Source organism: Enterobacter sp. MGH 4 (assembly GCF_000534735.1).
GTDB classification, from domain to species: domain Bacteria; phylum Pseudomonadota; class Gammaproteobacteria; order Enterobacterales; family Enterobacteriaceae; genus Enterobacter; species Enterobacter intestinihominis.
In genome coordinates this window covers 1,726,579-1,784,249 of record NZ_KI973289.1, presented here as the reverse complement: position 1 = coordinate 1,784,249, position 57,671 = coordinate 1,726,579, and the positions used below count along the sequence as shown (strand labels likewise).

Here is a 57,671-nt window from a genome sequence, read left to right as displayed (position 1 = left end):
TCGCCAGTGGCGCTATTCGCGCTTCCCGGAACTGCCGCTGTTTGGCCGCGCCGCGCGTGAAAACCGTATTGAAAGCCTGCACGCCGAGCGTGAAACGCTTTCAGAGCGTTTTGCGACCCTGTCGTTTGACGTGCAGAAAACCCAGCGTCTGCATCAGGCGTTCAGCCGCTTTATCGGCAGCCATCTGGGCGTTGCCTTTCAGCCCGATCCGGAAGCCGAAATTCGTAAGCTCAACACCCGCCGCGGTGAGCTGGAGCGTGCGCTTGCCAGCCATGAAAATGACAACCAGCAAAGCCGCGTGCAGTTTGAGCAGGCAAAAGAGGGCGTTGCGGCCCTTAACCGCATCCTGCCGCGCCTGAACCTGCTGGCGGACGATACGCTCGCCGACCGCGTGGATGAGATTCAGGAACGTCTGGATGAAGCGCAGGAAGCGGCGCGCTTTGTGCAGCAACACGGCAATCAGCTGGCAAAACTGGAGCCGATGGTTTCCGTTCTCCAGAGCGACCCGGAACAGTTTGAGCAGTTAAAAGAAGATTACGCCTGGTCACAGCAGGTGCAGCGTGAAGCGCGTCAGCAGGCGTTTGCCCTCACGGAAGTGGTGCAACGTCGCGCACACTTCGGCTACTCCGATTCAGCAGAAATGCTGAGCGGGAACAGCGATCTGAATGAAAAGCTGCGCCAGCGTCTTGAACAGGCCGAAGCGGAACGAACGCGCGCCCGTGAAGCGATGCGTACTCACGCTGCACAGCTGAGCCAGTACAGCCAGGTCATGGCGTCGCTGAAAAGCTCCTTCGACACCAAGAAAGAGCTGTTAAATGACCTGCATAAAGAGTTGCAGGACATTGGCGTGCGCGCCGACAGCGGCGCAGAAGAGCGGGCGCGTATTCGCCGCGATGAGCTGCATGCTCAGCTCAGCAACAACCGTGCGCGTCGTAATCAGCTCGAAAAAGCGCTGACCTTCTGTGAAGCGGAGATGGACAACCTGACGCGTCGTCTGCGCAAGCTGGAGCGCGACTATTTTGAGATGCGTGAACAGGTTGTAACTGCGAAGGCGGGCTGGTGCGCGGTGATGCGCATGGTGAAGGACAACAACGTGGAGCGTCGTCTGCACCGTCGCGAGCTGGCGTACCTGTCAGCCGATGAACTGCGCTCTATGTCGGATAAGGCGCTGGGTGCGCTGCGTCTGGCCGTGGCGGACAATGAACACCTGCGCGACGTGCTGCGCATGTCCGAAGATCCGAAGCGTCCTGAGCGCAAAATTCAGTTCTTCGTGGCGGTTTATCAGCACTTACGCGAGCGTATTCGTCAGGACATCATCCGTACCGACGATCCGGTTGAAGCGATCGAACAGATGGAGATCGAGCTGGGCCGTCTGACGGAGGAGCTGACCTCCCGCGAGCAGAAGCTGGCAATCAGCTCCCGCAGCGTGGCGAATATTATTCGTAAAACCATTCAGCGCGAGCAGAACCGTATCCGTCAGCTGAACCAGGGCCTGCAAAGCGTGTCGTTTGGCCAGGTCAACAGCGTGCGGCTGAACGTGAACGTGCGTGAGGCGCACTCCACGCTGCTTGACGTGTTGTCTGAACAGCATGAGCAGCATCAGGATCTGTTCAACAGTAACCGCCTGACCTTCTCCGAAGCGCTGGCGAAGCTGTATCAGCGTCTGAATCCGCAGATTGACATGGGCCAGCGTACGCCGCAAACCATCGGCGAGGAGTTGCTGGACTACCGCAACTATCTGGAAATGGAAGTTGAGGTTAACCGTGGCTCAGACGGCTGGCTGCGCGCGGAATCCGGTGCGCTCTCTACCGGTGAAGCCATCGGTACCGGTATGTCGATTCTGGTGATGGTGGTGCAGAGCTGGGAAGATGAAGCGCGTCGTCTGCGCGGCAAGGACATCTCTCCATGCCGTCTGCTGTTCCTCGATGAAGCCGCGCGTCTCGACGCCCGCTCCATCGCCACGCTGTTTGAGCTTTGCGAGCGACTCGATATGCAGCTCATCATCGCGGCGCCGGAAAACATCAGTCCGGAAAAAGGGACAACCTATAAGCTGGTGCGTAAAGTGTTCCAGAACAGTGAACATGTACACGTCGTAGGTCTGCGTGGCTTTGCGCCGCAGCCTCCGGAGTCTTTACCGGGCACGGCTGACGCCTCTTAACCCCGGGTATGATAAAAGGCGGCGCTCAGGCGTCGCTTTTTTTATTCACTTAACTTGTGTTCAGGGCTGCGTTATCTTTAAACTTCTTTACATAAGGTAAGGCAGCAGCGTGTATGCCTTTCTATACTGAAGGAAAGCTCCAGAATACTGGGCATGTCGTGAAAAACAGGGGGCAAGGGATGTTGCTTAAGAAAGATCGTGGTCGTCAGCTGTCTGCGCTGAGTTTGTGCCTGACAGTGATGTTTGCTCCACTGTTTACCGCTCAGGCCGATGAGCCTGAAATTGTACCGACTGACAGCTCCGCGACGATGGGCGCGCAGCCGACGTCGCTGTCACAACCGCTGGATCAGTCTCCGGCGACGGCCATCATGGCCGGCATTAAACCGCTGCCGGAAGGCATCGATACTGAATCATTACGCCAGCAGCTTATGACCGGGCTGCCCTCGGGCTATACCCCCGCTTATATTAACCAGCTCACGCTGCTTTACGCTGCGCGCGATATGAAACCGATGTGGGAAAATCGCGAGGCGGTACGTGCCTTCCAGCAGCAACTGGCTGAAGTGGCGATTGCAGGTTTTCAGCCACAGTTCACGACCTGGGTTGAACTCCTGACCGACCCTGCCGTTACCGGACAGGCGCGTGACGTGGTGCTGTCTGATGCCATGATGGGCTACTTGCAGTTTGTGGCGGGGATTTCGGTGAACGGCAACCGCTGGTTATACAGCAGTAAACCGTACAAGCTGGCGACGCCCGCGCTGTCCGTCATTAATCAGTGGCAGCTGTCGCTGGACAACGGTGAACTGCCGCGCTTTATCGCAAGCCTTGCGCCCGCCCACCCGCAGTATGCCACGATGCATCAGTCGCTTCTTGAGCTGGTCGCGGATTCCCGCCCGTGGCCTCAATTGCGTGGAACAGCAACGCTGCGTCCGGGACAATGGAGCAGCGATGTGCCTGCGATTCGCGAAATTATGAAACGGTCTGGCATGCTTGACAGCGGCCCTAAAATTGCGCTGCCCGGCGACGATACGCAAAACGCAGTCGTCAGCCCGTCGGCGCCGGTAAAAGAGAAAACCGCCGTTGCGCTGAGCAATAAGCCCGCCGCTTACGATCGCGAGCTGGTCGCGGCAGTGAAGCAGTTCCAGGCCGCGCAGGGGCTGGGCGCCGACGGCGTGATTGGTCCATCGACTCGCGACTGGCTGAACGTCTCTCCGGCCCAGCGGGCAGGGGTGCTGGCGTTGAATATCCAGCGCTTGCGCTTGCTGCCGGGCACGTTATCCACCGGCATTATGGTCAACATTCCGGCGTACTCTCTGGTCTACTATCAGGACGGTAGCGAAGTGCTGGCGTCCCGCGTGATTGTGGGTCGACCTGACCGCAAAACGCCGATGATGAGCAGCGCGCTGAATAACGTGGTGGTTAACCCGCCGTGGAACGTGCCGCCGACGCTGGCGCGCAAAGATATCCTGCCTAAGGTCTGGAATGACCCGGGATATCTGGAGCGACATAACTATACGGTGATGCGTGGCTGGAACAGCAAAGAAGCGATTGACCCCTGGATGGTCGACTGGTCAACGATTACGCCTTCGAACCTGCCGTTCCGTTTCCAGCAGGCACCGGGTGCGCATAACTCGCTCGGACGTTACAAATTCAATATGCCAAGTTCGGACGCAATCTATCTGCATGATACCCCGAACCATAATCTGTTCCAGAAAGACGCACGCGCGCTCAGTTCTGGCTGCGTTCGCGTGAATAAGGCCTCGGAGCTGGCGAATATGCTGTTGCAGGATGCAGGCTGGAACGATACGCGGATATCAGATGCCCTGAAGCAGGGGGATACGCGTTACGTCAATATCCGCCACAATATTCCGGTCAATCTTTACTATCTGACGGCGTTTGTGGGCGCGGACGGACGTACCCAGTATCGTACAGATATTTACAATTATGATCTGACAGCGCGATCCGGCGCACAAATCTTGCCAAAAGCGGAACAATTAATCAGGTAAATGAAGTAGTTCGGTAAAAATGATTGTCGTAAGTTATGGTGAATATGAGGCGATCTGGCTGAAAGCCGCATATTCACTGGGATTGGGCGCCTTGACGTAGCAGGCTTTGCCAGTTATGGTGCCCTTCGTGCGCTAAGCATATTGACAATTTCTTTTACCTGTAGACCTGATTATCATGGACAAATTTGACGCTAATCGCCGCAAATTGCTGGCGTTAGGTGGCGTTGCGCTGGGCGCAGCAGCCATCCTTCCGACGCCAGCATTTGCCACCCTCTCGACACCTCGTCCGCGTATTTTAACGCTCAACAATCTGCATACTGGTGAGACGCTTAAAGCGGAATTTTTCGATGGCAGAGGCTATATTCAGGATGAATTAGCACGACTCAACCATTTTTTCCGTGATTTCCGCGCGAACAAAATCAAAGCCATCGACCCTGGATTATTCGATCAGCTTTACCGCTTGCAGGGACTGCTGGGGACCAAAAGGCCGGTGCAACTCATTTCTGGCTATCGCTCTCTGGATACCAACAATGAACTGCGCGCCCACAGCCGTGGGGTAGCGAAAAAAAGCTATCACACCAAAGGGCAGGCGATGGATTTCCATATTGAAGGCGTTTCGTTAGCCAATATTCGCAAAGCGGCGTTATCTATGCGCGCAGGTGGTGTAGGATACTACCCACGTAGCAACTTTGTGCATATTGATACCGGGCCGGTTCGGCACTGGTAATAACGAAACACAGGAGCAGTATGAACTATCGTATTATTCCGGTTACCGCGTTCTCACAGAACTGTTCATTGATCTGGTGTGAACAAACTAAACTGGCCGCGCTTGTTGATCCCGGTGGCGACGCTGAGACAATCAAGCAGGAGGTCGCTGCCAGCGGTATAACGCTGATGCAGATTTTACTGACCCATGGCCATCTTGACCATGTGGGTGCAGCGGCTGAACTGGCTGAACACTACGGTGTGCCGATTATCGGCCCGGAAAAAGAAGATGAGTTCTGGCTTCAGGGGCTGCCTGCCCAAAGCCGCATGTTTGGTCTGGATGACTGTCAGCCACTGACACCGGACCGCTGGCTGAACGAAGGCGATCGCGTTAACGTAGGGAATGTAACTTTACAGGTGTTGCATTGCCCCGGGCATACGCCCGGCCATATTGTCTTCTTTGATGACGTGTCACGCCTGCTGATTTCCGGTGACGTGATTTTCAAAGGGGGCGTAGGACGCAGCGATTTCCCACGCGGCGATCACGGTCAGCTGATTCAGTCGATTAAGCAGAAGTTATTACCGTTAGGTGATGATGTGACGTTTATCCCTGGACACGGACCAATGTCAACGCTGGGCGATGAGCGGTTGCATAACCCGTTCCTTCAGGATGAAATGCCTGTCTGGTAAACCCTTTCAATAAAAAAGCCTGCGCGATGCAGGCTTTTTTTATGGGTGCAGGTTACAGCACCGCGACAATGGCTTCGCACAGTGGCGCCATGTTGTCAGGCGTCATACCTGCAACGTTCACGCGGCCAGAGGCAACGGCATAGACGCCAAACTCTTCACGCAGGCGCAGCACCTGCTCTTTGGTCAGGCCGCTGAAGGAGAACATGCCGTTCTGCTTGATGATGAAGCTGAAGTCACGGTCGGCGCCTTTCTCAGCCAGCGTGTTCACAAACAGCAGACGCATGCGTTGAATGCGCTGACGCATATCGTTCAGCTCTTGTTCCCAGATTGCGCGCAGCGCATCGTTGCTCAGGATCGTCGCAACTACAGACGCACCGTGTGCCGGTGGGTTGGAGTAGTTAGCGCGGATCACGGACTTCATCTGGCTGAATGCGCGATCGACAGTTTGATCGTCAGCGGCCACCAGCGTACAGGCGCCGACACGCTCGTTATACAGACCAAAGTTCTTGGAATAGGAGCTTGCGACAATCAGCTCCTGATGGACGGCGGCGAATGCGCGCAGACCTTCAGCATCTTCTTCCAGACCACGGGCAAAGCCCTGGTAAGCGAAGTCGAACAGCGGCAGCCAGCCTTTTTCAACGGACAGCTTAGCCAGCTGTTCCCACTGTTCAAGCGTAGGATCGATACCAGTTGGGTTATGGCAGCAGCCATGGAACAGCACCACATCGCCCGCCTGGGCTTCGCTCAGGCTGGCCAGCAAACCATCGAAGTCCAGCGCGTGGTTTGCCGCGTCATAGTAGGCGTATTCACGGACTTCCAGACCCGCAGAATTAAACACGCTCTTGTGGTTCGGCCAGCTTGGATTGCTTACCCAGACACGCTTCACAGAGGTGTTTTTCGCCAGGAAATCTGCCGCCACGCGCAGTGCGCCGGTACCGCCTGGGGTCTGCGCCGTGCGGGCTCGTTTTTCGCTCACAATGGTGCTGCCTTTGCCGAACAGCAGCTCCTGGGTGCAGCGTCCAAATTCAGGGATACCATCAATACCGAGGTAGTTTTTGGTGGTTTCGTTTTCCAGCAGATACTGCTCAGCTTTTTTGACGCTGGTCAGTACCGGAGTTTTGCCGGTTTCATCTTTATATACACCAATACCCAGGTTGATTTTGCCAGGGCGGTCGTCGGCACGAAACAGATCGGCCAGGCCCAGAATTGGGTCGGCAGGAGCGGCAGTAATGTTCTCAAACATGACGAAGTTCCATTGTGATTACAGAAGTGAAATCCGCTATCAGGTTAACGGTAGATTTACAAAATGCCAACCGTTTGCGACGAAAAGCGTGCGGCTTTTCAAAAGTCGCTATTATTTTCTCTCGGGAATAAAAAAACAGGGCCGAAGCCCTGTTCATTAAGCATATAGCAACGAGGTGTGCTGATTAGAACTGGTAAACCAGACCCAGAGCCACGATGTCGTCGTTGTTGATGCCCAGCTTGTTGTCGTCTTTCAGCTGGTTGATCTGATAGTCAACATAGGTAGACATGTTTTTGTTGAAGTAGTAGGTCGCACCGATATCAACGTAGTTGATGTAGTCTTCGTCACCGATACCTTCTACGTCTTTCGCTTTAGATTTGTAGTAAGCGATGGATGGACGCAGGCCGAAATCGAACTGGTACTGAGCGACAACAGAGAAGTCCTGAGACTTGTTAGCGAAACCACGGCTGCCCAGGCGCGCTGCGTTACGCATTTCGCCATAAATGGCTGCCAGGTAGATGTTGTTCGCGTCGTATTTCAGGCCGGTTGCCCACTGTTCAGCTTTGTCGCCTTTACCCCATTCCAGCGTCTGCTGGTTGTTGGTATGGTACGGTCAGCGGCGCCATAAGCACCAACAATGCCGAAGCCTTCGTAGTCATAGCTCAGAGAGGTCGCCCAGCCGTCGCCGTTGGAACGTACTGCGTCATCACGTTCATTTTTGCCCAGGTACTGAACACCAAAGTTCAGACCGTCAACCAGGCCGAAGAAGTTGCTGTTACGGTAAGTCGCCAGACCACCCGTACGGCCTGCGAAGAAGTTATCGCTCGCGCCGGTGTCGCCGCCGAACTCAGGCAGCATATCGGTGATGCCGATTGCGTCATAGACCAGACCGTAGTTACGACCGTAGTCGAAGGAGCCTGCGTCACCAAATTTCAGACCTGCGAATGCCAGACGGGTTTTGTTGCCGTTCTGCGCATCGCCGCCTTCAGAGTTGTTACCCTGGAAGTTGTATTCCCACTGACCGTAGCCAGTCAGCTGATCGTTGATCTGAGTTTCACCTTTGAAGCCCAGACGCGCGTAAGTGTTGTCGCCATCGTTGCCCGCGTAATCAGAGAAGTAATGCAGGCCAACTGCTTTCCCGTAAAGATCTAATTTGTTGCCGTCTTTGTTATAGATTTCAGCAGCGTTTGCTGCACCGGCTACCAGCAGGGCAGGGACTACCACTGCCAGGATATTGCGCTTCATCATTATTTATTACCCTCATTGGTTTTTTTATGACACTCGCCACTGCCGTCAATAAATTCTGTCAATAAATATTTCCGGAACTATTGATGAGAGTTAGGTGTCTTTATGTGTCTGACAGGCATCTTTCCATTCATAGAACCGTTTCGCTACACTGAAAGTGCTACAATCTTCAAGATTCAGTTACCAAAAGAAAATATGTGTAACTAAATATGTATTTTTGGGAACTTTGTGAAGCACCTCAAATTTCAGCGCGTTCTGGTGAATTAAACCTCCGCTTTATTCTTATATATATGATTTCCTTATGTTTAATTTAGCTAAAGGTCTTTCGTATAAACAGAAGTTAAACGGCTCATTTTTTCTTATAATCGACAAAAGCCATCCAGATGGCTGTGAAAGTGGTTGTTTTTTGTGCTATTGCGTAAGGATTGTATTAAGCGCAATAAGAATAGGGTTATTTTTTTGTCTAAGGATATTTCGTGGAAACAAAACGTAACAGGTAGAGGGAATTGCGGGGTTGTGGTTTATAGACGCTTACTTTTGACTGACGAAAACTGACATTGCAGGATAAAATAATGGCCAGCATTTGCTGGCCATTAATGATTTGGTCGGTTAGAAACTTGCGTTACGCGGTGTGCGTGGGAACGGAATCACATCACGTACGTTCTGAACACCTGTTACATAAGCAATCAGACGTTCGAAGCCCAGGCCGAAGCCAGAGTGCGGAACGGTGCCGTAGCGACGGAGATCGCGATACCAGCTGTAGTCCGCCGGGTTCAGGCCCATCTCCTGCATACGCGCGTCCAGCACATCCAGGCGCTCTTCACGCTGGGAGCCACCGATGATCTCACCGATGCCCGGCGCCAGAACATCCATCGCGGCAACGGTTTTACCATCTTCGTTAAGGCGCATATAGAACGCCTTAATGTCTTTCGGATAGTTTTTCACCACAACCGGTGCTTTGAAGTGCTTCTCTGCCAGATAACGTTCATGCTCGGAGGAGAGATCCACGCCCCAGTAAACCGGGTTTTCGAATTTCTCACCGCATTTTTCCAGGATAGCGACCGCGTCGGTGTAATCCACCTGCGCGAAGTCTGCGGAGACGAAGCGTTCAAGACGGGCGATGGCGTCGTTATCGACACGCTCAGCGAAGAATTTCATGTCGTCTGCGCGCTCTTCGAGAACCGCTTTGAACACGTATTTCAGCATCGCTTCTGCCAGGCCTGCCACGTCATTCAGATCGGCAAAAGCCACTTCCGGCTCCAGCATCCAGAATTCCGCCAGGTGACGGCTGGTGTTGGAGTTTTCCGCACGGAAGGTTGGGCCGAAGGTGTAAATCTTAGACAGCGCACAGGCGTAGGTTTCGCCGTTGAGCTGGCCGGAAACCGTCAGGAAGGCTTCTTTACCAAAGAAGTCTTTGTCGTAATCCACTTTACCTTCCGGCGTACGCGGCAGGTTTTCCATATCCAGCGTTGAAACGCGGAACATTTCACCTGCGCCTTCGGTATCGGATGCCGTGATCAGCGGAGTAGACACCCAGAAGTAACCCTGCTCGTCAAAGAAGCGATGCAGCGCCTGCGCCAGCGTATGACGCACGCGCGCCACTGCACCAATCAGGTTGGTGCGCGGACGCAGGTGCGCAACTTCACGCAGATATTCGATGCTGTGACGCTTTGCAGCCATCGGATAGGTGTCCGGATCTTCAACCCAGCCGGTCACTTCCACCGAGGTCGCCTGAATTTCGTAGCTCTGACCCTGGCCCGGAGAGGCCACCACAACACCGGTGACGATCACGGAACAGCCGGTTGTCAGGTGCAGAACGTCATCATTGTAATTGGGCAGAGAATTATTAATGACGGCCTGTACAGGATCAAAGCAGGAACCGTCATAGACGGCGAGGAAGGAGATGCCAGCTTTAGAATCTCGGCGAGTACGCACCCATCCGCGCACGGTGACCTCCTGGTCAACGGCGACACGGCCCTGGAGTACGTCGGCTACAGGCACAACGCTCATAATATTCTCTCTGTTAATAGTCGGAAAAAATAAACACTTGTCCGCCCTTATAGGGGGGATATCTATGTTACCTGCCATCCGCTATCAGACAAGTAAATTTCACCGTCTTAAGAGAAGAAATAAGAAATTAATAAGAGAAGGGGAGCCATGAAGGCTCCCCCGAAGCCGTTAACTGGCTTTTTTAACCTGAGGCAGATCGAAGGCTTTACGTAATGCGCGAACAAACGCTTTGTCATGGCAGATGGTTTTGCCAGGGCTGTCGGAGAGCTTCGCGACCGGCTTACCGTTACATTCCACTAGCTTTATGACGATGTTCAGCGGTTTCACCTGGGGGATATCACAGGTTAAGCGCGTACCAATTCCGAAACTCAGGTTCACCCGCGATGAGAAGTGGCGATAAAGGTCGACGGCTTTCGCCAGGTCAAGGTTATCGGAGAAGACCAGCACCTTACTCATGGGATCGATACCCAGTTTTTCGTAATGGGCGATGGCTTTCTCACCCCATTCAACCGGGTCCCCGGAATCATGGCGCAAACCCTGGTAGCGTTCGGCAAACTCAGGGCCAAAGTCGCGCAGGAACGCGTCCATGGTAATGCAGTCGGTAAGGGCAATACCCAGCCGATCCTGGTATTCCTCAAGCCACGCGGCGAGGGCGGCGCGCTGGCTGTTGGCAAGGTCAGGGCTGATCTGCTGGTGCGCCTGGAACCATTCGTGCGCCTGGGTACCCATCGGCGTTAAATCAAGGCGACGCGCCAGATCGTAGTTACTGGTGCCAACGAACCACGGCTCCTGTTGCAGACGTCTGACAATGGCTTCCTGAACCTCGCGAGAGAAGCGGCGGCGCGTGCCAAAGTCCATCAGACGGAAGCGGGACATATCCAGCCCTTCTGTCAGTCTGGAAAACTCAACGAGTTTATTCTCCAGAGCGGCAACCGCCTGCGTTACACCGGTTTCAGGGGAGCGATAACGGTGGGCCAGCTCGCTGATCACGGCCAGAAGCGGCACTTCCCACATGATCACTTCGCGCCACGGGCCGGTCAGACGAATGTCCAGCTTGCCGTTATCATTGGTGACGGTGACCTGTTCCGGCTTATAGCGGAACTCACGCAGCCAGTTCAGATAGTCCGCTTTAAAGAAAGGCAGGCCTGAAAGCCACTGATATTCGTCATCGGTGAGCGCCAGATGCTGCATGGCATCGACCTGTTCACGAATGGAATCTGCGTAGATACCCAGCAAGTCGTCACCCCGGCAGCGAAATTCCGCCGCAACATGAACATCATGATAGTGGTGAAACACGGCTTGCTGCATATGCAGCTTGTACGCGTCGGTATCCAGCAACGTATGCAGAACCGGAGAAGCGAATTGAGTCATAGGTGCGCTGTAGCATCCTCTCACGGGAGCGTTTAGTACAATAAACAACTCCGGAGTATACCCTGTTTAGTGATTTATTGAACCCCGATCACAACATAAGCACACTTTATGGTCGAGCGCATTTCGTGCCCCGTGTTGTAAAAATGTAGCAAAAACGGCGTTGTGCCTGAAAAGATGAACATTCTGCATAGCGCGTTTTACACAACCGGAATATATTGAATCGTTACTCGACAAACGATGCATAAGGTTTTCTATGACACAACAGCCACAAGCTAAATACCGCCACGACTACCGTGCGCCGGATTATCTGATAAGCGATATCGATCTGACCTTCGACCTGGATGCCACAAAAACCGTCGTGACGGCGGTAAGCCAGGTGACGCGCCAGAGCGCGACAGCCGTGCCGCTGCGTCTGGATGGTGAAGACCTGACGCTGGTTTCCCTGCATATTAATGATGAAGCCTGGTCAGACTATAAAGAAGAAGGCAACCAGCTGGTCATCGACAACCTGCCGGAACGCTTTACCCTGCGCATCGTGAATGAAATCAGCCCTGCCGCCAATACCGCGCTGGAAGGGCTTTACCAGTCAGGCGTAGCCCTGTGCACCCAATGTGAAGCCGAAGGGTTCCGCCACATTACCTGGTATCTGGATCGCCCGGACGTCCTGGCGCGCTTTACCACCAAAATTATTGCCGACAAAACGCTGTACCCGTACCTGCTTTCCAACGGCAACCGGATTGGTGAAGGGGAACTGGAGAATGGCCGTCACTGGGTACAGTGGCAGGATCCGTTCCCTAAACCCTGCTACCTGTTTGCGCTGGTGGCGGGCGATTTCGATGTTCTGCGCGACACCTTTAAAACGCGCTCTGGCCGTGAAGTCGCGCTGGAGCTGTTCGTGGACCGTGGCAACCTTGACCGCGCCCCGTGGGCAATGACCTCCCTCATCAACTCCATGAAGTGGGATGAAACGCGCTTTGGCCTCGAATATGACCTCGACATCTATATGATCGTTGCTGTCGATTTCTTCAATATGGGCGCGATGGAGAATAAAGGTCTTAACATCTTCAACTCCAAATACGTGCTGGCGCGTACCGATACCGCAACGGATAAAGATTACCTCGATATCGAACGCGTTATCGGCCACGAATATTTCCATAACTGGACCGGGAACCGCGTCACCTGCCGCGACTGGTTCCAGCTGAGCCTGAAAGAGGGCTTAACCGTCTTCCGCGATCAGGAGTTCAGCTCCGATCTGGGATCGCGGGCGGTAAACCGCATCAACAACGTGCGCACCATGCGTGGTCTGCAATTTGCAGAAGATGCCAGCCCAATGGCCCATCCGATCCGCCCGGATAAAGTCATTGAGATGAATAACTTCTACACCCTGACGGTGTACGAAAAAGGCGCTGAAATTATCCGCATGATCCACACCCTGCTGGGCGAAGCGAATTTCCAGAAAGGGATGCAGCTTTACTTCGAGCGTCATGACGGCAGTGCGGCCACCTGCGACGATTTCGTCCAGGCGATGGAAGACGCCTCTAACGTGGATCTGTCTCATTTCCGCCGCTGGTACAGCCAGGCCGGTACGCCGATTGTGACGGTCAAAGACGACTACAACCCGGAAACTGAGCAGTACACGCTGACCATCAGCCAGCGCACACCGCCAACGGCGGAGCAGGAAGAGAAACATCCGCTGCACATTCCGTTCAGCGTTGAGCTGTACGACAACGAAGGCAACGTGATCCCGTTACAGAAGGGCGGTCACCCGGTGCATAACGTGCTGAACGTGACCCAGGCAGAGCAGACCTTTATCTTCGATAACGTCTATTTCCAGCCTGTTCCTGCCCTGCTGTGCGAGTTCTCCGCGCCGGTGAAACTCGAATACAAGTGGAGCGATCAGCAGCTGACGTTCCTGATGCGTCACGCGCGCAACGATTTCTCGCGCTGGGATGCGGCACAAAGCCTGCTGGCAACGTACATCAAGCTGAACGTCAACCGTTACCAGCAGGGCCAGCCGCTGACGCTGCCGGTTCATGTGGCAGACGCCTTCCGTGCCATCCTGCTGGATGAGAATATTGACCCGGCGCTGGCGGCTGAAATTTTGACGCTGCCGTCTGCGACTGAAATCGCCGAGCTGTTTGACATCATTGACCCCATTGCGATCGTCGCCGTGCGTGAAGCGCTGACCCGCACGCTGGCGACCGAACTGGCAGATGAATTCCTCGCAATTTACAACGCCAACAAGCTGGACGCGTATCGGGTGGAACATGCGGATATCGGTAAACGTTCCCTGCGCAATACCTGCCTGCGCTATCTGGCATTTGGTGAGGCAGAGCTGGCGAACACGCTGGTCAGCAAGCAGTACCATGAGGCCGATAACATGACGGATGCGCTGGCCGCACTGGCTGCAAGCGTTGCCGCCGAGCTGCCGTGCCGCGATGCGCTTATGCAGGAGTACGACGACAGGTGGCATCAGGATGGTCTGGTAATGGACAAGTGGTTCATCCTTCAGGCCACCAGCCCGGCAGCCGATGCGCTCAGCAACGTACGCAGCCTGCTGAAGCACCGTTCGTTCACCATGAGCAACCCGAACCGCGTCCGCTCCCTGATTGGCGCGTTTGCCAGCAGCAACCCGGCCGCGTTCCATGCTGAAGACGGCAGCGGTTATCAGTTCATGGTTGAAATGCTGACCGAGCTGAACAGCCGTAACCCGCAGGTGGCGTCTCGTCTGATTGAGCCGCTGATCCGCCTGAAACGCTACGATGCGCAGCGTCAGGCGAAAATGCTTGCCGCACTTGAGCAGCTGAAAGGGCTGGAAAATTTGTCTGGCGATCTGTACGAGAAGATTACAAAGGCGCTGGCCTGATGTAAAAAAGCCCGGTGGCGCTTCTGTATGACCGGATACATAGGTAACAGATCAGACCGGGAACATAGGTAACACTTTTCAGTCTATCCGGAGCACACTCTGGGTTTTTCGGTCGTAGTACGCAAGCGTTATTCCATTAAAGATGATGGCCTCCAGGCCATCATCTTGTTCTTCCAGCATGATGTACTCATCAGTCAGCGCTTCACTCAGGAACACCGTCCCCTTTTTCCCCATATAGAGTGTCCCCCTTGATTTCACCCTGTAGACCGTACCTCCTTCCGGATAAGCATATTCAGGAACCCTGCCATCCCAGTGCCGGCCTGAGGGGTGCCATACCGTTCCGGGCGTTGCACCCGCCAGGGCTTCATGCGGCCTTTCGTAGTTAAACTCTTCCCGGTAGCCACTGAACCACCGCTGTTGTTCTTCCATCGTCATAAATATGTTGCCCTGTTTTACTGCACTTTTCAGCGAACGATGCATTCGCTCATGACGGCCGTTTTCTTCCGGATGCCCCTTTCTGATGCGTTCCGGTCTGATGCCCAGCTTTATCAGCCAGACTGCAAGGCGACTTAACCCGGCGATACCTGTTCCTGCGAAAGGCTGACCATTATCCGTTCTCAGGACTTCCGGCAGACCGTACTCCAGGAACGCATCCGTCAGGCACTGCCTGACGAAGGGCTCGCTCTCCCGGTCTGCTCCCCGGCAGCTCAGAAGATACCGGCTGTGATTGTCGGTGAGGGTGAAGGGATGACAGTATTTCCGGCTCAGCAGCCTGAACTTGCCTTTAAAATCAGCGCTCCAGACCTGATTGTTCTCACTGATGATGGTCAGGGGCTGGCGATTGCCCGGGGTTCTGCGTTTTCGCTTTTTATCCGGAACCAGGCCTTCACGCTTGAGGATATCGCCGATAGTACTGGCAGCGGGGACGGTAAAATCGACGTGATGATTGAGCAGCCACATCCGCAGTTTTTTGGGGCCCCAGTCAGGGTGTTTTTGCCTCAGGGCCGTAAGCTGCCCGGCGATATCATCAGGAACTGTCCGGGAGTGGGAGTGCGGAGCACGCGACCGGTCAGAGAGAGATGACAGGTCAGAGGGGTCAAAACGCTGAAGCCATTTGTAACCGGTTTTTCGACTGATGCCGAAGAGACGGCAGAGGGCAGAAAAAGAATCCGTACCTGCATGGCAGGCACGGATAAAATCAAGGCGTTGCATAGGTCGGGTCTCAGTCCAGGGCATAGCGAGTCTCCTCTTCTATGCCAGTTATAACTGTTACCCATGTATCCGGTCTAAAGTGTTACCCATGTTTCCGGTTCATACCCTTCGCTTACCGGGCCTACGATTTGCCCTTGCGCCGTGCTCCCTGTTGAAGAGGGCCGGGGTGAGGGCATCAGGCATTAGCCTTTATCCGCTGAATCTCCGCTTCTCCACGTTTCATCACTCTATCCAGCACTTCCGCCTCCAGCTCCGCCAGTCTGGCCGATCCCACCCGGCGAGGACGTGGAATATCCACCGTTAGATCCAGACCAATTTTACCCTCTTCTATTAACAGCACCCTGTCTGCCATTGCCACAGCTTCGCTTACGTCATGCGTCACCAGCAGCACCGTAAAGCCGTGCGTCTGCCAGAGGGTTTCAATCAGATCCTGCATCTCGATCCGCGTCAGGGCATCAAGCGCGCCGAGCGGTTCATCAAGCAGCAGCAGGCCGGGACGATGAATCAGCGCGCGTGCCAGGGCCACGCGCTGCTTTTGTCCACCCGAGAGGGCCGCAGGCCACTCTCCCGCACGATTCTCCAGCCCGACGGCGGCGAGTGCCTGCCGGGCGTCCTCCCGCCAGCTGCCCTTCAGGCCCAGCCCGACGTTATCCATCACCGTTTTCCACGGCAGCAGACGCGCGTCCTGAAACATCATGCGCGTATCATCCTGAATCGTGGACAGCGGCGTGGTGCCTGCCAGAATGTCACCGCTGTTTGGCGCCTCCAGCCCGGCTAAAAGACGCAGCAGGGTACTCTTGCCGCCACCGCTGCGGCCAACAACGGCCACAAACTGTCCGGCAGGAATATGCAGATCCAGTGCATTCAGAATGGTGTTGTCGCCGTAGCGTTTGGTCACGCCGTTCAGCAGTAACGGTGTTCCCTGGTTCAGTCGTGCAGTATTCATGCTTTCGCCTCCTGAGCGGTGTAGGCCGGGTTCCAGCGCAGCCAGCTACGTTCCAGCCACTGGGCGCTGACGTCCGCAAGTTTGCCAAGCAGGGCATAAAGGATAATGGCAACCACCACCACGTCCGTTTGCAGGAACTCGCGGGCGTTCATCGCCAGATAACCAATGCCGGAGTTGGCCGAAATGGTTTCCGCCACGATCAGGGTTAGCCACATCAGGCCGAGCGCAAAACGCACCCCAACCATAATGGAGGGCAGGGCGCCCGGCAGGATCACATGGGTAAACAGGGCAAAACCTGACAGGCCATAGCTGCGGGCCATCTCAACCAGACCGCGATCGATATTGCGGATCCCATGCCAGGTATTGATATAAATCGGGAATAATGTTCCCAGCGCCACGAGGAAAATTTTGGCGCTCTCATCAATGCCGAACCACAGGATAACCAGCGGAATAAGCGCCAGATGCGGCACGTTACGCAGCATTTGAACGGAGGTATCCAGCAGCCGCTCACCCCAGCGGGACAGGCCGCTGACCAGCCCCAGCGTCAGGCCGATGCTCCCGCCAATCGAAAAGCCGATTACCGCGCGCCAGGAGCTGATGGCAAGATGTTGCCACAGCTCACCGCTGGCGCTTAGCGACCAGAACGCTTCCACAACGCCCTCCGGAGAGGGCAAAATACGGCTCGACAGCCAGCCAGTTGAAGACGCCAGTTGCCAGACGAGGACAATGCCGACGGGCAGAAACCACGGTGCGGCGCGCAGCAGCCATTTTTGTGCGGTTGAAGACATGGTGGCTCCTTAACTTTGCGCGACTTTTCTCGGGATAAACGCATTCGCCACGGCTTCGCCCTGCAACTGAAGCTGACGTGGCTGCGGAATCTCCGGGATAGCGACATCCAGGTGCGGGAAGAGCAGTTCACCCACCTTGTAGGCCTCCTCCAGATGCGGGTAGCCAGACAGGATAAAGCTGTCGATCCCCAGCGCCGCGTATTCATTAATGCGTGCCGCTACGGTTGGACCGTCGCCGACCAGCGCCGTACCGGCGCCGCCGCGCACCAGACCCACCCCGGCCCACAGGTTCGGGCTGATCTCAAGATTTTCACGCTTGCCGTTGTGCAGGGAGGCCATTCGGTGTTGGCCCACGGAGTCGGTTTTGGCAAACGCCGCCTGTGCTTTGGCGATAGTGTCGTCGTCCAGATGAGCGATCAGACGGTCGGCGGCTTGCCAGGCCTCGTCGTTGGTTTCGCGTACGATCACGTGCAGGCGAATGCCGAAGCGCACCGTACGGCCATGTTCTGCGGCTTTGGCGCGTACCTGAGCAATTTTCTCTTTAACCAGCTCCGGTGGCTCGCCCCAGGTCAGATAGAGATCGACCTGCTCAGCCGCCAGCTCCTGCGCCACGTCCGACGATCCGCCGAAATAAAGGGGAGGGCGCGGCTGTTGTACCGGCGGGAAGTAGAGTTGCGCATCGCGAACGTGAATATGTTTTCCTTCGAAGGTGACGGTTTCCCCTTCCAGCAGACGTCGCCAGACGCGGGTGAACTCTGCGGAGGCTTCATAGCGCTCGGTATGATCGAGAAAAACGCCATCGCCCGCCAGCTCCTGCGGATCGCTGCCCGTCACCAGGTTGAACAGCGCGCGGCCGTTGGAGAGCCTGTCCAGCGTTGCCGCCTGGCGTGCCGCGACGGTGGGCGACACCACGCTTGGGCGCAAGGCTACCAGGAATTTCAGGCGCTGGGTGACGGGGATCATCGACGCGGCAACCAGCCACGCGTCCTCACATGAACGGCCCGTCGGGATCAGCACCCCGGTAAAACCGATGCGGTCTGCCGCCTGGGCGATCTGCTGTAGATAGCCGTGATCGACCGGGCGGGCGCCTTCTTCTGTGCCAAGATAGTGTCCATCACCGTGGGTGGGTAAAAACCAGAAAAGATTCAGACTCATGATTTTTTTCCTTCAATGCCAGCGGGTTGCCAGATGCGTTCGCGAATATTCACCTGCTTTGGAACCAGGCGGTTTTGATAAAAGAGGTCTGCCGTTTGCTGCTGGAGGGCGGCAACGTGGGCGTCAACCGGCGCTATGGTGGTGGGAGGACGGTGGTCAAGATAGGTGGCGATCACCGGTTCAGGCAGGCCCATGGTTTTTGCCAGTAGCGTGATGCTCTGCTGACGCTGGCTTTGGGTCAGCGCATCGGCCTGAGAGAAGGTATCCAGCACCTGCTGAATAAATGCGCCATTTTTTTCAGCGTAAGGACGTGCCGCCAGGTAGAACGAACCGGTTTGTTTCAGGGTGGTGCCGTCTTTCAGCACCCGCACACCGCCCTGCAACAGTGCGGCGGAGTAGTACGGATCCCAGATAGCCCAGGCATCAACATTTTTTTGCTGAAACGCCGCGCGCGCATCGGCAGGCGTCAGGTAAACGGGCTGGATATCGGTGAATTTAAGGCCGGCCTCCTGCAACGCGCGCAGCAGCAGGTTGTGCGAGCTGGAACCTTTCTGGAAAGCAACCTTATGGCCTTTGAGATCGGCGACGCTTTTGATCTCGCTGTTTTCCGGCACCAAAATAACCTCTGCCTTCGGCTTGGCGGGCTCAACGCCAACGTAAACCAGATCCGCCCCGGCCGCCTGGGCAAAGATCGGCGGGATATCGCCGGTGCTGCCTAAATCAATACTCCCGACGTTCAGCGCCTCCAGCATCTGCGGTCCGGCAGGGAACTCGACCCATGAGAATTTGGTCTGCGGGAAACGTTTCTCCAGCAACGCATGGCTTTTCGCCAGCACCATGCTGACGCTGCCTTTCTGATAACCGATACGCAGGCTCTCCGGCGTTTTCTCCGCCGCCTGAGCCAGCGATGCCACTGCCAGCAGACCTGCCAGCCCGATACGGGTAACTGTTTTAAACATGCGCCACTCCTTGTGATTGATGAAATGCCGCCGCGTGGCGATCCCGACGATTAAGGGCGTGCCAGAAGGTTTCAAGCGCGCTGTCGAGGCGGGTTTGCAGATTCGGCGTGAAATGCGGTTTATGCTGGTAGTCGATTACCTGTGAGTCGTCAGCGAAGACGCCATGCAGGATCTCCTGCGCTTTCAGCGCGTTCAGAACCGGCTTGAGGGCATAATCCACCGCCAGTAAATGGGCTACCGTACCGCCTGTGGCCAGCGGCAGGACGACCTTACCGTCCAGCGCGCGCTCGGGCAGCAGATCGAGCAGCGTTTTCAGTGCACCGGAAAAAGAGGCTTTATAAATTGGTGTCGCGACGACCAACCCGTCAGCACGCTTAAGTTGTTCGATCAGGGTTTTCAGCGCCGGGCTGTCGAAACGGGCGTAGAGCAGATCTTCAGGCGCGAAATTGTGCAAATTCCAGTGACACACTTCGACATCCAGAGCATTAAGCTTTTCGCGAGCGTATTCCAGCAGTGCGCTGGATCGAGAGGGGAAGCGGGGGCTTCCGGCCAGGGTAATGACGCGCATGGTTGCTCCTTATAACTAATTGTTTGCTTTTATCTAACATTCATAACAATTTTCAGGAGTGTGACATTGCGTGGTTATTCCACTAAATGATTTATCCTCAGGATGAATGCAGAAAAAAGCATAAGAAGCGAACCGATAAGTAAACGATTGCGTTTTACATGGCTTTTTTTGCCACAGGTCAATTCCCTTTCCGGGCGGGATCGCACATAATCCCCTCCCGGTTTGCACACCGGGAATCCAGGAGAGTTCATGTACTACCCCTTCGTTCGTAAAGCCCTTTTCCAGCTCGATCCTGAGCGCGCTCATGAATTTACATTTCAGCAGTTACGTCGTATTACAGGAACGCCTCTGGCCGCGCTGGTGCGTCAAAACGTGCCGGAAAAACCTGTCCAATGCATGGGCCTGACGTTCAAAAATCCACTGGGCCTTGCGGCCGGACTGGACAAAAATGGCGAATGCATTGATGCACTCGGCGCGATGGGCTTTGGCTCGATCGAAATCGGGACAGTGACGCCGCGTCCGCAGCCGGGAAATGACAAGCCACGTCTGTTCCGCCTGGTTGAAGCCGAGGGGCTGATCAACCGCATGGGCTTTAATAACCTTGGCGTCGATCATCTGGTTGAGAACGTTAAGAAAGCCCATTTTGATGGTGTGCTGGGTATTAATATTGGCAAAAATAAAGACACGCCCGTCGAGCAGGGTAAAGATGACTATCTGATTTGTATGGAAAAAGTCTATGCCTATGCCGGTTATATCGCGGTGAATATATCCTCGCCTAACACGCCAGGGCTGCGTTCATTACAATATGGCGAAGCGCTTGACGATCTTCTTAGCGCCATTAAAAATAAACAAACGGCACTACAGGCGATCCACCATAAATATGTTCCGGTCGCGGTTAAGATCGCCCCGGATCTTTCGGCAGAGGAATTGATCCAGGTTGCCGACAGTTTAGTTCGCCATAATATTGATGGTGTGATTGCGACCAATACAACGCTCGATCGCTCCCTCGTCCAGGGAATGAAAAACTGTGACGAAGCGGGTGGATTAAGTGGCCGTCCGGTACAATTAAAAAGCACCGAAATTATTCGCGCACTCTCCGCGGAATTAAAAGGCCAGCTGCCGATTATTGGCGTGGGTGGCATTGACTCCGTCATCGCTGCACGTGAGAAGATGGCGGCAGGGGCTTCACTGGTGCAAATTTATTCCGGCTTTATTTTTAAAGGGCCGCCATTGATTAAAGAAATTGTCACGCATATCTAATCTTTTCTCTTAATCAGACAACCAGGGCTTTATTTCCAGCCCTGGTTGTTTTATATTCCGTCATTGTTGCTTATTTAGACATTATAGTCTTTTATTACTAGTGTTATAAGCGAAGCGGCAAACAGGACATTTTTAGTACAGGACGTTTTGGGGACGGGAGAGAAACATGCGAATTAAACCTGACGATAACTGGCGCTGGTATTTTTGTGACGAGCATGACCGTATGATGCTCGACTTAGCCAATGGCATGTTGTTTCGCTCTCGTTTTGCGCGCCGAATGTTAACGCCAGACGCGTTTGCTCCCTCAGGCTTTTGCGTTGACGACGCTGCACTCTATTTCTCTTTTGAAGAAAAATGCCGCGACTTCAATCTCTCCAAAGAACAGCGCGCTGAACTGGTACTAAATGCGCTGGTGGCGATCCGTTTCCTGAAACCACAAATGCCGAAAAGCTGGCATTTCCTCGCGCACGGTATGAGCTGGACCCCGGCTATCGGCGATGCGGCCAGCGTCAATCTGAGCGATACCGAAGAAGAGGTGAATCTGCTGGTGGTTGAACCCGGTGAAAACGCTGCGCTCTGTTTGCTGGCCCAACCCGGCGTGACCATTGCCGGGCGAGTCATGCAGTTAGGTGATGCCATCAAAGTGATGAATGACAGGCTGAAGCCTCAGCTGCGCGTCGATTCCTTCAGCCTCGAACAGGCGGTTTAAGCTTCCAGCTGTACGGATGTTTTCGGTACACAGCTACAGCACAGGATCGTGCCGTCACTGCCAATCGCAGATTTCTTCAGGGCACTCACTTCACCATCGACCAGTTTAATGCGACAGCATCCGCAAATCCCCGCGCGACAGGAATAAGGTACGCGGATACCCGCCTGCTCCAGCTGTTCCAGTAGCACCTGCTGATTGTTACCACGAATAACTTTGCCTTCCCAGTGAATATCCACCGCGGAAGCGACGTTGGTGACAACGTCAACCATTTCTTCTTCCTGGCCTGCGCCGTACACTCTTGCAGGCCCGCGGGTAAGAATTTCGACCTCGTCGCCCACGCGGATTACGCCGCTGGAGCGGGGGATCAGGTTCTGGCCGAAGTCGACATCACCGTTATCCTGCGCGGTACGAAATGACTGCAAGGTTTTCAGCGGTTCGCCGGAAGGGTGTTTCTGGCCTTTCTCCGGGCTGACGGTGGTAAAAATACAGCGGCTGCACGGCTTCACGACATCAAAGATAACGCTGCCGATGCGGATCACTTTCCAGGTATCTTCATCCCAGGCATCCGCTCCGGTCACCACCAGATTCGGGCGAAACTGCTCCATCTGCACGCTGGCTTTGCAACGGGTTTGTAAATCACGCAGCGAGGCCTCGCTGGTCAGCAGGAAGGGAAAACCATCCGCAAAGGAGAGGGGAACCGCGTCGTGGCGTTTCACGCGACGAGTCAGCGCAGGCCCAACCCAGCGCAGCTGAACGTCACGTGAGAAAAAGCCGCTCAGCCACTGGTTAATGTTATCCGGCGCGATACGCGCGGTAAAATGATTGCCCCACACTTCCGTTGGCGCATCAACCGGCGCAAAATCAGCAAAGCGGATCACGACGCTTGAACCGTCTGGCGCGGTCAAATGCAATCCGTCATGAAGCGGGGAAGGCGTAAAGCGAACCATCTGCGGGAACTGACGTGCGGTGATGAACGTACCGTCAGGCTCGGTGATCATAAAAATACGATCGAAGGCGAATCCGCTCATATCGGCCAGCGCGTGCGTCACGCCGATACCGCGCATGGATTTCACCGGATGAATAAAAAGCCTGGATAACGTCGCCACTGCACACTCCCGCTAAATAAAATAAGCCTTCAACTTTATGACATACACGCCATATTAGCTATAATGCGCGACAATTTTCTATGAGTAAAAGTGACGATATGAATTCTCTGTTTGCCAGTACGGCCCGTGGGCTGGAAGAGCTGTTAAAAACTGAACTGGAAACCCTGGGCGCGAAAGAGTGCCAGGTGGTTCAGGGTGGTGTCCATTTTGAGGGCGACACGCGGCTTATTTACCAGAGCCTGATGTGGAGCCGTCTGGCGTCGCGCATCATGCTGCCGATGAAAGAGTGCAAGGTCTACAGCGATCTTGATCTCTACACCGGTGTACAGATGATCGACTGGACAGAGATCTTCACCCCGGACGCCACCTTTGCGGTGCATTTCAACGGCGTCAACGATGAGATCCGCAACAGCCAGTACGGTGCCCTGCGCGTCAAAGACGCCATTGTGGACTGCTTCACGCGTCGTAATAAAGAACGTCCGAACGTTGATCGTGAAAACCCGGATCTGCGTATCAACGTCTGGCTGAACGGCGATACTGCCAGTATTTCCCTGGATCTGAGCGGCGCAGGCCTGCATCTGCGCGGCTATCGCGATCGCACCGGCATGGCCCCAATCAAAGAGACACTGGCCGCCGCTATCGTGATGCGCTCCGGCTGGCAGCCGGGTACGCCGCTGCTCGATCCAATGTGCGGTTCCGGTACGCTGCTGATTGAAGCCGCGATGCTGGCCACCGACCGCGCGCCAGGGCTGCATCGTGGACAGTGGGGCTTCAAAGGCTGGGCGCAGCACGATGAAGCCCTCTGGAAAGAGGTCAAAGACGACGCGCAGACCCGTGCCCGTAAAGGGCTGGCGGAGTACACCTCTCACTTTTACGGTTCGGACAACGACCCACGGGTGATTGAACGCGCGCGCAGCAACGCCCGTCGTGCCGGTATCGGTGAGCTGGTGACCTTCGACGTCAAAGATGTGGCGAACCTGACCAATCCGCTGCCAAAAGGCCCGTACGGTACGGTGATCAGCAACCCGCCGTATGGTGAGCGTCTTGGCAGCGAGCCAGCGCTGATTGCGCTACACAGCCTGCTGGGCCGCAACATGAAAGCGCATTTCGGCGGCTGGAACCTCTCCCTGTTTAGCGCCTCGCCGGAGCTGCTGAGCTGCCTGCAATTACGTGCCGATCGCCAGTTCAAGGCGAAAAACGGCCCGCTGGACTGCGTGCAGAAAAACTACCATCTGGCAGAGATAGCAGCGGACAGCAAACCGTCTGGCGTGGCGGAAGATTATGTCAACCGTCTGCGCAAAAACCTGAAGAAATTTGAGAAGTGGGCGAAGCAGGAAGGCATCGAATGTTATCGCCTTTACGACGCTGACCTGCCGGAATACAACGTGGCGGTTGACCGCTATGCAGACTGGGTGGTGGTTCAGGAATACGCCCCGCCGAAAACCATTGATGCGCAAAAAGCGCGTCAGCGTATGCTGGATGTGATTGCGGCCACCATCGCCGTACTCGGCATTTCGCCAAACAAGCTGGTGCTGAAAACCCGTGAGCGTCAGAAAGGCAAAAACCAGTATCAGAAGATGGGCGAGAAGGGCGACTTCATCGAAGTGGGCGAATATAATGCGCGCCTGTGGGTTAACCTGACCGATTACCTTGATACCGGTCTGTTCCTCGATCACCGCATCGCCCGCCGCATGCTGGGCCAGATGAGCAAGGGCAAAGACTTCCTGAACCTGTTCTCCTATACCGGCAGCGCCAGCGTTCATGCAGGGCTTGGTGGGGCGCGTAGTACCACCACGGTCGATATGTCCCGTACTTATCTGGAGTGGGCAGAGCGCAACCTGCGTCTTAACGGCTTAACCGGTCGTCAGCATCGCCTGTTACAGGCCGACGTGCTGGGCTGGCTGCGCGATACCGACGAGCAGTTTGACCTTATCTTTATCGATCCGCCGACCTTCTCTAACTCCAAGCGTATGGAGGATAGCTTTGACGTTCAACGCGATCACCTGCGCCTGATGACCGACCTGAAGCGTCTGCTGCGTAAAGGCGGCACCATTATGTTCTCGAATAACAAGCGCGGATTCCGCATGGATCACGACGGCCTGGCCGAACTGGGACTGAAAGCACAAGAAATCAGCCAAAAAACGCTGTCTCAGGACTTTGCCCGTAACCGTCAAATCCACAACTGCTGGCTGATCTCCGCGGTCTGAAAGGAAAAATAAATGTCTTTAATTAGTATGCACGGCGCGTGGCTCTCTTTCAGCGACTCACCGCTTCTCGATAATGCAGAGCTGCATATCGAAGATAACGAGCGCGTCTGTCTGGTCGGCCGTAACGGCGCAGGTAAATCGACGCTGATGAAAATCCTCAACCGTGAGCAGGGGCTGGACGACGGCCGTATTGTTTACGAGCAGGATCTGGTCGTCTCTCGTCTGCAACAGGATCCGCCGCGTAACGTTACCGGCAGCGTGTACGATTTTGTGGCTGAAGGAATTTCAGAGCAGGCGGAATACCTCAAGCGCTACCACGAGATTTCGCATCTGGTCATGACCGACCCGAGCGACAAAAATCTCAACGAGCTGGCAAAAGTGCAGGAGATGCTCGATCACCACGGCCTGTGGCAGCTGGAAAACCGCATTAACGAAGTGCTGGCTCAGCTTGGCCTGGAAGCGGATATGGAGCTGTCGGCGCTCTCCGGCGGCTGGCTGCGTAAAGCCGCGCTGGGCCGTGCCCTGGTGAGCGGGCCCAGGGTACTGCTGCTGGACGAACCAACGAACCACCTGGATATCGAAGCGATTGACTGGCTGGAAGGGTTCCTGAAAACTTTCAATGGCACCATTATCTTCATCTCCCACGACCGTTCGTTCATCCGCAACATGGCCACGCGCATTGTCGACCTCGACCGCGGCAAGCTGGTGACCTATCCGGGCGATTACGATACCTATCTGCTGGAGAAAGAAGAGAACCTGCGCGTGGAAGAGCTGCAAAACGCCGAGTTCGACCGCAAGCTGGCGCAGGAAGAGGTATGGATCCGTCAGGGCATCAAGGCGCGTCGTACCCGTAATGAAGGCCGCGTTCGCGCCCTGAAGGCGATGCGCCGCGAACGTAGCGAACGCCGTGAAGTCATGGGTAGCGCCAAAATGCAGGTGGAAGAGGCGTCCCGCTCGGGCAAGATTGTCTTCGAAATGGAGAACGTGAGTTATTCGGTTGACGGCAAAGTGCTGGTGAACGATTTCTCCGCACAGGTTCAGCGCGGCGACAAAATTGCGCTTATTGGTCCAAACGGCTGCGGCAAAACCACGCTGTTGAAACTGATGCTGGGCCAGTTGCAGGCCGACAGCGGTCGTATTCACTGTGGTACCAAGCTGGAAGTAGCGTACTTTGACCAGCATCGCGCAGAGCTGGATCCGGACCGTACGGTGATGGACAACCTCGCTGAGGGCAAACAGGAGGTAATGGTTAACGGCAAGCCGCGTCACGTGCTGGGCTACCTTCAGGACTTCCTGTTCCACCCAAAACGCGCCCTGACGCCTGTGCGCGCGCTGTCCGGCGGTGAGCGTAACCGTCTTTTGCTGGCGCGCCTGTTCCTGAAACCCAGTAACTTACTGATTCTCGATGAACCGACGAACGATCTGGATGTCGAAACGCTGGAACTGCTGGAAGAGTTGATTGATGGCTATCAGGGAACCGTGATGCTTGTCAGCCACGATCGTCAATTTGTCGATAACACCGTGACCGAGTGCTGGATCTTCGAAGGCGAAGGACGCATCGGTCAATATGTGGGCGGCTATCATGACGCGCGTGGACAGCAATCGCAGTCGCTGGCGCAAAAACAGGCGAAGACCAAAAATGTCGCTGAACCTGTTGTTGTGAAAGCAGAAACTGTCAAAAAGTCTCCTGCTAAAATGAGCTATAACTTGCAGCGCGAGCTGGAAGGGCTGCCGCAGCGTCTGGAAGACCTGGAAGCGGCACTGGAAGCACTGCAAATTCAGGTCGCTGATGCGTCATTCTTTACGCAGCCTCACGACTATACTCAGAAAGTATTGGCTGAACTCTCCCAGGCCGAGCAGGCGCTGGAAGAGGCATTTGAGCGCTGGGAGTACCTTGAGTCTCTGAAAAACGGCGCATAAACAGGGATAATCTATGTGTGACCAGCACCATGCCGATCGGCATATTTTATGCTCGCAATGCGATATGCTCGTGGCGTTGCCAGAGCTTGGTCACGGACATAAGGCTGCCTGCCCGCGCTGCGGAGCTACGCTGACGACCGAGTGGGACGCGCCAAGGCAGCGTCCTACGGCTTACGCGCTGGCAGCCCTGTTCATGTTACTGCTCTCCAATCTCTTCCCTTTCATCTCTATGAAAGTGGGCGGGATGGTAAGCCAGGTGGAGTTACTGGAAATTCCAGGCGTGATGTTCTCGGAAGATTACGCCAGCCTTGGCACCTTCTTTCTTCTGTTCGTGCAGATAGTCCCGGCTTTTTGCCTGGTCGTCATTCTGCTACTGGTCAATCGCGTCAGGATGCCCACCGCCCTTAAAATCAAACTCGCGCGGATCCTGTTCCAGCTGAAAAGCTGGGGGATGGCGGAAATTTTTCTGGCGGGTATCCTGGTCAGCTTCGTGAAGCTGATGGCCTACGGCGATGTGGGGATTGGCAGCAGCTTTATTCCGTGGTGTCTGTATTGCGTGCTGCAACTGCGCGCTTTCCAGTGCGTGGACCGACGCTGGACCTGGGACGATATTGCCCCGGCACCGACGCTCTCGCAGACGGTAAAGGTGGGCGTACCGGGTATCCGTCAGGGGCTGCGCTCCTGCTCCTGCTGCACCGCCATGCTGCCCGCGGATGTCGAGGTGTGTCCCCGCTGTGAAACAAAAGGTCACGTCCGACGCAAAAATAGCCTGCAATGGACCATGGCGCTGCTGGTGACCTCTGTCATGCTCTATCTGCCCGCCAATATTTTGCCGATCATGATCACCGATCTGCTCGGCGACAGAATGCCCTCGACCATCCTTGCCGGGGTGATTTTGCTGTGGAGCGAAGGGTCATACCCTGTTGCAGGCGTCATATTTCTCGCCAGCATTATGGTTCCGACCTTAAAGATGATTGCCATTGCCTGGCTTTGCTGGGATGCAAAAGGGCACGGTAAGCGTGACAGTGAGCGCATGCATCTGATTTATGAGGTCGTGGAATTTGTTGGCCGCTGGTCGATGATTGACGTGTTCGTGATTGCGGTTCTCTCAGCGCTGGTGCGTATGGGTGGGCTGATGAGTATTTATCCCGCTATGGGAGCGCTGATGTTTGCTTTGGTCGTCATTATGACCATGTTTGCGGCCATGACCTTCGACCCTCGTTTATCGTGGGATCGTGAGCCCGATTCAAGCCATGAGGAAGAGTAAGAGCATGGAAAATAAGAGTGGAGAGGCTAAAGTGCAGAAGGTCAGAAACTGGTCGCCGGTGTGGATTTTCCCCATCGTGACCGCGCTGATCGGTGCATGGATCCTGTTTTATCATTACAGCCATCAGGGACCGGAAGTCACGCTAATTACCACCAATGCAGAGGGAATTGAGGGCGGAAAAACCACCATCAAGAGCCGCAGCGTGGATGTGGGTGTCGTGGAAAGCGCGACCCTGACGGATGATTTAACCCATGTTGAAATTAAGGCCCGCCTGAATGCTGGCATGGAAAAACTGCTCCATGAAGATTCCGTTTTTTGGGTGGTGAAACCGCAGGTCGGAAGAGAAGGGATCAGCGGCTTAGGGACGCTATTGTCAGGGGCTTACATTGAACTCCAGCCCGGCAATAAAGGCGCCCAGCCAGCAAACTATCAGTTGCTGGATTCACCGCCGCTTGCGCCACCGGATGCAAAAGGGATCCGCGTCATTCTGGACAGCAAAAAAGCGGGCCAGCTCTCGCCGGGCGATCCGGTGCTGTTCCGTGGGTATCGTGTCGGTTCGGTTGAAACGAGCACCTTCGATCCGCAAAAACGGACCATCAGCTATCAGCTATTTATCAATGCGCCTAATGACCGACTGGTGACCAGTAACGTTCGTTTCTGGAAAGACAGTGGGATCGCTGTGGATCTCACCTCTGCGGGGATGCGCGTTGAGATGGGTTCACTCACCACGCTGTTTGGTGGGGGCGTCAGTTTTGACGTGCCGGAAGGTATAGATCTGGGACAACCGGTGGCGGAAAAAACCGCCTTCAGACTGTTTGACGATCAAAAAAGCATTCAGGATGCGCTCTATACCGATCACATCGATTATCTGATGTTCTTTAAGGACTCTGTACGCGGCTTGCAGCCAGGGGCGCCAGTTGAGTTCCGCGGTATCCGTCTGGGTACAGTGGGGCAAGTGCCTTACTTTGTTCCGGGACTCAAGCAAATGCTTGATGATGATTATCGTATTCCGGTGCTGATACGCATTGAGCCTGAGCGTTTAATTAACCAGATTGGTGAGGATCAGGATATTGGGGAGCATATCAGCGACCTGATGAATCGCGGTCTGCGTGGCTCGCTGAAAACCGGCAACCTGGTGACAGGGGCGTTGTATGTCGATATGGACTTCTATCCAAAAGCGCCACCTATGACGGGAGTCCGTGAATTTGGCGGCTACAAAATCATTCCTACGGTCAGCAGTGGCCTGGCGCAGATCCAACAGCGTCTGATGGAAACGCTGGATAAGATCAACAATCTGCCGCTGAATCCAATGCTTGAGGCTGCGACGGGATCACTGCATCAGAGCCAGGCGACGATGCAACGTCTGCAAACTACCCTGGATAATATCAACAAGATCACGGCCAACCAGTCCATGCAGCAACTGCCGCAGGATATGCAGAAAACGTTGCGTGAACTGAATCGCAGTATGCAGGGCTTCCAGCCGGGCTCAGCGGCCTACAACAAGATGGTGGCGGATATGCAACGTCTTGATCAGGTTTTACGCGAGCTACAGCCCGTTCTGAAAACGCTCAATGAAAAGAGCAACGCGCTGGTGTTTGAAGCGAAAGATAAAAAGGATCCTGAGCCTAAGAGGGCGAAACAATGAAAAAATGGCTAATCATCGCAGGCGCACTGGTATTAACGGCCTGTAGCTCTGGAAGCGATAACAAAAGCTACTACCAGCTGCCGTTAAGCGCGCAGTCGGGGGCGCAGAGCAGCGCCTCGCAGGGCAGCCGTCTGCTTTGGGTTGAGCAGGTTGCCGTGCCAGATTACCTGGCGGGCAACGGGGTGGTCTACCAGACCAGCGATGTGCAGTATGTAATCGCCAACAATAACCTGTGGGCCAGCCCGCTGGATCAGCAGCTACGCAATACGCTGGTGGCGAATCTGAGCAGCCAGCTCCCCGGTTGGGTCGTTGCCTCGCAGCCTCTGGGAAGCGATCAGGACACTCTGAATGTTAACGTGACGGGATTCCATGGCCGCTATGATGGTGCCGTTGTTATCAGCGGGGAGTGGCTGCTGAATCACCAGGGTCAGCTGATTAAGCGTCCTTTCCATCTTGAACTCAAGCAGCAGAAAGATGGCTATGACGAAATGGTGAAAGTACTTGCGCAGGGATGGGCACAGGAGTCGGCTACTATAGCAAGAGAGATTTCCCGCCTGCCATAAGTAAAATTCATCGACGAAAGCCGCACTCAGCTTCTTGCTGATTGCGGCTTTTTTTTCGTTTTACGTTCAGGTTGTTACTTGTCCCGCATCACACTTTTTGTACAAACGATCTTCCATGTAGCTCACAAATATGACACCCGTATGAATTTTGAACGTTGACGCTGACGCAGATTCGGGGTATTCGTTAACTGTGCTTGCACATATTGCAACCACTGTTTTCTTTCCACCAGACAAAAGAATGAGGGAAACGAGGCATGAAGAGACAGAAACGAGATCGCCTGGAAAGGGCTCATCAACGTGGTTATCAGGCTGGCATCGCCGGACGTTCTAAAGAAATGTGTCCCTATCAGGCCCTGAATCAAAGGTCCCAATGGCTAGGGGGCTGGCGAGAAGCCATCGGAGACAGGGCAGTACTTGCTTGATACCGTCTCTTTAAAAAGAAACCTCCGCAATGCGGAGGTTTCGCCTTTCTGGAAGGGGCTAAAAGCTGTTATCAGAAAGCGGAGGTATCCTGGAACAGACCCACTTTCAGGTCGTTCGCGGTATAGATCAGACGACCATCAACCAACACTTCACCGTCCGCCAGGCCCATAATCAGACGGCGGTTAACGATGCGTTTGAAATGGATACGGTAGGTGACTTTCTTCGCGGTAGGCAGAACCTGACCGGTGAATTTCACTTCGCCTACGCCCAGCGCACGGCCTTTGCCTTCACCGCCAAGCCAGCCCAGATAGAAGCCAACCAGCTGCCACATGGCATCGAGGCCCAGGCAGCCAGGCATTACCGGATCGCCAATAAAGTGGCAACCGAAGAACCACAGGTCCGGGTTGATATCGAGTTCTGCTTCTACGTAACCCTTATCAAAGTTGCCGCCGGTTTCGGTCATTTTCACGACACGGTCCATCATCAGCATATTTGGGGCTGGTAACTGCGGGCCTTTCGCGCCAAACAGTTCACCGCGACCAGAGGCAAGAAGGTCTTCTTTAGTATAGGATTCGCGTTTATCTACCATGTTCTCAGTAAGCCTTATTTTAGTGAAGGACGCAGGATAGCTAACACGTGTACGCTGAACAAGTCCGATCAGTTCGCACTAAACCAACTTAACCAGCGTAACGGCCACGGATAACGATGACGAGCATCCTGCTGTGTCGCCTGAGCTATACGTTCCTGAATGGTCTGCATCAGGGTTGTCTGGCCTTCGCCATCCCAGACCAGGTTTGTCAGTAAGGGTAGTGCATCCTCAACCCCTTCGATGGCCCAGACAGTGAATTGTTCCTGCTCTACCGCATCCAGAATCGCCTGGCTCAGGCTCAAATGGCGAGCGTTAGGTGCCGGAATAATCACGCCCTGTTTGCCGTTTAAACCGCGCTGCTGGCAGATTGCGAAGAAGCCTTCGATTTTCTCATTCAGTCCGCCCACCGGTTGGGCACGGCCAAACTGATCCACGGACCCGGTAATCGCAATATTCTGGTTAATCGGCACGTCTGCAAGCGCGCTGATCACGGCGCACAGCTCTGCCATTGAGGCGCTGTCGCCGTCGACTTCACTGTAGGACTGCTCAAAGGTCAACGAGGCAGAGAAGGGGATCTGCTGCTCGAGCTGAAGTTCAGACATCAGGAATGCCTGCATGATCATCATGCCTTTGGCATGAATGTTTCCGCCCAGTTCGGCCTTGCGTTCGATATCGGTAAATTCGCCGTCACCAATGTGTACGACACAGCTGATACGGGAAGGCTCACCAAAGGCGCGTGGGTGCCCGGGGAACTCGATGACGGACAAGGCATTGATTTGCCCGATACGTTCGCCTTCGGTCTCCACCAGAATCTGTTCAAGCAGAATTTCATCCTGCATACGGTCAGCAAGATAGCCTTCGCGCCATTCACGCTGGGCCAGCATCTGGCTCAGTTGCTCACCGTTGAACGTACCGTTGCCGCTGATAACGCCCACTTCACGCAGTTGTTTGCCGATCCAGAGCGGACAGAGCGGCAGGGTTTCCTGATCGCCGGTGTAGCGTACGGCCTCGCGGATTAAGCCCGACCACGCATCCTCGGCAGGTGAGGGCAGCGCAAAACGTTCCGCCACGGCCATAACCCACTGACACCACTGCGCCATGTCATCGGCATCTGCAATCTGAATATTGTCTTCAAATTCGCTGTAAACCGCCTGCTCCGCGAGTTCTGGCTCCATTTCCTGGAAGTCAGCCAGGGATTCACGGTCACCCGTCAGCACGACGGTCAGCGACAGCGGCATAGACTGAATGGAAACAGGCAGAGGACGTGACTCGTCGAAGCCTACCCAGTCAAAACGTTGCTGCGTCACCACCGTTTTCAGGCGCATCCACAACAGCGGCTGCGCAAGCAGTGTGCGAAGGGAGATGAGCAATACGCCGCCATTCGCGCGGTGTACCAGCCCGGGTTGCAGTGAAACATTGCCATTGAACTGACGAAGGCAGCCGAACAACTGTTCTGCTTCCACCCAGTTGGCGGTGATCACCTCGCCTTTTGCAGCGAACAATCCATCTGCCTGCGTGGCAGGTTCGAATGTCACGTCGCGACCGGCAATATGATACTGACCACCAAAAACGGCATTCGTTTTTGGCTGCAACTGGCGCATGGCATCACCGAGAAGCGTCAGATACTCGGCTTCTTCCGGGGCTTTGAGCAGCATGAAAGGAGATGTAGCCCATGGGGATGACATCTGCTCCAGCGCGTAATGCAAACGCGGTTGTGTCTCGCTAAGTATGAATTTGTGTTCTTTTGTGAGGTCTGGCTGTGCAAACAGCTCCTGATAGCTCTCGGTATCCGGAACCAGGTCACGCCATGCAAGTTTCGTAATGGTCAAAGTTGATGTTTTTTAGTCAGAAGTAAAACCGTGGAGTATACCGTAAGCGGCGCACTCTGCCCAATCAGGATTCGGGTTTTCGTCATGCGGATCGCCTGCGACGTTTCACAGGATATGATTTCTTTTCAGCAGATTGCCAAAAAACTGATATTCTGAACAGAGTTACACGGTAACACTGAGATCGCAATGAAATATCAACAACTGGAAAACCTCGAAAGCGGCTGGAAATGGAAGTACCTGGTCAAAAAGCACCGTGAAGGGGAGCTGATCACCTGCTACATCGAAGCCAGCGCGGCACAAGAAGCTGTAGATATGTTGCTGACCCTCGAAAACGAACCGGTACAGGTCAACGGCTGGATCGAGAAACACATTAATCCGGCCTTGTTAAACCGGATGAAGCAAACTATCCGAGCTCGTCGTAAACGGCATTTCAATGCCGAGCATCAGCACACCCGTAAGAAATCCATCGACCTGGAGTTCATGGTCTGGCAGCGTCTGGCCGGGCTTGCGCAACGGCGCGGGAAAACCCTGTCGGAAACGGTGGTGCAGCTGATTGAAGATGCCGAGCACAAAGAGAAGTATGCCAGCCAGATGTCGACGTTGAAAAACGATCTACAGGCACTGTTAGGTAAAAAATAAGCTTTTTACTTTTCTTCAGATAATAAAAAACCCCGCATGGCGGGGTTTTTTTATAAGACGATAACTTATGCCGCAGGCTGAGTTACAACGTCTTTGATACCTTTAACTTCGATCTCTACGCGACGATCTGGTGCCAGGCAGTCGATCAGTGCAGCGCGTGGTTTCACGTTGTCACAGGTAGAACCGGTAACTGGGTTAGATTCGCCCATACCACGTGGGGAGATCTTGTTAGCTGGGATACCTTTAGATACCAGGTAATCAACTACAGACTGAGCACGTTTCTCAGACAGACCCTGGTTGTAAGCGTCAGAACCGATACGGTCGGTGAAGCCCAGAACCACTACAGAACCGTCTTTAGGATCCAGGTTGCTCAGCTGGGTGTACAGCTGATCCAGTGCCTGCTGACCTTCTGGTTTCAGGGTAGCTTTGTTGAAGTTGAACAGAACGTCAGACTTCAGAGTGAAGTGCTTGGTCTGTACTTCTGGCGCTGGAGCCGGAGCTGGAGCTACGACTGGCGCATCTTCCTGCTGACCGAAACGGTAAGAAACACCAACGCTCAGCATGCCGTTGTCTGGACGAACACCAACGGTAGCACCGTCACCGATGTTGTTAACCCACTGGTATTCCAGACGGGTAGCGATGTCACGGGTCATTGCCCACTCAACGCCACCAGCGAATACTGGGGAAACACCAGTGTCGTGGTCGTCACCAGCGATGCTGTTGCTGGAGTCTGCACGCCATACCATGCCGCCCAGACGGGTGTACACGTCCAGATCGTCAGTTACTGGGTAACCCAGTTTAGCGGTCAGCTGTACGCCTTGAGCTTTGAAAGCGCCATTTACGTTGTCGCCTTTGTAAGGCATACGACCTAACCAGTCGTAACCCATTTCAAAGCCAACATACGGGTTAACCTGATAGCCACCGAACGCACCTGCACCCAGCTGGCTCTCGTGAGTAGGGCCATCGTTGTTCAGGCTGCTGTTGTACCAACCGGTGTCATGGAACTGAGACCAGCCCAGTTTACCACCTGCATACCAGGTATTATCTTTCGGAGCGGCCTGCGCTACGGTAGCGAAGCCAGCCAGTGCCACTGCAATCGCGATAGCTGTCTTTTTCATTTTTTGCGCCTCGTTATCATCCAAAATTTGCCATGAATATCTCCATCGGAGGAATCACGGTTAAATCCTTCACCGGGGGGCGTGGTCAAATATAAACCTACCGATATCTTCGGCTTAGGCCGAGCACCCCTGGCGATGTAAAGTCTACAACGTAGCTGAAAACTTACAAGTGTGAAGTCCGTCAGGCATATGAAAAAAAAAGTTCCGTATACCTAATATTTAACAATTTTTGAACGAATTTTGTGCAGTAAAATTAACGAGAACCGCGTCAGACAAGCCTTGCCGCAGTTTTGGCGCGTTGAACTTTTTTTGCATACTGCGGTCGAAAAAAATTCCAGGAAAACTCTTAAAATGACTCAATGGTACACATTTGAGTGAATTTTTAGCCCGGGATGTTGTCCTCTGCGATAGGAATCTCCACGAACTGGCCGCATGATGAAACCCATCGCGTTACCTTCTTCAGCCGCTTCAATCAGACGCAAATGTTCCTCTTGCGACAGATCCTCAGGCAACCACCCAATCACGACGCTATAGTTCCCGGTACGTAATGCCCGGACCATCGACTCGACCGTATCGCAAGGGGAGAGTTGATTAATCTGCATCACCTTCGCTAACGGCAGCCCAGCCGACTGAACCCATTCGCGACTTAATTTTTGCTGTGGCGTCAGCCAGAGCTGCCAGCGAGACTGTTGCCCGAGCTGCTGCAAAAGCGGCAGGAGTAAGAGTTGTGTCAACAGCGGCTGGTCTTCACGGTAAACCACTTCACTGATAAGCCCTGTCGATTCACGCCCGATAGAATTCTGCGCAGCATTGCCTGCGGCAGAAGTAGAAGGTGTTAAGTGATTTGCATAGCCTGAAGTGTACATATTCATTCCAGCCCTGTAGTTACTGTATGGATATACAGTAACCCCTGTATGCATAAAGATCAACCTCATTTTCGGAAAGCGACTCGCAAATTTCATCCATTCCTGGTGAACCTGAAAAAATCATCTTGCCCAACGGCAATAAGTTGCCTATTTTCCTGCTAACGGATCCGTTAGTAAGAAATATCGTGGTTACTGTATGATTTTTAATGGAATTATCATGAAAAAGATATCTTATGATCGGATTTATCAATCTCAAGAATACCTCTCTCCGCTGGGCGAAATTCATCATCGCGCCCTGTTTGGCGGTTATACCCTGGCCGTGGATGAAGCGGTGTTCGCGATGGTGTCTGACGGTGAGCTTTACCTTCGCGCCTGTGAGCAAAGTGCAAAATACTGTGTAAAAAACGCGTCCTCTTTTATGACCCTGATGAAACGAGGACGTCCTGTGCTGCTTAATTACTACCGTGTGGATGAAGGTCTGTGGCAAAACAGGGAAAAACTTCTTCAGCTCTCCTCGTTTGCGCTCGATGCCGCCAGGAAAGAGCGCTACCAGCGCCATCAGCGTAACCGGCTTAAAGATCTGCCGAACCTGACCTTTCAGATTGAGGTCCTGCTTATGGAGGCGGGCATTACCAATGAAGAGACGCTACGACAGTTGGGGGCGAAGACGAGCTGGCTGAAAATGCGCTCTAAGAATAAAGCGCTGAGTATCCGGGTATTGTTCGCGCTTGAAGGCGCGATTGAAGGGTTACATGAAGCGGCACTCCCGGCGGATATTCGCCGGGAGCTTACGGAGTGGTTTAATGCGCTGCCTGAGTCGCAGGGCCATCATTCCGCCAGGTAGCGATCTGCTGTCGCAGCCGACAAATTTCCGGCAGCAAAGCGATAAGCAGGCCAATTTGCTGAAGGACCAGCGGAGCTTTGTTGTCGGTGCCTGGATCAAGGTGTGCGATACGTTGCACCAGTTCATCCAGTGCCTGGTGAACCCGTGGCTCATCCGCAGGTTGATGATGAAGCGCATCATCAACGTAGCAAACGGCATCGTCCAGCAGTGCCAGGATGCCCGGATTCGTCAGTTTCTCTCGGTGGGCGCCAAGGGTAGAGATATAGCTGGTGAACGTGTGGTTCAGACACAGCAGGCGGAAGGCTGTCTCCCGGATTTCTGCCGTGGCGCGCGGCTCAGTTGACATATTCGAGACAACGGAAGCCAGCTCTGCGTCAGTGTTATGCGCATCGCGACGGGCAATCCGATAGGCCAGACGGTTATCGCGACCTTGATGGTACTGCTCAAGAATAGCGTCCAGATAGCGGCAGTTGGCGTTCATTGCTCTGTCGGACACGCGCGGTAAATTTCGGAAACGCCAGTCCGGCCAGATAAAGCTCACCGCCGCCCAGGCGATGGCGCAGCCGATAAGCGTGTCGATCACACGGGGGAGGGCCACTTCAAAGCCTTCACCCAGCAGATTGAAGCAGAGCAGAACCAGCAGCGTGATGAACATCGTGGCGTGGGCATACTGCACATTGCGGAAGGCGAAGAACAGTACCCCGGTAATCACAATCAGGATCAGTTGCCCTTCTACTGAAGGCACAAAATAGAGCACCGGCAGCCCGATGGCGACCCCGACTAATGTCCCGACAATACGCAGCGCGAGCCGATGGCGGGTAGCGTTATAGTTCGGCTGGCAGACGAACAGGCTGGTCAGCAGGATCCAGTAGCCGTGGTGCAATCCTGTTATCTGGATAAACGCGTAGCCGACGCACAGTACCAACGACATCCTTACCGCATGGCGAAAGAGGGCGGATTCCGGCGTAAAATGACGGCTCAGGCGCAGCCATATATCGCTGAAACCGTTGAGACTGTCGTCGGCAAGCTGGTTGTCAGCGTCATTGCCCGGCATCGCCATCGCCTGTTCAGACTCAATGGTGGCGAGCTGAGCATCGATGGCTCTCAGGTTGTTGAGCAGGAATCCCAGGGCTTTGAACTGTTCCGGCGAAGTTCCACTGGCCTGAACGCGATCGAGCGCCGCATCCAGGTGGCTGAATGCACGTTCAAAGCGAGGATCGTGCTGATAGGGCGTGCGCAGCAGTATTGAGCGCGCAAGTTGCTGGCAGGCCTGAGACTGCATCGACAGCAGACGCTGGAAACGGAACATCACGTCGCTGTAGCGGAATTTCTCGCGCAGGTCAGCGTATTGCACATGCGAGGAGCTGGCGCGCTCGTGAATATCCTGGGCAACAAAGTAGTAGTGCAGGGTGCGCCGGGTACCGCGCTGACCGCGATCGCCGCGCAGACGGGTGAGCAGAGACGCTTTGGTCTGATTCAGCGTGGCGACCAGTTGGCCATTTGCCAGCGCCAGATCGTACAGGGGCGCCTGGCTGTCCTCTTCGATATCCGGATCAAACAGCCGGGATTTCAGCTCCAGATAGTGGGCCAGCTGTTCGTAACTGCGGGCAATGTTGTCCTGTAAGGCACGAACCGGAAAAATAAGATGCCCGGTTAAGGTCAGCAGGTTATACCAGATAGCGCCCAATAGCAGCAGGACCGGTTGCTGATACCACTGATCGTAAAGAGAGACGCCCAGCATGGTGTAAATGGCAATCAGCAGGGCGCCAAACGCGATAGTGGCGTAGCGTTGCCCGAGGCCGCCGAGCAAAATGAAGCCGCTGGTGGACACCGTCAGCCCTAAGGCAAACAGCCAGGGCCACGGGAAAAGCAGCTCAACGGAGGCGGAAGCAATAAAGAAGCAGACCAGCGTGATGACCAGATTACGCAAACGACCGGCCAGGCGGTCGTCGAGATCCGCCAGCGCGCCGGCCACCACCCCAAGCGTGAGGGGGATGGTGAGCTTCACATCATTCAGCCACCACGGCAGAGCGACGGTGCCGCAGAGGGCGATAAATATCCTGACGTTATACAGCCAGTTACTGTTCCATGTATAGCGACGAAGCAGGGGGCTTAGCATGAGAGCGGCCAGTCCTTATTACTGAAAACGACGACGGGCATTGGCTTCACGCGCGGCTTGCGCGACTTCGACCGGAACCACTCGGCGTCCTACCGGCCACAGGGCGATGGTGGCAATTTTGAAATTTGCGAGGCCAACCGGAATGCCAATAATCGTAATGCACTGGGCGATACCGGCGAAGATATGCATCAGACACAGCCACCAGCCAAAGAAGATTAGCCATAAAATATTCAGCAGCGTGCCGCCGGTATTCATCAGGGCATTTTTTCTTTCCGGCTCCAGTTCATCCACGTGCACGGCTTCATTTCCATAAGGAACGAGGGACAGTTTGGTGATTTCCCAGCATGATCGTGTCAGCGGAAGGGTGAAGATAAGCACGATGCTCACCAGGGTGGCAAAAAGCCAGGAAAAGGTGGTGGCAAAACCGCCAAGGACAAAATTCAACACATTCAGAACGGTACGCATAAACCCTCATTTCCTTCGATATGATTAACGCCCGGTAATTGTAACGTTTTTTTGGGCTGGAGCACCTTAAAACTGGCAGTTAAACTGTCTGACAAATTATGACCTCGTGGATCCGGCAGGATATGGAACTGAAAGCAACTTCAATGGGCAAACGCCTGGCGCAGCACCCTTACGACAAGGTTGTGCTTCTTAATGCGGGAGTGAAAGTCTCCGGTGAACGCCACGAATACCTTATTCCGTTTAATCAGCTACTGGCCATTCACTGTAAACGAGGGCTGGTATGGGGGGAGCTGGAGTTCGTTTTACCGGCAGAGAAAGTGGTGCGACTCCACGGGACCGAGTGGGCGGAAACACAACGCTTCCACCATCATCTGAACACGCGCTGGCACCAGTGGAGCCAGGAGATGAGCGTGATTGCCGCACAGGTGCTGCATCAGGTGCTGGACGATATCGCGCTAAGCAATACGCAGCAGAAGTGGCTGACGCGCCAGCAAACCGCCGGGCTGCAGCAAAAAATCACCCAGGCGCTGACGGCATTGCCTTTACCGGTGGCGCGGCTTGAGGAATTTGATAACTGTCGCGATGCGTGGCGGAAGTGTCAGGCCTGGCTTAGCGATATCGAGAAAAGCCGTCTGGCGCATAACCAGGCCTGGACTGAGGTGATGCTTACGCAATATGCCGATTTCTTCAGTACGGTGGAATCATCGCCCCTCAATCCTGCCCAGGCGCGTGCAGTGGTGAATGGCGAGCACTCTTTACTGGTGCTGGCAGGCGCAGGGAGCGGCAAAACGTCGGTGCTGGTGGCGCGCGCGGGCTGGCTTCTGACAACGGGCGAGGCAGTTGCCGACCAGATTTTGCTGCTGGCTTTTGGTCGCAAGGCGGCGCAGGAGATGGATGAGCGCATTCAGGCGCGTTTGCATACCCAGGATATCTCGGCGCGCACGTTCCACTCCCTCGCTTTACACATTATTCAACAGGGCAGCAAAAAAGTCCCTGTTGTCAGCAAGCTGGAGAATGATGCTCAGGCTCGCCAGGCGCTGTTTATCAAGGCATGGCGTCAGCAGTGCAGTGAAAAAAAGGCGCAGGCGAAAGGTTGGCGTCAGTGGCTTGAAGAGGAACTCAACTGGGAGGTGCCGGAGGGCAGCTTCTGGCAGGATGAAAAGCTGGCGCGCCGGCTGGGCTCTCGTCTCGACCGGTGGGTAAGCCTGATGCGCATGCACGGCGGCTCTCAGGCGGAGATGATAGAAAGCGCACCGGAGTCGATCCGCGCCGTGTTTTCTAAGCGGGTTAAACTGATGGCGCCGATGCTGAAAGCGTGGAAAACCGCGCTGAAAGACGAAAACGCGGTCGATTTTTCCGGGCTAATCCATCAGGCCATTATCATTCTGGAGAAAGGGCGCTTCGTCAGCCCGTGGAAACACATTCTGGTGGATGAGTTTCAGGATATTTCGCCGCAGCGCGCTGCGCTGCTTTCGGCGCTGCGGGCGCAGAATAAACACACGTCGCTGTTTGCCGTGGGCGATGACTGGCAGGCTATCTACCGCTTCAGCGGGGCGCAACTTTCCCTCACGACGGCCTTCCATCACTATTTTGGGGAAGGCGATCGCAGCGATCTGGACACCACCTACCGCTTCAACTCGCGGATTGGTGAAATTGCCAACCGTTTTATTCAGCAGAACCCACATCAGCTGTCGAAGCCGCTTAACAGCCTGACGTCGGGGGATAAAAAGGCCGTCACGCTGCTGGCGGACGATCAGCTGGAACCGCTGCTGGATAAACTGAGCGGCTATGCGAAACCAGATGAACGGATTCTGGTCCTGGCGCGTTATCACCACCTCAAGCCGACGGCGCTGGAAAAAGCGGCAACGCGCTGGCCAAAACTACAGCTCGATTTTATGACCATTCACGCCAGTAAAGGGCAGCAGGCCGACTACGTAATTGTGGTGGGGCTGAAAGAGGGGAGCGACGGTTTCCCGGCACCGGCGCGGGAATCCGTGATGGAAGAGGCGTTATTGCCTGTTCCGGAAGATTTCCCGGATGCAGAGGAGCGGCGCTTACTGTACGTGGCGATAACCCGCGCGCGCCATCGCGTGTGGCTCTTGTTCAACAAAGAGGAGCCGTCGGTGTTTGTCGATATTTTGAAAAGTATTGACGTGCCGGTGGCGAGAAAGCCGTAACGCGCCGGGCAAATTCTGTAGGCCCGGTAAGCGCAGCGCCACCGGGCAAAAAACTACTTCAGTCTCTCCGCAAGATAACGCTGATAATCCGGGATCAAAATCTCCACCGGATCGTTAAACTGCGGCGATTCAATGATGAAATCTGCCGTTGAAAGATTGGTGGCTACCGGAATGTTCCATACCGTCGCCAGACGCAGCAGCGCTTTAACGTCCGGATCATGCGGAACCGCGTTCAGCGGATCCCAGAAGAATATCAGAACGTCAATTTTACCTTCCGAAATCTGAGCGCCGACCTGCTGGTCACCCCCCATCGGGCCGCTTAGCATGGCATTCACTTCCAGACCGGTTTCGCGGTGGATCAGGTTGCCGGTTGTTCCCGTGGCAGAAAGGGCATGATGCTGTAAAAGAGGCTGATGGCGACGAACCCAGTTAAGCAGCATTTGTTTACAGTGATCGTGCGCAACCAGAGCAATGTGCTTGCGCGCCGGAAGTGTGCGTGTTGTCAGTTCCATAATCTTATCCGTGAGGTTACCTCGCTACACGATGACGGGAACTGACTGATGCTGCAAGAGAAAGGACGAAAAAATATGGCTTACGACGAAGGTTGTCGTTTCGCCCATTGCAGAAAACGGGCGCGCGTGTCCGGATCGGCATTCTGGAACCAGAATTTGAGGCGTTGCTCAGTAAGGGTCTGCGACTGAGGAGGGAGTACATCCAGCTCCGATACGCCCGAAAGCAGGGTACTGTCATCCGCCATCATAGTGGCGAACTGGGGCAGGGAGGCGCGCCTGCTGGCTCTGTTATAGATCTCCGTGTCCGCTTCGTAATCTGTTCCTTTTGGACTTTTTGTCAGCGCCAGGATATCCAGCTTTACCGGGATGGGCATAGAATCCCCGTCCACCAGCTCAATGCGCGGTGAGGCATCAAATGCCAGTGACTCTTTTTCTGTTTCAAGGTGCGGGAGACGAAAATTGACCTGGCTGATGCGTTGGGTATTAAAGCTGACCACCAGCGGAGGCGAAATGTACACCTGCTGTTCGTTGTCGGCGAGGCGAATCGTCTTTTCAACCCGAAAAACCACCTGATGCGGGCCATTATCCAGCTCGATGCTGTCTGCGCCCCGCAGCAGGGAGCTGGAGACTTTTTTCCCGTCCAGCACCAGCAGGTCAATGTCGGTTGAGAGTCTGAGGGTGGTTGCGAAAACACAAACCGGCATGATTAACGCAACCACAGCCCAGACAATGCCGGTTTTCATAGCAGACTCCTGTAGACAAACTACCCGGTAAGAATGTATCAAAATTTTTCGATAAACACGTTTACTAACATATAGACATATTTTGCCGTTTTGCCCTCATACTTCTGTATGGGATGCGTGGTTGAGATGTCTGCTTTGACGTACACTTTGAAAAAAACCAGGAGGAACAGCATGAAAGAGAACGACATTGTCGAGATTCTGACGTCCACGCGCACTATCGCGCTGGTCGGCGCGAGCGATAAACCGGATCGCCCAAGCTATCGGGTCATGAAATTCCTTCTGGACCAGGGATATCACGTGATCCCGGTCTCGCCGAAGGTGGCGGGGAAAACGCTGCTGGGTCAGCAGGGCTATGCGACGCTCGCGGACGTGCCGGAAAAGGTGGATATGGTGGACGTTTTCCGTAATTCAGAGGCGGCCTGGGGCGTGGCGCAGGAGGCGATTGCCATCGGCGCGAAAACGCTGTGGATGCAGCTGGGCGTGATTAATGAGCAGGCGGCCGTGCTGGCACGCGATGCCGGGCTGAAGGTGGTGATGGATCGCTGTCCGGCAATCGACATCCCCCGTCTGGGGCTGGCAAAATAAAAAAAGCCCGCTTGACGGGCTTTTTTACACCTTTAGTTACGCAGTCTGGGCGCCTGTAACTGTTTGCGGATGGTCTGAGCAAGCTCGTCCATAGTGGGTTGTTCCGGATGCTCATCCTGTAGTTCACCGCTCAGCTGCGCTTCGGCAAGATAGGTATGGACAGGCTGACCATCGTCGCCCTCCATAACCACATGATACCAGGGCGCGGCGCGAAGCTCTGCGTCAACGGCCAGATCGTCTGCTGACGGTTCATCAAGGGAATACTCCGGGTCGATATCAACGACCACACCCAAATATCCAAGCAAGGTGTGGCGGACCTGCTGGCCGATACCGAATTTGCTGGCAATCATAGTCACCTCCCGGGAAACATTACATACACACTATGTGCGGGCAATATTTCTCTTTTCAAGTTACATGACGCGACAGGCAAACCCTTTCAGATACAGCCCTTCCGGGTAGGTAGCGATCACCGGGTGATCGGCGGCCTGACGGAACTGCTCTATAAATTGTACATCACGACCCGCATCTATTGCGGCATCGGCGATGATTTTTTGGAATAAATCTGTCGTCATCAGGCCAGAGCAGGAGAACGTCAGCAGAACGCCGCCCGGGTTCAGCAGCTGGATCGCCAGCATGTTGATGTCTTTATAGCCACGGCAGGCGCCCATCAGCTGGCTTTTATTTTCTACAAACTTCGGCGGGTCCATCACGATAACGTCAAATTTCTCGCCCTGGTCGCGGTATTTACGCAGCAGTTTGAACACGTCGTCGCGCACAAACTCCGCTTTGCTCAGATCCAGCTTGTTCAGCTCAACGTTCTGTTTCGCCACATCCAGCGCTTCCTGTGAGGTGTCGACGCTCACAACCTGGGCACAACCGCCCATCAGGGCAGAGACCGCAAAGCCGCCGGTATAGGAGAAGCAGTTCAGCACGCGCTTATCGGCAACGTACTGGCGCGTTGCCAGACGGCTGTCACGCTGGTCGAGGTAATAACCGGTCTTATGGCCGGCCTGGATATCCACCAGCAGCTTCATGCCGTGCTCCTCGATAGGCAGCAGGGCAGGCGGCAGTTCGCCGGTGACCGGGCCCTGCGTCAGCTCCATGCCCTCTTTTTTACGTACCGCCACGTCGCTGCGGTCGTAAATGGCACATTCCGGGAACAGGGTTTGCAGGGCGCTAATTAGCGCGGCACGCTGGTATTCCGCCCCGGCGCTCAGCAGCTGCAACACCAGGAAATTGCCGAAGCGGTCAATGGTCACGCCCGGCAGCCCGTCGGATTCACCGGCAATCAGACGATAGCTGTCCAGCCCGTCACGCTTTGCCAGCCACTCGCGCCACTGCTGCGCCTGTTGCAGACGACGGACAAAGAAGTCGATATCGATGGCTTCTTCTTTATCGAACGTCCAGACGCGCGCGCGGATCTGAGATGCAGGCGAGTATGCGCCGCGTGCTAACCATTTCCCCTGATGGTCAACAATATCGATGGTTTCACCGAGGCTGGCTTTACCTTCCATGCGGGCAACCGCGCCGGAAAAGACCCAGGGATGGCGGCGCAGTAATGACTTCTCGCGCCCTTTGGCTAACACTAAACGTACACTCATAATTTGCTATTCTGTCGATTCCAATGAAATGGCCGCCATTTTCCCGACTTCAGCGAGGAAATGCAACGCGCCAGTCGGATAAGGAGAAGGATGATGTCAAATGTATGCACCATTGCCTGGGTCCATGGCCTTGTACAGGGCGTCGGATTCCGCTACAGCACCCAGCGCGAAGCCCTTCAGCTCGGACTGACGGGGTATGCGCGTAACATGGATGATGGCAGCGTGGAGGTTGTGGCCTGCGGTGAGGCGGATCGGGTAGAGAAGCTGGTGGCGTGGCTGAAAGCGGGCGGACCGCGCAGCGCGCGGGTTGATAAGGTGCTAACGGAACCGCATCAACCCGGCCGGGAATACGCTGACTTCAGTATTCGCTATTAAATGCATTTTACCGGCTTTGGCAGGCCGGCAATTTTTGTCGCCTGTTTAGCCGGGCCTTTCGGAAACAGGCGATACAGATAACGGCTGTTGCCTTTCTCTTCGCCAAATTTATTCGCCATGGCTTTGACCAGCATGCGGATAGCCGGAGAGGTGTTGAATTCGAGGTAGAATTCGCGCACAAAGCGCACCACTTCCCAGTGTTCCGGGGAGAGGGTAATTCCTTCGTTTTCCGCAATTTTCTCCGCCAGCGCTTCGCTCCACTGGCTGCTCTCTTTCAGATAACCATCGTTATCGGTTTCGATCTCTTTGCCTTCAAAACTCAACATATTCATTCACGCGTTAGTCAAAAACCGCCTCAGTCTACCAAAAAAACAAAGCCCCGCATAAGCGGGGCTTTGTTCACAGCACGGGGAGTTAATCGCGGCTGGCGAAGCCCAGGATACTCAGCAGGCTGACAAAAATATTGTACAGCGACACATACAGGCTCACGGTGGCGCGGATATAGTTCGTCTCACCGCCGTGAATGATGTTGCTGGTTTCATACAGGATTGCGCCGGATGAAATCAGGATAAACACCGCGCTGATTGCCAGATGCAGAGCAGGCAATTGCAGGAAGATGTTCGCCAGCATACCGACCAGCACAATCACGATACCCGCCATCAGCATACCGCCGAGGAAGGACATGTCCTTACGGGTGGTCAGCACGTAGGCCGAGCAGCAGAAGAACACCAGCGCGGTACCGCCCAGCGCCATACCAATCACGTCGCCCATTCCGGCAGACAGATAGGCGTTCAGGATTGGCCCCAGGATGTAGCCCAGGAAGCCGGTGAAGGCGAAAGCGGAGATAATACCCACCGGTTTATCCGCGGTTTTATAGGTCAGGAACATCAGGCCATACATACCCACCAGCGTCAGGATCAGGCCCGGAGAAGGCAGCATCAGTACGGTGCTGGCCGTCGCGGTGATCGCCGAAAACGCCAGCGTCAGGCTGAGCATGAAATAGGTATTGCGCAGCACCTTATGGGTGCTGAGTAGCGATGTGCGGTCGCGTGAAGAAGTAATTATACGATCCATGAGTCACTCTCTTATGACAGATGTAATTAGCGCAAAGAATAGGAAACGGCGCGGCAGACGCAAAGTGGTTTTACCCATCTTTACTCAGCCCCTTAGGGATTATGCTGGTTTTTTATTCTGGTAAAGCCTTTTTACTCAGAATGAAGTGCGGTATGCAAGGCGTATTCAGATCAAGCTCTTATAGGTCACTGAAAAATATTGCGTTATTTCCCTAAGGCCGCTAAGAGTTATTTCCGGATCGTCATAAAAACAGACAATAAGGCGAAGGAAATGAAACCACAAACACGCATGCACTTTACGCTCTCTTTGTTAACCGCAGGGGTCCTGTGCGCCAGCACGGCAACCTGGGCGGCTAACGTGCCGGCAGGAACCCAGCTGGCAGATAAGCAGGAACTGGTCAGGAACAACGGCAGTGAACCCGCCTCGCTCGACCCGCATAAAGTCGAAAGCGATGTCGAATTCAATATTATCAGCGATTTATTCGACGGGCTGGTCAGCGTCTCTCCGGCAGGTGAAATCCAGCCGCGCCTGGCGGAGAAATGGGAAAATAAAGATAACACCGTCTGGACTTTCCATCTGCGCCCGGGCATTACCTGGAGCGATGGCACCCCCATCACCGCGGAAGATATTGTCTGGAGCTGGCAGCGACTGGTCGACCCGAAAACCGTCTCTCCGTATGCCAGCTATCCCGGCAGTATGCGTATCGTCAACGGCACTGATATCGCAGAAGGCAAAAAAGCACCCGAGTCGCTGGGCGTGAAAGCCATCAATGACACCACGCTGGAAGTTACGCTCACCCAGCCAAATGCTGCTTTCCTGGCGATGCTGGCTCACCCGTCTCTGGTGCCGATAGATAAAGTCCTGGTAGGTCGTTTCGGTGATAAGTGGACCAAACCGGAGCACTTCGTCAGCAGCGGGGCCTATAAACTGTCACAGTGGGTGGTGAACGAACTCATTGTGGCGGTGCGAAACCCGAAATACTGGGATAACGCACATACCGTCATCAACAGGGTGACCTATCTGCCCATTTCCTCTGAAGCCGCTGATGTCAACCGTTACAAAGCGGGCGAAATCGACATCGCCTACACGGTGCCGATCAACCAGTTTGCTCAGCTGAAGAAAACGCTGGGGAGCGAGCTGGACGTATCGCCGCAGCTTGCCACCTATTATTACGAATTCAACACCACCCGGCCGCCGTTCAGCGACGCCCGCGTGCGTAAGGCGCTGAATCTGGCGCTGGATAAAGATATTATCGCCGGGAAAGTTTTAGGGCAGGGGCAACGCCCGGCATGGCTCATCAGCCAGCCGGATATTGGCGGCGTCAAGTTACAGAACCCTGATTACGCCAGCTGGCCGATGGATAAACGCATTGCCGAGGCGAAAAAACTGCTGGCCGAAGCCGGATTTAACGACAGCCATCCGCTCAGCTTTAATCTCCTTTATAACACCTCGGAATCGCACCAGCGTATTGCGATTGCCGCCAGCTCGATGTGGAAGAAGAACCTCGGCGTAGAGGCGAAGCTGCAAAACCAGGAGTGGAAAACCATGCTTGATACCATGCACACCCATAACTTTGACGCGGTGCGCTACGCCTGGATTGCTGATTACGATGACGCCGCAACCTTCCTGAATAACTTCCGTACCGGCGACAGCCAAAACACCACTCAGTACAGCAATCCGGAATACGATCTGGCTCTGGTGAATGCGGCGAAGGCGAAAACGGCGGAGGAGCGCGGTAAGTTCTACCAGCAGGCAGAAGATCTGCTGGGGCGCGATGTGCCGGCGATCCCTGTCTATCACTACGTGCGCACGCACCTGGTGAAACCGTGGGTAGGGGGCTTCACGCCGGATAAGCTTGGCTACTACTACACCAAAGATATGTACATCAAAAAGCACTAACGATCCGCGGTGGATATTATGCTGGTAAAACGGCCAATCTGTTGTCTATTCAACCGATTAAACGCATTTTGGCTATTTTTAAAGCGAACGAATGCGCGCACCCTTTACAGCGCGCGGTGAGGTGTTTATAGTTCGCCTCACTTAGGAAGCGTGGCCGAGCGGTTGAAGGCACCGGTCTTGAAAACCGGCGACCCGAAAGGGTTCTAGAGTTCGAATCTCTACGCTTCCGCCAAATTCGAAACCCCTGCGATAGCAATATCGCAGGGGTTTTTGCTTTTGTTCTGGCTCTCCGCCATGTCACCCATGTTATAGCTTATCGTGATCCCGGCGTCGGCCTTACAGACCTGAGCTTTTACGCACCAGGTATCCGCGATGTTCGAGGGCGTCAGCACCGCTTCGGGCGCACCCGTGGCTGCGATCTGCCCGGCCTTCAGGAGGATCAGACGCTGGCAATAATTGGCCGCAAGATTGAGATCGTGCAGTGCAACCACCACCGTAAGCGGCAGCTGTGAAACGAGCCGCATCAGCTCCAGCTGGTGCTGAATGTCCAGGTGGTTTGTCGGTTCATCGAGCAACAGCACCTGCGGCTGCTGGGCCAGCGCGCGGGCTATCTGACTTCGCTGTCGTTCTCCGCCTGACAAAGAGTGCCATCGCCGCTGGCGTAAGCTGCATAACTGCATCAGGCCAATCGCCTGTTCAACCGCAGCCTCATCGTCGCGCGTGGTTCTCTGGAATGTTTTCCGGTAGGGCGTACGCCCCAGCCTGACCATATCCTCAACGGTCAGTTCCCCGTCGACCTCAGCATGTTGCGGGACAAACGCCATGTGCTGCGCCCGTATTTTCAGCGGCATCAAGCCAAGCGTTGTGCCATTAAGCGCAACACGTTCGCTGTGTCGTGGAAACAGCCCGGCGAGGCAGCGCAGCAGCGTCGACTTGCCTGAGCCGTTTGGCCCTAACAGGCCGACAATCTGCCCGGATGGCAGGTCGAGATCGATATCCTTAAGCACCGTCTGCGCCTGTCGGGTTACGGTTAACCCGGCCACTGTAATATTCATGGATGCTCCTTTCGGTTTTGATAAAGCAACGCCACAAAGACGGGGGCGCCCACCAGCGCAGTCACCACCCCGATGGGCAGAACCTGGTGCACGATCAGCGTGCGTGAGACGATATCGGCAAGGATCATAAAGTGGGCGCCGATGAGAAACGTCTGCGGGATCGAGCGGCGATGGCCCGGCCCGCATAGCATGCGCGTCACATGGGGAATGACCAGCCCGACAAACCCCACTGCGCCTGTAGCGCTCACCAACGTGGCGGTGACAACGGCACAGGTCAGCAATAAGACAATACGCACGGCGGTAACCGGGATCCCCAGCGTGGTGGAGACCTCATCCCCGAAGGTGAAGGTGTCCAGCGCCCGGGAAAAGAGCAATACCACCAGTAAACCCGCAAGCGTAACGGCCAGCGCCAGCAGCGCGTCAGGCCAGCGCACGCCGCTCAGACTCCCCATCAGCCAGAACATGACGCTACGGGACTGCTCGGCATTGGCGGACGTGCTGACGACGTACGCGGTCATGGCGTTGAAGAGCTGGGTGCCCGCAATACCGGCCAGCAAAATGCGCGACGGGCTTTCACTCATGCCGTTTGTAATCACCATGATGAGCGCAAAGGCGGCGCAGGAGCCGACAAACGCACCGCTGCTCACGCCAATCACGCTTCCCCCCATGCCGAGAAGCATCACGCAGACGGCCCCCAGCGAGGCGCCCGCGGAAATCCCCAGCAGATAAGGCTCAGCCAGAGGGTTACGCAGGATCGACTGTAACACCAGCCCGCACAGCGCCAGGCCACCGCCGCTGCACGCGGCCATCACTGCCCGGCTCATGCGATATTGCCAGACGATACCCTCCTCCGTTTGTGGCAACGCATAAGAGGTCAAACCCAGTCCGTTGAGGATCGCTTTCCCGGTACTGGCATACGACACCGGCATATCACCGATACTGGCGGCAAAAACCAGCATTAGCGGCAGCGCCATGACGCCTGCTGCCAGTAAACCTTGCTGGCGGCGGTCAAAAGCGAAATGACTCATTGTTCATCCCGGAAAGAAGCCAGCCGCTCGCTGATAAGCTCAACCGCATCGACGTTACGTAATGAAGGGTTTAACGACATCGCCGGCACCACAATAATGTGGTTGTTCCTGACCGCAGGCATGTTCTTCGTCACCGGGTCATTACGCAAGAATGCTTTTTTTACCTCAACGTCATCGGCAGGGTAGAGCCTGCGGGACATCCCGGCGATAACAATCACGTCCGGCTGCGACTGGGCAATATGTTCCCAGGTTACAGCCGGCCATTCGTCATGAGAGTCAATAATGTTCTTCAACCCCAGCGTGCGGCTGATCCAGCCAGGCGCGCCGTAATTCCCCGCCACCCAGGGATCGCCATTCAGACGGCTACTTGAGAACCAGAATACGACGCGAAGCGGTTTCGCTGATACGCGCGCCTGGGCCTTTTTGATACGTTCCGTCAGCGTATGATTAAGCTGCTCACCTCGCGCGGAAACATCAAATATCGTCGCCAGATCTGTCACTTCCCGTGTGATTTCGGCCAGCGAAAACGGCGCGCTGCGTGCTCCGTCTGCGTTTGACGTTTCCGTCACCGCTTTATCCGTGCAGTCGGCAGGAGAGATCCACGTATTAATCCCCAGCGAGGCAAACTGCTCACGGGTTCCCACTTCTCCCTGCGGACCAATGTGCCAGTGATACTGCGCGAGAACGAGCTCAGGTTTCTGTCCCACCACGGCTTCAAAGGAGGGGGAATTATCTGCAAGCCCGGGGATATTTTTCCCGGCATCTGCCAGCGGATCCGGGAGCTTGCCGAACCAGACCGACGTTGCGGCGATCTTTTTCTCCAGCCCCAGTGCGAGCAGTAATTCTGTTTCATGCTGTCCCACGGTCACGACGCGCTGAGGAGCCTGCGCAAAGGTCTGCTTTACGCCGCAATTTTCAATCGTGAGGGGCCAGGAGGTTGCTGAGAAAGCGGTAGGCGCCGTGGAGAGCAATAAAGCCAGAAATAACCCTTTTTTAAGTAACATAGAACATAATCCCAAATTGTTATGTTATAACATAATACATATATTGTGATTGAGAGCAACACGCTCACCGTCACTTGTTGCAGAAACGAAAGGCTGGACTATTCTCAACATACCCACCTGGCATTCGCGGGTTGCCTGAAAAACAACAAGATTTCTGATTTGGGGTAGTGAGGATGAAAAAGATCCTGCTCGCGTTTGCGTTCTGTTTTGCCTCCCTGAGCGCCTTCTCATCGTATGCCGCTGAGCCCCGCCAGGCGCCTTCTGAGCAGGAGCGCGCCCGGACGGTCTATATCTTTCATCAGCCGATCGTCATGCTTCAGGCGAAATTTGGCCTGACCACGCCGGAGGAGCGCGTTTTACGCATCCGCAACACCCTGCGCAATTTTACCGAGGCGGACGTGCGTGAGCCGCTCACTATCGTCCCCGTGACCCGCTATAACCAGCAGGGGCGGCTGATCGTGATGAACGGTAAGCCCGTGATGCTGCTGACGGAAGGGGATTTGGACGAAGGGGACGATCTCACCCTCGATCAGGCCGCGCAGCGCGTGCTGGCGCGCATGGAAGCGCAGAGAATGGCGCTGCGCGATCAATACGATACCGGTTGGCTGGCGCTGTCGACGGTAAAAGCTGCCGCTGGCCTGCTGGCGCTTTTGCTGCTCTGCTATGGCGCCTGGCGATCCTGGCGCTGGTTTCGACGCGTCTACCGTCTGCGTATTGTGGAGAATCGCAGCCGGGTGCCGCAAAGCTGGCGGCGGTACATTGGCGCCATTGAGATTCGGCTTTACGCCTTGCTGATGTTCCTGCTGGGTTTGATTGGCTTTTACGTCTGGCTGAGCTGGGCATTCAGTCTGTTTCCGTGGACGCGGGTGTGGGGCACGTCGCTGGGAGACTGGTCGCTTCGCGTGGTGCAGCAAATTGCCCTGGCGATTGTCTCGGCTTTGCCGGGGCTGACGATTGTTCTGATCATTTTCCTCATTACCGCTTTTATTCTGAAGCTTCTGAGGATGGTGCTGAATCAGGTGGAGGCTGGTCGTCTGCAACTTCCCGGCGTACATCCGGAAACCGTGGGGGCAACCCGTAAGCTCATTTCCGTCGCCGTCTGGCTATTTGCTCTCTCCGCTGCCTGGCCGTTTCTCCCCGGCGCAAACTCACTGGCGTTTAAAGGTATTAGCGTCTTCTTCGGCCTGATGTTAACGCTGGGTTCGGCAGGGGTGATGAACCATGCCATGAGCGGTCTGGTCCTGATTTACTCCCGCGCACTGCGTAAAGGCGATGTCATTCGGGTGGCGGATAACGAAGGTAAGGTCAGTGAAATAGGCATGCTGGCGACCAAAATTATTACCCGGGAAAATTATGTCGTTACCGTGCCCAATGCGGTGGTGGTGAGCGGTAAGATCACCAACCTTAGCGCGCTACAGCCTGATGGCAGCCTCAATCTGACGGTCAGCGTCACTATCGGTTATGATACCCCATGGCGTCAGGTGCATGCCATGCTGGAGCTGGCCGCGAAACGGGCAAAAGGGATTGATCTTTCCGAGCCGCCGCTGGTGCGCCAGTTAGGGTTAATGGACTGGTATATCGCCTACGAGTTGCAGGTTCGTCTGCTGCCCGACCAGTCCCTCGCGGTTGCCCGCAATGAACTGCATAGCCAGATACAGGATGTGTTTAACGAATTTAACGTGCAGATCATGTCTCCGAATTTTGTTATGCAGCCAGAGGGCAGCGTAATGGTTGCCAAAGAGAACTGGTATACCGCGCCCGCCAAACCCCCTCAGGGCGAAACCTGAGGCCCCGGTTTTCTCGAGGTAAGGCAAAAGATCACAGTTTCTGATCGACAATCGCCGATTTTATACGGGTCATCGCCAGAATGTTTTTTGAACGCATATTCAATTTCTCGAGGATCCTCACGCGGTAGGTGCTGGTCGTTTTTTGTGACAGTTGCAGCTTTTTCGCGATTTCATGATTTTCCATATGGAAAAGCTTTAGCACGTCATATTCGCGTCGGGTAAAGGAGTGTGTCCTGAGCGCCCGATAAAAGCGCATCAGCTGCTGAAAAGGGTGAGCAGTAAAATGCATCGACGAATAGATAATATTATCAATTCTCACCGCGCTGTTGGCTTCTATCTCATGCATCAGGACAATGTAATCACGCTTGACTTTTTTGACCTGCTGAATGGTTTTATTGCGTAACTTATCCTGTTCAATCGCAATGATAAAATCCAGCTCAGGATCGACCTCATAAAGATGGTGAATATCCTCCTCATCGCGAATCAAATGGGTAGATGTCAGTGAGCTTGAGACACCGTGGCAAAGATAATAGTTATCGCTGATAAAAATAAAATTCATAATTAATGGGCAGGGTATTAGATAAAATTCATTAAAAATCTAAGCGGCTTAATCTGTAGTATTTTCTGCCAGACAGCGGCGAGGTCGACGACCCCTGCCATCGACAGCAGAACCAGAATAATCAGCAGCGTAGATAGCGTTATCGCAAACATAAAACGCGTAATTTTTTTCTGCATTTTTTGCTGATGCGTTACCCGCTGGTCCTCTTTTTCATACTCGACCATGGTGGTAATAGCCTGGCCCTGCACGTAGTACACCTTACCCTCTTCGCTGAGATCGCCCGTGATCACGAGCGACTCAAGTAAGAGCGCGATTTTTCTGCTAAACGACTCATTTTTGATATGTTTATACCAAAGTGTGCCGTAAAGCATGGCGATCACTTCCCGCTGGGTGAAACCAGACGAAACGCGCGAAGGGCGCTGGTTGACGTAGTCGGTCACCAGCAGCCTGAGCAAGTTGTAACGGTCCCGGCTGATGGTTTCTGAATCAGATTTCAGGCCAGAAATACAGCGCCCTTTCAGACGAGCAAGGGCCGTTTTTAAGGTGATGATTTTCGTATAATGGTCAAAGGCAAACGGGATAATGCCTTTGTAAGCCTGAAACCCATTGCGCTTATAGTGAATGATTTCAGCCTGCATTTCGCTGATATCTTCCACGCTCATACTGACATCTTCGCTTTTATGCATCGGGCAGAGCACAACGTTGCTGCTTTCGTGCTTCTTCAGAATATAACGCGTATTGTCGGCATCTTTTAAGTACACCAGAAAATAGTCATGCGGGTTGTTTTTTTGCGCACCGTTCTGGATCAGCCACGGCAGAAATTTACGCCAGAGAATAAGTCTGTAGTTATCGGTATCGAATAATTTCATGGAAAATCTCTTATCGCAGTGACCTGCGTGAATAGGGTCTTACAAGGGCATATTGAGGTGGCAATGTTGCACGGATAAGCTGCGGTGTATGAAAAAGAGTCTAGATCACAAACTTTCATTCTAATAAGTTTATGTGATGTAAAAATAAATGTTTACATTTTAGCCAGCCGATGACGAAGAAGTGATCGGAGCGGAAGGGAATGACGCAAGAAGCTCAACGTAATGCAATTTCCTGCTTTACATCATGCTCAGAGATGTTTATAGTGCGCCTCACTTTGGAAGCGTGGCCGAGCGGTTGAAGGCACCGGTCTTGAAAACCGGCGACCCGAAAGGGTTCTAGAGTTCGAATCTCTACGCTTCCGCCAAATTCGAAAACCCTGCGATAGCAATATCGCAGGGTTTTTTCGTTATTCCAGCCCCAGCGTATACTGTGCGATTTTGAAGTAGATAATGAGCCCGGTACCGTCGATCAGCGTGGCGATAAACGGCGCGGAAACGACCGCCGGGTCGATTTTGCAACGTTTCAATACCATCGGGATCACCGATGAGACAATGGCGCTCCACAGCGTAATGCAGACCAGCGTCAGGCTGACGATAAGCGTGATTTCCATCCCAATGCCCATCATCCAGGCACGAACGCAGCCCGCCAGGCCCAGCGTGGCGGCAATCATTAACGAGGTGCTCATCTCTTTGCGCAGCACGCGACCCACGTCGCGAAGGTGGACTTCACCCAGCGCCATGGCGCGCACCAGCGTCGAGGTAATCTGCGTCCCGCTGTTTCCGCCGGTGCCAATCAGCAGCGGAATAAAGAACGCCAGCGCAATGGCGGATTCCAGCGCCTCTTCAAAATGCTGGATCACCGAGCTGGTATACGCTTCCGCGACAAACAGCAGCAGCAGCCAGACGGAGCGTTTCTTCCACAGGCTAAAGGCGCTGGTTTCCAGATAGGGCTTCTCCAGCGGCAGCGTTGCCCCCTGAAGCTGGGCATCTTCAGTAACGTCATCTTCCAGCAGATGGGCGATTTCACGCTCGGTAAGGCAGCCCACCAGCTTGCCGTGGGTCACCACCGGTACGACATCCGCACCTGCGTGCGCCAGCAACCCGGCGACATCCGCCCGCTCATCTTCCGGTTTAAGCTGGATAAAATCCGATATCATCAGACCTTTAACGGGCTGTACGGTATCCGTGGCCTGCAATAATTTACGTACGGCAATCAAACCCGCGAGGCGACCGTTGTCTTCGATAAAAATATGTGACGGAATATCATCATCTTTTAATTTTTCAAAGAACTGCTCGCGTGCCAGAGCCACGCATAATGAAATATCAATAACGATAAAATCGGTATTCATATATTGCGCGATGGCGCTGTCGTTAAAAGCCAGATTATGGTTGTGAATAGCGTAAGACATTGTAACTTCCCTTTGAATAATAAAATCTCTCAGGGGCGAGCAAGACAGGGCATGTCGGAAAGGAGATCCCCACGTCCTGGGTTCAGCACTGTACACCGTATCCCGTAAGGGAAGTTATACTGGCAAAGCCTTGATTCGACAGTGCCTGTTTTACCCTGTGCCGGTTCTCTCGAACCCACCAGAGCGATAACGTGTATTTGTACAGGAGCCTCGCCATAACGAGATCGTTGTAAAACGTGAGGGATAATACGCTTATTTAAAATGGCTGCTGAGGAATTTTAATAATGTTTAAGTATGGTTTAAATGAATATTATTGAATGAATGTTGACGTTTTATTTAACTATTTTCACTTCTAATGGGGAATTCTGATGTTACCGGGGAGAGTAAAATGGCATGGCTGGACACGCTGCTGGATCATTTTGCGCATTATCCAACGCATCTCTTCGCGTTGCTCGTTGTTATGGCACTGAGTAAATCAACGGTACTGATCTCTTCCGTGCTCCCGCCCGCATCGGTCATGCTGCTGGCGGGGATTGCCGTCAGCCAGTCGAGTATGCATCCGGCGCTGACGTGGCTGGCGGTGGTGATGGGCGCTACGGCAGGATCGGTGCTGAATTACCATATCGGCCAGCTGATGGGGCATACCCGGCGAGTGTCACGCTTCACGGCAAAACATGCCGGGAAGTTTTTGCGGGTACAGCACCAGCTGCATAAAAATGGCCTGCTGGTGTTGTTCACCTCGCGTTTCCTGGCGGTACTGCGCTATATCGTGCCGCTGGCGGCGGGCATGCTCAGGCTGAGCGCGATAAAGGTTTACGCCATCAGCCTGCTTTCAGCCTGCGCATGGGCGGCGCTGTATGTCGGCATCGTCACCAGCATCAGCCTCTGAATCAGCGAGTCACGTATTCATCAGTTTGAGAAATGCTTCCCGAAAAACCTGTCACGAATCTGTCACACTCAATGCGACATTAAAAAAACGTGTGAGGAATTAGGGATGAGAAAAGCACTACTTGCAGTTGCCGTGGCAGGTACCCTTGCCGTGACCTTTGGCGCACAGGCGCAGGACACACCGGACGGTTATCAGCTGGAACAGGTACTCATCATGAGCCGCCACAACCTGCGTGCACCGCTCGCCAATAACGGCAGCGTGCTGGAGCAGTCCACGCCGAAGCAGTGGCCGGAGTGGGACGTCCCGGGTGGACAGCTCACCACCAAAGGGGGCGTACTGGAAGTGTATATGGGTCACTATATACGCGAGTGGCTGGCAGAGCAGGGGATGGTGAAGACGGGTGAATGCCCGCCAGCGGGTACCGTCTATGCCTACGCCAACAGCCTCCAGCGCACCGTGGCGACCGCGCAGTTCTTTATCACCGGCGCGTTCCCGGGGTGCGATGTGCCTGTGCATCATCAGGAAAAAATGGGCACCATGGACCCCACCTTCAATCCGGTCATTACCGATAATTCCCCTGAGTTTCGTGAGAAAGCGCTGAAAGCGATGGAGACAGA

General features: G+C 54.6%; 50 protein-coding genes, 2 tRNA genes, 1 pseudogene and 1 riboswitch (2 of these 54 only partly in view). Of the genes and pseudogenes, 24 read left to right on the top strand and 29 right to left on the bottom strand.

Annotation, left to right across the window (positions count from 1 at the left end; genetic code table 11):
• The 4 genes from mukB to L350_RS13930 all read left to right on the top strand — a co-directional run.
• Positions 1-2,158, top strand: the 3' end of a protein-coding gene (gene mukB / locus L350_RS13915; RefSeq protein ID WP_032624529.1) for a chromosome partition protein MukB. It extends 2,291 nt beyond the left edge of the window; only the last 2,158 of its 4,449 coding nucleotides appear in the window; its start codon lies off the left edge, out of view; the stop codon is at positions 2,156-2,158.
• Between the two features lie 179 nt (positions 2,159-2,337).
• Positions 2,338-4,161: a L,D-transpeptidase gene (gene ldtD / locus L350_RS13920; protein WP_032624528.1), complete on the top strand. Its 1,824-nt coding sequence runs from the start codon at positions 2,338-2,340 to the stop codon at positions 4,159-4,161.
• A gap of 175 nt (positions 4,162-4,336) precedes the next feature.
• Positions 4,337-4,888: a peptidoglycan L,D-endopeptidase MepK gene (locus L350_RS13925; RefSeq protein ID WP_003858202.1), complete on the top strand. Its 552-nt coding sequence runs from the start codon at positions 4,337-4,339 to the stop codon at positions 4,886-4,888.
• Positions 4,889-4,908: 20 nt separating this feature from the next.
• Positions 4,909-5,556 (top strand): MBL fold metallo-hydrolase, encoded by a 648-nt coding sequence (locus L350_RS13930; protein WP_032624527.1) that lies wholly within the window; start codon positions 4,909-4,911, stop codon positions 5,554-5,556.
• A gap of 52 nt (positions 5,557-5,608) precedes the next feature.
• On the opposite strand, the gene L350_RS13935 is transcribed toward L350_RS13930, so the two are convergent.
• From L350_RS13935 to pncB, 4 genes and pseudogenes are all read right to left on the bottom strand, one after another.
• The gene (locus L350_RS13935) at positions 5,609-6,799 is read right to left on the bottom strand and encodes an amino acid aminotransferase (RefSeq protein ID WP_023299734.1); all 1,191 of its coding nucleotides are present in this window, start codon (positions 6,797-6,799) and stop codon (positions 5,609-5,611) included.
• Positions 6,800-6,983: 184 nt separating this feature from the next.
• A pseudogene (ompF, locus tag L350_RS0122340) lies at positions 6,984-8,047 on the bottom strand (porin OmpF).
• 606 nt (positions 8,048-8,653) lie between these two features.
• Positions 8,654-10,054 (bottom strand): asparagine--tRNA ligase, encoded by a 1,401-nt coding sequence (asnS, locus tag L350_RS13940; protein WP_003858191.1) that lies wholly within the window; start codon positions 10,052-10,054, stop codon positions 8,654-8,656.
• Between the two features lie 168 nt (positions 10,055-10,222).
• Positions 10,223-11,425 carry a nicotinate phosphoribosyltransferase gene (gene pncB / locus L350_RS13945; protein ID WP_032624526.1) on the bottom strand — a complete coding sequence of 401 codons (1,203 nt, stop codon included), beginning with the start codon at positions 11,423-11,425 and terminating at the stop codon, positions 10,223-10,225.
• Between the two features lie 253 nt (positions 11,426-11,678).
• On the opposite strand from pncB, the gene pepN reads away from it, so the two are divergent.
• Positions 11,679-14,291: an aminopeptidase N gene (pepN, locus tag L350_RS13950; protein ID WP_032624525.1), complete on the top strand. Its 2,613-nt coding sequence runs from the start codon at positions 11,679-11,681 to the stop codon at positions 14,289-14,291.
• Positions 14,292-14,369: 78 nt separating this feature from the next.
• Here the strand turns inward: pepN and L350_RS13955 are convergent, their stop codons facing one another.
• The 6 genes from L350_RS13955 to ssuE form a co-directional block, all read right to left on the bottom strand.
• A complete protein-coding gene (locus L350_RS13955; protein ID WP_032624508.1) occupies positions 14,370-15,527 on the bottom strand; it encodes a DDE-type integrase/transposase/recombinase in 1,158 nt (385 codons plus the stop codon).
• Between the two features lie 151 nt (positions 15,528-15,678).
• Positions 15,679-16,449: an aliphatic sulfonates ABC transporter ATP-binding protein gene (ssuB, locus tag L350_RS13960; RefSeq protein WP_022647644.1), complete on the bottom strand. Its 771-nt coding sequence runs from the start codon at positions 16,447-16,449 to the stop codon at positions 15,679-15,681.
• Complete coding sequence (gene ssuC / locus L350_RS13965) at positions 16,446-17,237, bottom strand: aliphatic sulfonate ABC transporter permease SsuC (protein ID WP_032624524.1); 792 nt, start codon at positions 17,235-17,237, stop codon at positions 16,446-16,448. The genes ssuB and ssuC overlap by 4 nt, the downstream gene beginning before the upstream one ends.
• 9 nt (positions 17,238-17,246) lie before the next feature.
• Positions 17,247-18,392: an FMNH2-dependent alkanesulfonate monooxygenase gene (gene ssuD / locus L350_RS13970; RefSeq protein ID WP_017384817.1), complete on the bottom strand. Its 1,146-nt coding sequence runs from the start codon at positions 18,390-18,392 to the stop codon at positions 17,247-17,249.
• Entirely contained in the window at positions 18,389-19,351 is a 963-nt protein-coding gene (locus tag L350_RS13975; RefSeq protein WP_022647646.1) for a sulfonate ABC transporter substrate-binding protein, read from the bottom strand. Before L350_RS13975 ends, ssuD begins: the two co-directional genes overlap by 4 nt.
• On the bottom strand, positions 19,344-19,919 hold the full coding sequence (gene ssuE, locus L350_RS13980) for an NADPH-dependent FMN reductase (RefSeq protein ID WP_022647647.1): 576 nt from the start codon (positions 19,917-19,919) through the stop codon (positions 19,344-19,346). The genes L350_RS13975 and ssuE overlap by 8 nt, the downstream gene beginning before the upstream one ends.
• 249 nt (positions 19,920-20,168) lie before the next feature.
• Here ssuE and pyrD point away from each other — a divergent pair, with 249 nt between their 5' ends.
• Together pyrD and zapC are read left to right on the top strand one after the other, a co-directional pair.
• A complete protein-coding gene (pyrD, locus tag L350_RS13985) occupies positions 20,169-21,179 on the top strand; it encodes a quinone-dependent dihydroorotate dehydrogenase (protein ID WP_015570907.1) in 1,011 nt (336 codons plus the stop codon).
• Positions 21,180-21,345: 166 nt separating this feature from the next.
• Entirely contained in the window at positions 21,346-21,888 is a 543-nt protein-coding gene (zapC, locus tag L350_RS13990) for a cell division protein ZapC (protein WP_023299740.1), read from the top strand.
• Here the strand turns inward: zapC and L350_RS13995 are convergent.
• Positions 21,885-22,994, bottom strand: a complete 1,110-nt coding sequence (locus L350_RS13995; protein WP_032624523.1) for a YcbX family protein — start codon at positions 22,992-22,994, stop codon at positions 21,885-21,887. The two genes, zapC and L350_RS13995, sit on opposite strands and share 4 nt — an antisense overlap.
• Before the next feature lie 98 nt (positions 22,995-23,092).
• Between L350_RS13995 and rlmKL the strand changes: the two genes are divergently transcribed.
• The 6 genes from rlmKL (at position 23,093) to rmf (ending at position 31,018) form a co-directional block, all read left to right on the top strand.
• Positions 23,093-25,201: a bifunctional 23S rRNA (guanine(2069)-N(7))-methyltransferase RlmK/23S rRNA (guanine(2445)-N(2))-methyltransferase RlmL gene (gene rlmKL, locus L350_RS14000; RefSeq protein WP_032624907.1), complete on the top strand. Its 2,109-nt coding sequence runs from the start codon at positions 23,093-23,095 to the stop codon at positions 25,199-25,201.
• A 12-nt stretch (positions 25,202-25,213) separates the two neighbouring features.
• Positions 25,214-27,121 (top strand): ABC transporter ATP-binding protein, encoded by a 1,908-nt coding sequence (locus tag L350_RS14005; RefSeq protein ID WP_032624522.1) that lies wholly within the window; start codon positions 25,214-25,216, stop codon positions 27,119-27,121.
• Between the two features lie 13 nt (positions 27,122-27,134).
• Positions 27,135-28,388 (top strand): membrane integrity-associated transporter subunit PqiA, encoded by a 1,254-nt coding sequence (gene pqiA / locus L350_RS14010; protein WP_032624521.1) that lies wholly within the window; start codon positions 27,135-27,137, stop codon positions 28,386-28,388.
• Positions 28,389-28,392: 4 nt separating this feature from the next.
• The gene (pqiB, locus tag L350_RS14015; protein WP_022647653.1) at positions 28,393-30,033 is read left to right on the top strand and encodes an intermembrane transport protein PqiB; all 1,641 of its coding nucleotides are present in this window, start codon (positions 28,393-28,395) and stop codon (positions 30,031-30,033) included.
• The gene (gene pqiC / locus L350_RS14020) at positions 30,030-30,596 is read left to right on the top strand and encodes a membrane integrity-associated transporter subunit PqiC (RefSeq protein WP_022647654.1); all 567 of its coding nucleotides are present in this window, start codon (positions 30,030-30,032) and stop codon (positions 30,594-30,596) included. The genes pqiB and pqiC overlap by 4 nt, the downstream gene beginning before the upstream one ends.
• Positions 30,597-30,850: 254 nt before the next feature.
• On the top strand, positions 30,851-31,018 hold the full coding sequence (gene rmf / locus L350_RS0122335; protein WP_003858162.1) for a ribosome modulation factor: 168 nt from the start codon (positions 30,851-30,853) through the stop codon (positions 31,016-31,018).
• Positions 31,019-31,089: 71 nt separating this feature from the next.
• Here the strand turns inward: rmf and fabA are convergent, their stop codons facing one another.
• Together fabA and L350_RS14030 are read right to left on the bottom strand one after the other, a co-directional pair.
• The gene (gene fabA, locus L350_RS14025; protein ID WP_000227926.1) at positions 31,090-31,608 is read right to left on the bottom strand and encodes a bifunctional 3-hydroxydecanoyl-ACP dehydratase/trans-2-decenoyl-ACP isomerase; all 519 of its coding nucleotides are present in this window, start codon (positions 31,606-31,608) and stop codon (positions 31,090-31,092) included.
• 68 nt (positions 31,609-31,676) lie between these two features.
• Entirely contained in the window at positions 31,677-33,437 is a 1,761-nt protein-coding gene (locus tag L350_RS14030; protein WP_032624520.1) for an AAA family ATPase, read from the bottom strand.
• A gap of 186 nt (positions 33,438-33,623) precedes the next feature.
• Here L350_RS14030 and matP point away from each other — a divergent pair, with 186 nt between their 5' ends.
• Positions 33,624-34,076, top strand: a complete 453-nt coding sequence (matP, locus tag L350_RS14035) for a macrodomain Ter protein MatP (protein ID WP_006809347.1) — start codon at positions 33,624-33,626, stop codon at positions 34,074-34,076.
• Positions 34,077-34,141: 65 nt separating this feature from the next.
• Here matP and ompA read toward each other — a convergent pair whose 3' ends face one another.
• Positions 34,142-35,194, bottom strand: coding sequence for a porin OmpA (gene ompA, locus L350_RS14040; protein ID WP_017694761.1), 1,053 nt, complete (start codon positions 35,192-35,194; stop codon positions 34,142-34,144).
• A gap of 356 nt (positions 35,195-35,550) precedes the next feature.
• Entirely contained in the window at positions 35,551-36,060 is a 510-nt protein-coding gene (gene sulA, locus L350_RS14045) for an SOS-induced cell division inhibitor SulA (RefSeq protein ID WP_032624904.1), read from the bottom strand.
• Positions 36,061-36,277: 217 nt separating this feature from the next.
• Between sulA and L350_RS14050 the strand changes: the two genes are divergently transcribed.
• Entirely contained in the window at positions 36,278-36,904 is a 627-nt protein-coding gene (locus tag L350_RS14050; RefSeq protein WP_032624519.1) for a TfoX/Sxy family DNA transformation protein, read from the top strand.
• Here L350_RS14050 and yccS read toward each other — a convergent pair.
• The gene (gene yccS / locus L350_RS14055) at positions 36,861-39,023 is read right to left on the bottom strand and encodes a YccS family putative transporter (RefSeq protein WP_023299744.1); all 2,163 of its coding nucleotides are present in this window, start codon (positions 39,021-39,023) and stop codon (positions 36,861-36,863) included. The genes L350_RS14050 and yccS overlap by 44 nt on opposite strands.
• An 18-nt stretch (positions 39,024-39,041) precedes the next feature.
• Positions 39,042-39,488, bottom strand: a complete 447-nt coding sequence (locus L350_RS14060; RefSeq protein ID WP_032624518.1) for a YccF domain-containing protein — start codon at positions 39,486-39,488, stop codon at positions 39,042-39,044.
• A gap of 122 nt (positions 39,489-39,610) precedes the next feature.
• On the opposite strand from L350_RS14060, the gene helD reads away from it, so the two are divergent.
• Entirely contained in the window at positions 39,611-41,665 is a 2,055-nt protein-coding gene (gene helD, locus L350_RS14065) for a DNA helicase IV (RefSeq protein ID WP_032624517.1), read from the top strand.
• A gap of 53 nt (positions 41,666-41,718) precedes the next feature.
• Here the strand turns inward: helD and mgsA are convergent, their stop codons facing one another.
• Together mgsA and csgI are read right to left on the bottom strand one after the other, a co-directional pair.
• Positions 41,719-42,177 carry a methylglyoxal synthase gene (mgsA, locus tag L350_RS14070; RefSeq protein WP_003858146.1) on the bottom strand — a complete coding sequence of 153 codons (459 nt, stop codon included), beginning with the start codon at positions 42,175-42,177 and terminating at the stop codon, positions 41,719-41,721.
• Between the two features lie 80 nt (positions 42,178-42,257).
• Positions 42,258-42,920 carry a curli synthesis inhibitor gene (gene csgI / locus L350_RS14075; protein WP_032624516.1) on the bottom strand — a complete coding sequence of 221 codons (663 nt, stop codon included), beginning with the start codon at positions 42,918-42,920 and terminating at the stop codon, positions 42,258-42,260.
• Positions 42,921-43,091: 171 nt separating this feature from the next.
• Between csgI and L350_RS14080 the strand changes: the two genes are divergently transcribed.
• Entirely contained in the window at positions 43,092-43,505 is a 414-nt protein-coding gene (locus L350_RS14080; RefSeq protein ID WP_032624515.1) for a CoA-binding protein, read from the top strand.
• Between the two features lie 32 nt (positions 43,506-43,537).
• Here L350_RS14080 and hspQ read toward each other — a convergent pair whose 3' ends face one another.
• Positions 43,538-43,855, bottom strand: coding sequence for a heat shock protein HspQ (gene hspQ, locus L350_RS14085; RefSeq protein ID WP_003858136.1), 318 nt, complete (start codon positions 43,853-43,855; stop codon positions 43,538-43,540).
• A 60-nt stretch (positions 43,856-43,915) separates the two neighbouring features.
• Positions 43,916-45,106: a 23S rRNA (cytosine(1962)-C(5))-methyltransferase RlmI gene (gene rlmI, locus L350_RS14090; protein ID WP_032624514.1), complete on the bottom strand. Its 1,191-nt coding sequence runs from the start codon at positions 45,104-45,106 to the stop codon at positions 43,916-43,918.
• Between the two features lie 93 nt (positions 45,107-45,199).
• Between rlmI and yccX the strand changes: the two genes are divergently transcribed.
• A complete protein-coding gene (gene yccX, locus L350_RS14095) occupies positions 45,200-45,481 on the top strand; it encodes an acylphosphatase (RefSeq protein ID WP_003858131.1) in 282 nt (93 codons plus the stop codon).
• Here yccX and tusE read toward each other — a convergent pair.
• Positions 45,478-45,807 (bottom strand): sulfurtransferase TusE, encoded by a 330-nt coding sequence (tusE, locus tag L350_RS14100; protein ID WP_003858129.1) that lies wholly within the window; start codon positions 45,805-45,807, stop codon positions 45,478-45,480. The two genes, yccX and tusE, sit on opposite strands and share 4 nt — an antisense overlap.
• Before the next feature lie 88 nt (positions 45,808-45,895).
• Entirely contained in the window at positions 45,896-46,555 is a 660-nt protein-coding gene (gene yccA / locus L350_RS14105) for an FtsH protease modulator YccA (RefSeq protein WP_032624513.1), read from the bottom strand.
• A 270-nt stretch (positions 46,556-46,825) separates the two neighbouring features.
• On the opposite strand from yccA, the gene L350_RS14110 reads away from it, so the two are divergent.
• Both L350_RS14110 and L350_RS14115 read left to right on the top strand, forming a co-directional pair.
• A complete protein-coding gene (locus L350_RS14110; protein WP_032624512.1) occupies positions 46,826-48,454 on the top strand; it encodes an ABC transporter substrate-binding protein in 1,629 nt (542 codons plus the stop codon).
• A gap of 144 nt (positions 48,455-48,598) precedes the next feature.
• Positions 48,599-48,686 (top strand) — tRNA-Ser (locus tag L350_RS14115).
• On the opposite strand, the gene L350_RS14120 is transcribed toward L350_RS14115, so the two are convergent.
• Genes L350_RS14120 through L350_RS14130 form a run of 3 tightly spaced genes read right to left on the bottom strand, consistent with a single transcriptional unit; the run spans position 48,673 to position 51,541 of the window.
• On the bottom strand, positions 48,673-49,509 hold the full coding sequence (locus tag L350_RS14120; protein ID WP_233154553.1) for an ABC transporter ATP-binding protein: 837 nt from the start codon (positions 49,507-49,509) through the stop codon (positions 48,673-48,675). The genes L350_RS14115 and L350_RS14120 overlap by 14 nt on opposite strands.
• On the bottom strand, positions 49,506-50,537 hold the full coding sequence (locus tag L350_RS14125; protein ID WP_032624511.1) for a FecCD family ABC transporter permease: 1,032 nt from the start codon (positions 50,535-50,537) through the stop codon (positions 49,506-49,508). The genes L350_RS14120 and L350_RS14125 overlap by 4 nt, the downstream gene beginning before the upstream one ends.
• On the bottom strand, positions 50,534-51,541 hold the full coding sequence (locus tag L350_RS14130) for an ABC transporter substrate-binding protein (protein ID WP_032624510.1): 1,008 nt from the start codon (positions 51,539-51,541) through the stop codon (positions 50,534-50,536). Before L350_RS14130 ends, L350_RS14125 begins: the two co-directional genes overlap by 4 nt.
• A 173-nt stretch (positions 51,542-51,714) precedes the next feature.
• On the opposite strand from L350_RS14130, the gene L350_RS14135 reads away from it, so the two are divergent.
• Complete coding sequence (locus L350_RS14135) at positions 51,715-53,328, top strand: mechanosensitive ion channel family protein (RefSeq protein WP_023299754.1); 1,614 nt, start codon at positions 51,715-51,717, stop codon at positions 53,326-53,328.
• Positions 53,329-53,359: 31 nt separating this feature from the next.
• Here L350_RS14135 and L350_RS14140 read toward each other — a convergent pair whose 3' ends face one another.
• Positions 53,360-53,887 (bottom strand): helix-turn-helix domain-containing protein, encoded by a 528-nt coding sequence (locus L350_RS14140; RefSeq protein WP_023305829.1) that lies wholly within the window; start codon positions 53,885-53,887, stop codon positions 53,360-53,362.
• Between the two features lie 17 nt (positions 53,888-53,904).
• Positions 53,905-54,756 carry a hypothetical protein gene (locus L350_RS14145; RefSeq protein ID WP_023299756.1) on the bottom strand — a complete coding sequence of 284 codons (852 nt, stop codon included), beginning with the start codon at positions 54,754-54,756 and terminating at the stop codon, positions 53,905-53,907.
• A gap of 277 nt (positions 54,757-55,033) precedes the next feature.
• Here L350_RS14145 and L350_RS14150 point away from each other — a divergent pair.
• Positions 55,034-55,121 (top strand) — tRNA-Ser (locus L350_RS14150).
• A 42-nt stretch (positions 55,122-55,163) separates the two neighbouring features.
• Here the strand turns inward: L350_RS14150 and L350_RS14155 are convergent.
• Positions 55,164-56,165, bottom strand: coding sequence for a magnesium transporter (locus tag L350_RS14155; protein WP_023299757.1), 1,002 nt, complete (start codon positions 56,163-56,165; stop codon positions 55,164-55,166).
• A gap of 60 nt (positions 56,166-56,225) precedes the next feature.
• Positions 56,226-56,395, bottom strand: a riboswitch (M-box (ykoK) riboswitch).
• Between the two features lie 158 nt (positions 56,396-56,553).
• On the opposite strand from L350_RS14155, the gene L350_RS14160 reads away from it, so the two are divergent.
• Both L350_RS14160 and agp read left to right on the top strand, forming a co-directional pair.
• Positions 56,554-57,054, top strand: coding sequence for a DedA family protein (locus L350_RS14160; RefSeq protein WP_023299758.1), 501 nt, complete (start codon positions 56,554-56,556; stop codon positions 57,052-57,054).
• A 105-nt stretch (positions 57,055-57,159) separates the two neighbouring features.
• Positions 57,160-57,671 carry the 5' portion of a bifunctional glucose-1-phosphatase/inositol phosphatase gene (gene agp, locus L350_RS14165; RefSeq protein WP_032624509.1) on the top strand. It continues 730 nt past the right edge of the window, so only the first 512 of its 1,242 coding nucleotides appear in the window; the start codon lies at positions 57,160-57,162; its stop codon lies beyond the right edge, outside the window.

What these genes read in the sequence shown, in the direction of transcription:
- ssuC (WP_032624524.1), bottom strand. Translation starts at nt 17,237, where the DNA reads ATGTCTTCAACCGCACAAAAATGGCTGCTGCGCGCCGCACCGTGGTTT.
- zapC (WP_023299740.1), top strand. Translation starts at nt 21,346, where the DNA reads ATGCGAATTAAACCTGACGATAACTGGCGCTGGTATTTTTGTGACGAG.
- L350_RS14120 (WP_233154553.1), bottom strand. Translation starts at nt 49,509, where the DNA reads ATGAATATTACAGTGGCCGGGTTAACCGTAACCCGACAGGCGCAGACG.
- yccX (WP_003858131.1), top strand. Translation starts at nt 45,200, where the DNA reads ATGTCAAATGTATGCACCATTGCCTGGGTCCATGGCCTTGTACAGGGC.
- matP (WP_006809347.1), top strand. Translation starts at nt 33,624, where the DNA reads ATGAAATATCAACAACTGGAAAACCTCGAAAGCGGCTGGAAATGGAAG.
- L350_RS14160 (WP_023299758.1), top strand. Translation starts at nt 56,554, where the DNA reads ATGGCATGGCTGGACACGCTGCTGGATCATTTTGCGCATTATCCAACG.
- pqiC (WP_022647654.1), top strand. Translation starts at nt 30,030, where the DNA reads ATGAAAAAATGGCTAATCATCGCAGGCGCACTGGTATTAACGGCCTGT.
- yccS (WP_023299744.1), bottom strand. Translation starts at nt 39,023, where the DNA reads ATGCTAAGCCCCCTGCTTCGTCGCTATACATGGAACAGTAACTGGCTG.
- L350_RS13935 (WP_023299734.1), bottom strand. Translation starts at nt 6,799, where the DNA reads ATGTTTGAGAACATTACTGCCGCTCCTGCCGACCCAATTCTGGGCCTG.
- ssuE (WP_022647647.1), bottom strand. Translation starts at nt 19,919, where the DNA reads ATGCGCGTCATTACCCTGGCCGGAAGCCCCCGCTTCCCCTCTCGATCC.
- L350_RS14145 (WP_023299756.1), bottom strand. Translation starts at nt 54,756, where the DNA reads ATGAAATTATTCGATACCGATAACTACAGACTTATTCTCTGGCGTAAA.
- pyrD (WP_015570907.1), top strand. Translation starts at nt 20,169, where the DNA reads ATGTACTACCCCTTCGTTCGTAAAGCCCTTTTCCAGCTCGATCCTGAG.
- ldtD (WP_032624528.1), top strand. Translation starts at nt 2,338, where the DNA reads ATGTTGCTTAAGAAAGATCGTGGTCGTCAGCTGTCTGCGCTGAGTTTG.
- L350_RS14050 (WP_032624519.1), top strand. Translation starts at nt 36,278, where the DNA reads ATGAAAAAGATATCTTATGATCGGATTTATCAATCTCAAGAATACCTC.
- ompA (WP_017694761.1), bottom strand. Translation starts at nt 35,194, where the DNA reads ATGAAAAAGACAGCTATCGCGATTGCAGTGGCACTGGCTGGCTTCGCT.
- mgsA (WP_003858146.1), bottom strand. Translation starts at nt 42,177, where the DNA reads ATGGAACTGACAACACGCACACTTCCGGCGCGCAAGCACATTGCTCTG.
- fabA (WP_000227926.1), bottom strand. Translation starts at nt 31,608, where the DNA reads ATGGTAGATAAACGCGAATCCTATACTAAAGAAGACCTTCTTGCCTCT.
- tusE (WP_003858129.1), bottom strand. Translation starts at nt 45,807, where the DNA reads ATGTTGAGTTTTGAAGGCAAAGAGATCGAAACCGATAACGATGGTTAT.
- helD (WP_032624517.1), top strand. Translation starts at nt 39,611, where the DNA reads ATGGAACTGAAAGCAACTTCAATGGGCAAACGCCTGGCGCAGCACCCT.
- L350_RS14140 (WP_023305829.1), bottom strand. Translation starts at nt 53,887, where the DNA reads ATGAATTTTATTTTTATCAGCGATAACTATTATCTTTGCCACGGTGTC.
- ssuD (WP_017384817.1), bottom strand. Translation starts at nt 18,392, where the DNA reads ATGAGTCTGAATCTTTTCTGGTTTTTACCCACCCACGGTGATGGACAC.
- L350_RS14110 (WP_032624512.1), top strand. Translation starts at nt 46,826, where the DNA reads ATGAAACCACAAACACGCATGCACTTTACGCTCTCTTTGTTAACCGCA.
- asnS (WP_003858191.1), bottom strand. Translation starts at nt 10,054, where the DNA reads ATGAGCGTTGTGCCTGTAGCCGACGTACTCCAGGGCCGTGTCGCCGTT.
- L350_RS14080 (WP_032624515.1), top strand. Translation starts at nt 43,092, where the DNA reads ATGAAAGAGAACGACATTGTCGAGATTCTGACGTCCACGCGCACTATC.
- ssuB (WP_022647644.1), bottom strand. Translation starts at nt 16,449, where the DNA reads ATGAATACTGCACGACTGAACCAGGGAACACCGTTACTGCTGAACGGC.
- pepN (WP_032624525.1), top strand. Translation starts at nt 11,679, where the DNA reads ATGACACAACAGCCACAAGCTAAATACCGCCACGACTACCGTGCGCCG.
- L350_RS14125 (WP_032624511.1), bottom strand. Translation starts at nt 50,537, where the DNA reads ATGAGTCATTTCGCTTTTGACCGCCGCCAGCAAGGTTTACTGGCAGCA.
- sulA (WP_032624904.1), bottom strand. Translation starts at nt 36,060, where the DNA reads ATGTACACTTCAGGCTATGCAAATCACTTAACACCTTCTACTTCTGCC.
- pqiB (WP_022647653.1), top strand. Translation starts at nt 28,393, where the DNA reads ATGGAAAATAAGAGTGGAGAGGCTAAAGTGCAGAAGGTCAGAAACTGG.
- rlmKL (WP_032624907.1), top strand. Translation starts at nt 23,093, where the DNA reads ATGAATTCTCTGTTTGCCAGTACGGCCCGTGGGCTGGAAGAGCTGTTA.
- L350_RS13975 (WP_022647646.1), bottom strand. Translation starts at nt 19,351, where the DNA reads ATGTTTAAAACAGTTACCCGTATCGGGCTGGCAGGTCTGCTGGCAGTG.
- L350_RS14130 (WP_032624510.1), bottom strand. Translation starts at nt 51,541, where the DNA reads ATGTTACTTAAAAAAGGGTTATTTCTGGCTTTATTGCTCTCCACGGCG.
- L350_RS13955 (WP_032624508.1), bottom strand. Translation starts at nt 15,527, where the DNA reads ATGCCCTGGACTGAGACCCGACCTATGCAACGCCTTGATTTTATCCGT.
- L350_RS13930 (WP_032624527.1), top strand. Translation starts at nt 4,909, where the DNA reads ATGAACTATCGTATTATTCCGGTTACCGCGTTCTCACAGAACTGTTCA.
- yccA (WP_032624513.1), bottom strand. Translation starts at nt 46,555, where the DNA reads ATGGATCGTATAATTACTTCTTCACGCGACCGCACATCGCTACTCAGC.
- L350_RS13925 (WP_003858202.1), top strand. Translation starts at nt 4,337, where the DNA reads ATGGACAAATTTGACGCTAATCGCCGCAAATTGCTGGCGTTAGGTGGC.
- hspQ (WP_003858136.1), bottom strand. Translation starts at nt 43,855, where the DNA reads ATGATTGCCAGCAAATTCGGTATCGGCCAGCAGGTCCGCCACACCTTG.
- L350_RS14135 (WP_023299754.1), top strand. Translation starts at nt 51,715, where the DNA reads ATGAAAAAGATCCTGCTCGCGTTTGCGTTCTGTTTTGCCTCCCTGAGC.
- rmf (WP_003858162.1), top strand. Translation starts at nt 30,851, where the DNA reads ATGAAGAGACAGAAACGAGATCGCCTGGAAAGGGCTCATCAACGTGGT.
- L350_RS14155 (WP_023299757.1), bottom strand. Translation starts at nt 56,165, where the DNA reads ATGTCTTACGCTATTCACAACCATAATCTGGCTTTTAACGACAGCGCC.
- pqiA (WP_032624521.1), top strand. Translation starts at nt 27,135, where the DNA reads ATGTGTGACCAGCACCATGCCGATCGGCATATTTTATGCTCGCAATGC.
- csgI (WP_032624516.1), bottom strand. Translation starts at nt 42,920, where the DNA reads ATGAAAACCGGCATTGTCTGGGCTGTGGTTGCGTTAATCATGCCGGTT.
- L350_RS14060 (WP_032624518.1), bottom strand. Translation starts at nt 39,488, where the DNA reads ATGCGTACCGTTCTGAATGTGTTGAATTTTGTCCTTGGCGGTTTTGCC.
- L350_RS14005 (WP_032624522.1), top strand. Translation starts at nt 25,214, where the DNA reads ATGTCTTTAATTAGTATGCACGGCGCGTGGCTCTCTTTCAGCGACTCA.
- rlmI (WP_032624514.1), bottom strand. Translation starts at nt 45,106, where the DNA reads ATGAGTGTACGTTTAGTGTTAGCCAAAGGGCGCGAGAAGTCATTACTG.
- pncB (WP_032624526.1), bottom strand. Translation starts at nt 11,425, where the DNA reads ATGACTCAATTCGCTTCTCCGGTTCTGCATACGTTGCTGGATACCGAC.